Source organism: Kitasatospora sp. NPDC089509, assembly GCF_044749365.1.
Lineage (GTDB): Bacteria > Actinomycetota > Actinomycetes > Streptomycetales > Streptomycetaceae > Kitasatospora.
Map to the genome: position 1 here is coordinate 557,177 of NZ_JBIVHS010000002.1, position 57,671 is coordinate 614,847.

A 57,671-nucleotide genomic window follows, 5' to 3' on the forward strand; every position below is an offset into this window, starting at 1 on the left:
TGGCCGCGTTCGAGGCCGAGGAGGTGCGCGCCCGGCGGATCAGCGTCGACTACGCCTCGCACTCGACCCAGGTCGAGCTGCTCGCCGGGGAACTGGTGGCGGCCCTCGCCCCGATTCGCCCGCGCGCCGCCGAGGTGCCGTTCCACTCCACCGTCACCGGGGAGCGGCTGGACACCACCGCGCTGGACGCCGACTACTGGTACCGCAACCTGCGCCAACCGGTGCGCTTCGACCCGACGATCCGCGAACTGATCGCCCAGGGCCACGAGTTGTTCGTCGAGATCAGCCCGCACACGGTGCTCACCATGGCGATCGAGGCCACCGCCGAGGACTGCGCCGGCCGGGCCGTCGCCGTCGGCACCCTGCGCCGCGACAAGGGCGACCGGGCCCGCTTCCTCGGCTCGCTCGCCGAGGCCTGGGTGCGCGGCGCCCGGGCCGACTGGTCCGGACTGCTGACCGGCGCCCGCGCCGTCCCGCTGCCCACCTACGCCTTCCAGCACGAACACCTGTGGGCCGTCACCCCGCGCCCCGGCGGGGAGCCCGAGGACGGCGAGTTCTGGAGCGCCGTCGAGGAGGCCGACGTCGAGACGCTGGCCGCCCGGCTGCGCATCGACAGCGGCGCGCTCGCCCCGGTGCTGCCCGCGCTCACCGACTGGCACCGGCGCCGACGGGACCGCTCCACGGTCGGCTCCTGGCGCTACCGGGCGGTCTGGAAGCCGCTCGGCACCGCCCCCGCCACCGCCGGCGCCGCGGCCCGGCTGGACGGGACCTGGCTGCTCGTCACCACGGACACCGGCGCGGACCAGGACGTCGTCCAGGCGCTGACCGCCCATGGCGCCCGGGTCGAGCACCTCGTCCTGGACGACGACTGCACCGACCGGCAACACCTCGCCGAGCGGCTCGACCAGTGCCTCGCCGCCCTCGACGCCGCCGGCGCCGCCGGGCCCGCCGGGATCGTCTCCCTGCTCGCCGCCGCCGAAGCGCCCAGCGAACGCCACCCGGCGCTGCCCGAGGGCCTCGCCCTCACCCTCGCGCTGGTCCAGGCCCTCGGCGACACCGGCCGGGACGCACCCCTGTGGTGCCTCACCCGGGACGCCGTGGCCGCCACCCGGGGCGACCGGCTGGCCAACCCGCTGCAGGCGCAGGTCCACGGCCTCGGCTGGACGGCCGCCCTGGAGCACCCGCAGCGCTGGGGCGGGGTGGTCGACCTGCCCGAACGGCTCGACGAGCGCGGCGGCGAACGGCTGGTAGCCGTGCTGGCCGGTGCCCTCGGCGACCGCGGCGAGGACCAGGTGGCGATCCGCCCGTCCGGCGCCTACGTCCGCCGGATCGTCCGCGCGGAGCCGGCCACCGCCCGCCCGGCGGCCGGCCCGGCCACCGGCACCGGCACGTCGGCCCCGCGTGGGACCGTGCTGATCACCGGCGGCACCGGCACCCTGGCCCCGCACCTGGCCCGCCGGCTCGCCGCCGACGGCGCCGAGCGGATCGTGCTCACCAGCCGCCGCGGCCCGGACGCCCCCGGCGCCGCCGACCTGCTCGCCGAACTCACCGCCCTCGGCTGCCAGGCCGCCATGGTCGCCTGCGACCTCACCGACCGCGACGCCGTCGCCCGGATGCTCGACGCCCTGGCCGCCGACGGCCACCCCGTGCGCACCGTGGTGCACACCGCCGCCGTCATCGAACTGCTCTCCATCGAGGAGACCACCCCCGAGGCCTTCGCCAAGGTCCTGCACGCCAAGGCCGCCGGCGCCCGGCACCTGGACGAGCTCCTGCCCGACGACCAGCTCGACGCCTTCGTGCTGTACTCCTCCACCGCCGGCCTGTGGGGCAGCGGCCGGCACGCCGCCTACGTCGCCGGGAACGCCTACCTCAACGCGCTCGCCGAGCACCGCCGCGCCCGCGGCGGCCGGGCCACCGCCGTCTCCTGGGGCATCTGGTCCGACGACCTCAAGCTCGGCCGGGTCGACCCCGGCCAGATCCGCCGCAGCGGCCTGGTCTTCATGGACCCGGCCCTCGCCCTGGACGGGCTGCGCCAGGCCCTGGACGCCGACGAGCGGGTGCTCGCGATCGCCGACGTCGACTGGGAGCGCTACCACCCGGTCTTCACCTCCGGCCGCCCCACCGCGCTGTTCGAGGACGTCCCCGAGGTGCGCCGGCTCGCCGAGAGCGCCCAACGCGCGGCCGGTGACGGCGAGTTCGCCGCCAGGCTGCGCGCCCTGCCGGCCGCCGAGCAGGAGCGCCGGCTGCTGGACCTGGTCCGCGCCGAGGCGGCCACCACGCTCGGCCACGCCTCGCCCGAGGTGCTCTCCGAGCAGCGGGCCTTCCGCGACGTCGGCTTCGACTCGCTCACCGCCGTCGACCTGCGCAACCGGTTGGCCGCCGCCACCGGACTGACCCTGCCCAGCACGCTGGTCTTCGACCACCCCGACCCGCGCGCCCTGGTCCGCCACCTGCGCGAGCGGATCGCCGGCACCACGGCCGCCGCCGGCCCGGACGCCACCGGTCCGGACGCGCTGGGGAACGCCCCCGCCACCCGGGACGAACCGATCGCGATCATCGGCATGAGCTGCCGCTACCCCGGCGGCGTCGGCTCGCCCGAGGAGCTGTGGCAGCTGGTCGCCGACGGCGGCGACGCCGTCACCGAGTGGCCCGCCGACCGCGGCTGGGACACCGAGGGACTGTACGACCCGGACCCGGACACGCCCGGCCGCACCTACTCGGTGCGCGGCGGCTTCCTGCGCGAGGTCGCCGACTTCGACGCCGCCTTCTTCGGCATCTCCCCGCGCGAGGCCCTGGCCATGGACCCGCAGCAGCGGCTGCTGCTGGAGACCGCCTGGGAGGCGGTCGAGCGGGCCGGCCTCGACCCGGCGGCGCTGCGCGGCAGCCGCACCGGCACCTTCATCGGCGCCAGCTACCAGGACTACAGCCCCGGCGACTCCGTCCAGGACGGCGCCGAGGGCCACCTCGTCACCGGCACCATCCCGAGCGTGCTGTCCGGCCGGATCTCCTACACCTTCGGCTTCGAGGGCCCGGCCGTCACCCTCGACACCGCTTGCTCCTCCTCGCTGGTCGCCCTGCACCTGGCCTGCCAGTCGCTGCGCAACGGGGAGAGCACGCTCGCCCTGGCCGGCGGCGTCAGCGTGATGGCCACCCCGAACGCCTTCGTCGGCTTCAGCCGCCAGCGCGCGATGGCCGCCGACGGCCGCTGCAAGGCCTACGCCGAGGCCGCCGACGGGATGAGCCTCGCCGAGGGCGTCGGCCTCGTCCTGGTCGAGCGGCTCTCCGACGCCGAACGCCTCGGCCACCCCGTGCTCGCGGTGGTGCGCGGGTCGGCCGTCAACCAGGACGGTGCCTCCAACGGGCTCACCGCCCCCAACGGGCCGTCCCAGCAGCGGGTCATCCGCGCCGCGCTCGCCGACGCCCGGCTGACCGCCGGCGAGGTCGACGTGGTGGAGGGGCACGGCACCGGCACCGCCCTCGGCGACCCGATCGAGGCCCAGGCGCTGCTGGCCACCTACGGCCAGGACCGTGAACTCCCGCTGCTGCTCGGCTCGGTGAAGTCCAACCTGGGCCACACCCAGATGGCCTCCGGCGTCGCCGGGGTGATCAAGACGGTGCTCGCCCTGCGCCACGGCCTGGTCCCGGCCAGCCTGCACATCGACCGGCCGTCCAGCCACGTCGAGTGGAGCGACGGCGCCGTCGAACTGCTCACCGAGGCCCGGGACTGGCCGGACACCGGCCGCCCCCGCCGGGCCGGCGTCTCCTCCTTCGGCCTCAGCGGCACCAACGCCCACGTGGTCCTCGAACAGGGGCCCGCGTCGACCCCGGCGCCCGCCCCGGCGGAGGGCGGGACGCTGCCCGTCGTGCTCTCGGCCCGCACCGAGGAGGCCCTGCGCGGCCAGGCCGACCGACTGCTCACCGCCCTGGACCGGCAGCCCGAACCGCCACTCGCCGACCTGGCGTTCTCGCTCGCCACCACCCGGGCCGCGCTCGACCGGCGGGCCGCCGTCAGCACCGGCGACCGCGCCGGGCTGCGCCGGGCCCTCACCGCCCTGCGGGACGGGCTGCCCGACGCGGCCCTGGTCACCGGCCGGCCCGTCGGCGGCGGCCTGGCCTTCCTGTTCACCGGGCAGGGCAGCCAGTACGCGGGCATGGGACGCGAGCTGTACCAGCGGTACCCGGTCTACGCCGAGGCGCTGGACGCGGTGCTCGCCCGCTTCGACCTCGCCTCCGAACTCCCGCTCCGGGACGTGCTGTTCGCGGCGGAGGGGTCGGCGGAGGCGGCCCTGCTGGACGACACGGGCCTCGCCCAACCGGCGCTGTTCGCGCTGGAGGTGGCGCTGTACCGGCTGGTGGAGTCCTGGGGCATCCGGCCGGACTACCTGGTCGGCCACTCGATCGGGGAGCTGGCGGCCGCACACGTGGCCGGGGTGTTCTCGCTGGAGGACGCCTGCACCCTGGTCGCCGCCCGGGCCCGGCTGATGTCGGAGCTTCCCTCCGGGGGAGCGATGGTCTCGGTCCAGGCGACGGAGGAGGAGGTACTGCCGCTGCTGACGGACGGCGTCTCGATCGCCGCCGTCAACGGCCCGCGCGCCGTCGTCCTCGCCGGAGAGGAGGGCGAAGTCCTGCGCATCGCAGCGGAGTTCGCCGACCGGAAGACCAAGCGGCTGCGCGTCTCGCACGCCTTCCACTCGCCGCTGATGGAGCCGATGCTCGACGCCTACGCCCGGGTCGCGGCCACCCTCACCCCGAACGCCCCGACCGTCCCGCTGATCTCGACCGTGACCGGCGCACCCGTCGGAGTCGAGGAACTCGGCGCGCCCGACTACTGGACCCGGCAGGTGCGCGGCACCGTCCGCTTCGCCGACGCCGTCCGCGCCCTCGCCGAGCGCGGCGCCGGCCTGCTGCTCGAACTCGGGCCGGACGGCACCCTCACCGCCGCCGCCCGGGACACCCTCGGGGACGACGGCGCACTGCCCGGCGCCCCCGCACTGCGCCGCGGCCGACCCGAAGTCCCCACCCTCACCGCCGCGTTGGCCACCCTCTTCGTACACGGAAGTCGGCCGCAGTGGGCCGAGGTGTTCGCCGGTACCGGCGCCCGCCGCACCGACCTGCCCACCTACCCCTTCCAGCGGCAGCGCTACTGGCCGACGGCCGGGCGACCGGTGCCGACCGCGGGAGCCGACCCGGTGGACGCCGCGTTCTGGGCCGCCGTCGACCGGGGCGACCTGAGCGCCCTGGACACCGGACTCGCCCTCGACCCGGACACCGTCGCCGCGCTGGCCGACTGGCGCCGCGGCCGCCGCGAACGGTCGACGGTCGACGCCTGGCGCTACCGGGCCGTCTGGACCCCGCTGGACGGCGCCGCGACCGAACGGCCGTCCGGCCGCTGGCTGGTGCTCACCCAGGACGACGCCGGCTGGGTGGAGGGGCTGGTCGACGGAGTGACCCTGCGGGTCTCCGGTGACCGGGCCGCGCTCGCCGAACAGCTGGGCGCCGAACAGCTGGGCGACGCCGGGCGGTTCACCGGCGTGCTGTCCCTGCTCGCCCTCGGCGACGACCCGCTCGCGGCCACCGTCACCGCCGTCCAGGCCCTCGGCGACGCGGACCTCACCGCCCCGTTCTGGTGCCTCACCCGGGGCGCCGTCGCCACCGGCCGCTCCGACCGGCCCGCCGACCCCCGGCAGGCCGCCGTCTGGGGCCTCGGCCGTTCCGCCGCGCTCGAACTGCCCACCCGCTGGGGCGGGTTGATCGACCTCCCGGAGCAGTTCGACCTTCAGGCTCGGCCCGACGACACCGTGCTGCGCCGCCTCGCCGCCGCGCTCGCCCGCGCGGACGGCGAGGACCAGCTCGCCGTCCGCGCCTCCGGCACCTTCGCCCGTCGGCTGGTCCGGCACCCGCTCGGCGACCGTCCGGCCCCGCGGCCGTACACGCCGCGCGGCACCGTGCTGATCACCGGCGGCACCGGCGGGATCGGAAGCCAACTCGCCCGCCGGCTCGCCGAACAGGGCGCCGAACACCTGCTGCTGCTCGGTCGGCGCGGGGCCGACGCCCCCGGTGCCGAACAACTGCGCGCCGACCTCACCGCCCTCGGGGCCGAGGTCACCCTGGCCGCCTGCGACGCCGCCGACCGCGAGGCCCTCACGGCCGTGCTCGCCGCGATACCCGCCGACCGGCCGCTCACCGCGGTGTTCCACACCGCCGGCGTGGTGGCCGACGGAACCCTGGACACCCTGGACGCCGAGCGCTTCGCCGAGGTGTTCCGGCCCAAGGTCGACGCGGCCCGGCACCTCGACGAACTGACCCGAGAGGCCGAGCTCGACGCCTTCGTCCTGTTCACCTCCACCGCCGGCACCCTCGGCGCCGCCGGCCAGGCCAACTACGCCGCCGCCAACGCCCACTTGGACGCCCTCGCCGAACAGCGGCGTGCCGAGGGCCGCCCGGCCACCGCGATCGCCTGGGGCCCGTGGGCCGGCCAGGGCATGGCCGGGGCCGGCAGCGGAGTGGAACAGCGGGTCCGCCGCGGCGGCTACGCGCCGATGGCCGCGCAGCGCGCGCTGGCCGCCCTCGGCCACGCCCTCGACCACGAGGACACCGCGCTCACCGTCGCCGACATCGACTGGCAGCGCTTCGCCGCCGTGTTCACCGCGCAGCGCCCGTTCCCGCTGATCGCGGACCTCGCCGACCTCGCCGACCTCGTCGGGCCGGACCGGCGCCGCGGCGGGGCCGCCCCGGAGACCGGACTGCGGCAGCGGCTCGCCGACCTGCCCGAGCAGGCTCGGCAGCGCTTCCTGCTGGATTTCGTGCGCACCCGGGTGGCGGCCGTCCTCGGCCACTCCGGCGGCGAGGGCATCGGCGCCGACCAGGCCTTCACCGACCTCGGCATGGACTCCCTCACCACCGTCGAACTGCGCAACACCCTGACCGCCGCCACCGGGCTCACCCTGCCCGCCACCCTGGTCTACGACCACCCGACCCCGGCCGACCTGGCCGCCCACCTGCTCGCCGAACTCCTCGGCGACCTGCCGGAGAGCGGCCCGACCGCCGCCGCGCGCCCGGTCACCGACGACCCGGTCGTGATCACCGGCATGGCCTGCCGCTTCCCCGGCGGCGTCCGGACCCCCGAGGACCTGTGGCGGCTGCTGACCGACGGCACCGACGCCGTCCGTCCGTTCCCGACCGACCGGGGCTGGGACCTCGACGCCCTCGGCCGGGGCGGCTCGGCCACCCTGTACGGCGGCTTCCTCGACGACGCCAGCCGCTTCGACGCGCGCTTCTTCGGCATCTCGCCGCGCGAGGCCCTCGCCATGGACCCCCAGCAGCGCCTGCTGCTGGAGACCTCCTGGGAGGCGCTGGAGCGCTCCGGCGTCGCCCCCGACCGGCTGCGCGGCAGCGACACCGGCGTGTTCGTCGGCACCAACGGCCAGGACTACCTGACCGTGCTGCGCCGCGGCACCGCCGACGTGCGCGGCCACGCCGCCACCGGCAACACCGCGAGCGTGCTGTCCGGCCGGCTCTCCTACACCCTCGGGCTGGAGGGCCCGGCCGTCACCGTGGACACCGCCTGCTCCTCCGCGCTGGTGGCGCTCCACCTGGCCGCCCGCGCGCTGCGCGCCGGGGAGTGCTCGTTGGCCCTGGCCGGCGGCGCCTCGGTGATGTCCAGCCCGGACGCCTTCGTCGAGTTCACGGCGCAGGGCGGACTGGCCGCCGACGGCCGCTGCAAGGCCTTCGCGGACGCGGCGGACGGCACCGGCTGGGCCGAGGGCGCGGGCGTGATCGTGCTGGAGCGGCTCTCCGACGCCCGCCGCAACGGGCACCCGGTGCTGGCCGTCCTGCGCGGCAGTGCCGTCAACCAGGACGGCGCCTCCAACGGGCTGACCGCGCCGAACGGGCGGGCCCAGCAGCGGGTGATCCGCGCGGCGCTGGCCGACGCGGGCCTGACCGCCGCCGAGGTGGACGCCGTCGAGGCGCACGGCACCGGCACCGCCCTCGGTGACCCGATCGAGGCGCACGCGCTGCAGGCCGCCTACCGGCCCGGGCGTGAACTGCCGCTGCTGGTCGGCTCGGTGAAGTCCAACCTGGGGCACACCCAGGCGGCGGCCGGCGTGGCCGGGGTGATCAAGACGGTCCAGGCGCTGCGGCACGGACGGCTGCCGCGCACCCTGCACGTCGACGCGCCCTCGCGGCACATCGACTGGACCGGTGGCGCCGTCGAGCTGCTGACCGAGGCCCGGGAGTGGCCGGAGACCGGCCGCCCGCGCCGGGCCGGTGTCTCGGCCTTCGGGGTCAGCGGCACCAACGCCCATGTACTGCTCGAAGCGGCGCCCGCGCCGGAGACGGATCCGGGAGCGACGGTGGCGGCCGGTGCCCCGCTGGCGGCCGATGCCGCGCCGTGGGTGGTCTCGGCCAAGTCCGAGGCGGCGTTGGACGCTTCGCTCACCGGGCTCGGCGCGGTCGAGGGGGCGTCCGCACTGGACGTGGCGCACTCGCTGGCCGCCGGCCGGGCCTCGCTCGCCCACCGGGCGGTGCTGCTGGACGGCGTCGAGATCGCGCGCGGCCGCGCGACGGACCGGCCGGTGGCCTTCCTGTTCTCCGGGCAGGGCTCGCAACGACTCGGCATGGGAAGGGAGTTGTACGCCAGGTTCCCGGTGTTCGCCGAGGCCTTCGACGCGGTCTGCGCCCGGCTGGACCAGCACCTGGACCTGCCGCTGCGGGACGTGGTGTGGGGCGCGGACGCCGAGCCGCTGAACGGGACGGCCTATGCCCAGGCGGGGTTGTTCGCGGTGGAGGTGGCGCTGTTCCGGCTGCTCGAATCGCTGGGTGTGCGGCCGGAGTTCGTGGCCGGGCACTCGATCGGCGAGGTGGCGGCGGCGCACGTGGCCGGGGTGTTCTCGCTGGCCGACGCGTGCGAGCTGGTGGCGGCCCGGGGCCGATTGATGCAGGCGCTGCCCTCCGGCGGCGCGATGCTCGCGGTCGAGGCGACCGAGGAGGAGGTCCGGCCGCTGCTGGGCGAGTTCCTCTCGATCGCCGCCGTCAACGGGCCGAGCTCGGTGGTCGTCTCCGGTGCGGAGCAGGACGTCGCGGTGGTCGAGGCGCACTTCGCCGAGCGGCGGACCAGTCGGCTGCGGGTCTCGCACGCCTTCCACTCGCCGCTGATGGACCCGATGCTGGCGGACTTCCGTGCGGTCCTCAACGGCCTGACGTACCAGGCGCCTTCGCTCCCGGTCGTCTCCAACCTCACCGGCGGGATCGACGGGGACCTGCGGTCGCCCGAGTACTGGGTGCGGCACGTCCGGGAGACCGTCCGCTTCGCCGACGGCATCCGCGCCCTGGTCGCGGCGGGAGCCGGCGCCCTGCTGGAACTGGGCCCGGACGGCGTGCTCAGCGCGCTCGCCCAGCGGTCCACCGGCGACCACGACTGCGTGGCCGTCCCGCTGCTGCGCCGGGACCGGCCGGAGGAGACCGCGCTGGTCACCGGCCTGGCCCGGGCCCACGTGGCGGGCGTACCGGTCGACTGGACCGCCCTGCTGGCCGGCACCGGCGCCCGCCGGGTCGACCTGCCCACCTACCCGTTCCAGCGCGAGCGGTACTGGCCCGAGCGGGCCCCCGAGCCCGCCGCCGCCGGCGACCCGGCGGACGCCGCCTTCTGGTCCGCCGTCGAGCGCGCCGACACCGCCACGCTCGGTACCGCCCTCGGCCTGGACGACGACACCACGCTCGCCGCCCTGCTGCCTGCCCTCTCCACCTGGCGCCGCCGGCAGACCGCCCGGACCGACGCCGACCGACTGCGCCACCGCGTCGTCTGGCGGCCGTACCCGGCCCCCGCCGGACCGGACGCCCTCCCGGGCGGCTGGCTGGCCCTGCTGCCGACCGGCCGGGACGGCGACGACCCGTGGACGGTTGCGGTGCTCGGCGCCCTCGGCGCCGAGGTGCTCCGCCTCGAAGCCGACCGGGACGGCCGCGCCGCCCTGGCCGAGGCGCTCGCCCCGTTGGCCGGAACGGTCACCGGGGTGGTCGCCCTGCTCGCCGCCGAGGACGCGCTGCCCACCGGGCTCGCCCGCCCCGACGAGCTGCTCGCCGCCCTCGGCGAGGCCGGCGTCGAGGCGCCGCTGTGGTGCCTCACCCGGGGCGCCGTCGCCGTCGGCGACACCGAGGCCCCGGCCGGCGCCGCCCAGGCGGCCGCCTGGGGCATCGGCCGGGTCACCGCGCTCGAACACCCCGGGCGCTGGGGCGGTCTGATCGACCTCCCGGAGGCGCCCGACGCCCGCACCGGAGCCCGGCTGCGCGCCCTGCTGACCGCCGCCGACGGGGAGGACCAGCTCGCCCTGCGCGCCTCGGGGGCCTTCGCCCGCCGCCTGGTCCGGGCCGCCACGGACGCCGACGCGCGCCCCTGGACCCCGCGCGGCACCGTGCTGCTGATCGGCGACCCGACCGGCCACGCGGCGCCCACCGCCCGCTGGCTCGCCGCCACCGGGGCCCGGCAGGTGGCGCTGCTCACCGAGGACCCCGCGACCGACGCCGCCGTCGACCAGCTGCGGGCCGAACTCGCCGAATCCGGATCCGAGTTGCGCGTCATCCTCGGCACCCCCGGTGACCCCGTTGCCCTGGCGGACGCGCTCGGCCTGCCCGAACTCACCGCCGTCCTGCACACCGGCCGCGCGGCCGCGTCGGACACCGCCGACGGGCGGCTCGCCGGGCTGCTCGCCGACCTCGCGGCGCTGGACACCGCCCTCGGCGACCGGCCGCTCGACGCCTACCTGCTGTTCGGGTCCATCGCCGGCACCTGGGGTGTCAAGGGCCGCGCCGAGGAGGCCGCCGCCGGCGCCCTGCTGGACGCCGCCGCCCAGCGCCGCCGAGCCGCCGGACGGGTCGGCCTCGCCGTCTCCTGGGGCGCCTGGGCCGGCCGTACGCCCGACTCCCTCGCCGCGCACCTGCGGGCCAACGGGCTGCCGCCCATGGCCCCCGAGCGCGCGCTGACCGCCCTGGCGGCGGCCGTCGACGGCCCGGCCGCCGTCACCGTCGCCGAGGTGGCCTGGGAGCGCTTCGCCCCCGCCTTCGCCGAGACCCGGCCGACCCGGCTGTTCGCCGACCTGCCCGAGGCCCGGGCGGCCGCGGACGCGGTCGCTGTCGCGGACGGGACGGCCACCGACGGGACGGGCCGGGCACCCGGCTCCGCCCGGGCCGAGGCGCTGCGCGCCGAACTGCGCACCCGCTCCGCCGCCGAACGCACCGAGACGCTGCTCGCGCTCGTCCGGGCCGAGGCGGCCGCCGTGCTCGGGCACGCCGACGCCGACGACGTCCCCGCCGGACACCCGTTCAAGGACCTCGGCTTCGACTCGCTGACCGCCGTCGACCTGCGCAACCGGCTCACCACCGCGACCGGCCTGCGGCTGCCCGCCACCCTGGTGTTCGACTACCCGACCCCGGCCGCCATGGCCGCCCACCTGCGGGCCCGACTCCTCGACGAGGAAGGCGAGACGGAGCGCCCGGTCGCCGCGGTCGACACCGACGACCCGATCGTGATCGTCGGCATCGGCTGCCGCTACCCCGGCGGCGTCCGCTCGCCCGAGGACCTCTGGCAGCTGCTCCTCACCGGGACGGACGCGATCGGCCCGTTCCCGACCGACCGCGGCTGGGACCTCGACCGGCTCGCCCACGGCGACCGGGACGGCCGCGGCCGCAGCGTCACCGGGCACGGCGGATTCCTGTACGACGCCGCCGAGTTCGACGCCGCCTTCTTCGGCGTCTCGCCGCGCGAGGCGCTCGTCGTCGACCCGCAGCAGCGCATCCTGCTGGAGACCGCCTGGGAGGCCCTGGAGCGGGCCGGGATCGACCCGGCCGGCCTGCGCGGCGGCGACACCGGCGTGTTCGTCGGCGGCGGCAGCGGCGACTACCGGCCCTCGATCGGCCAGCTCGGCCACGTCGAGACCGCCCAGTCCGCGAGCCTGCTCTCCGGCCGGCTCTCCTACACCCTGGGCCTGGAGGGGCCCTCCGTGAGCGTGGACACCGCCTGCTCCTCCTCGCTGGTGGCCCTGCACCTGGCCGCCCAGGCGCTGCGCGCCGGGGAGTGCTCGCTCGCCCTGGCCGGCGGTGTGACGGTGATGTCCAGCCCGGTCGGCTTCGTGGAGTTCGGCGAGATGGGCGCGCTGTCCCCGGACGGCCGCTGCAAGGCCTTCGCGGACGCCGCCGACGGCACCGGCTGGTCCGAGGGCGTCGGCGTGCTGGTGGTCGAGCGGCGCTCCGGCGCCGAACGCCTCGGCCACCGGGTGCTGGCCGTCCTGCGCGGCTCGGCCGTCAACCAGGACGGCGCCTCCAACGGCATCACCGCGCCCAACGGCCCGTCCCAGCAGCGCGTCATCCGGCGCGCCCTGGCCGGGGCCGGACTGACGCCCGGTGAGGTGGACGCCGTCGAGGCGCACGGCACCGGCACCCGGCTCGGCGACCCGATCGAGGCGCAGGCGCTGCTCGCCACCTACGGGCAGGACCGCGAACGGCCGGTGCTGATCGGCGCGTTGAAGTCCAACCTGGGGCACACCCAGGCCGCCTCCGGGGTGGCCGGGGTGATCAAGATGGTGCTGGCCATGCAGCACGGCCTGCTGCCGCGCACCCTCCACCTCGACACCCCGTCCGCCCATGTGGACTGGACGGCCGGCGCGGCCGAACTGCTCACCGAGGCCCGGGACTGGCCGGCGACCGGCCGGGCGCGCCGGGCCGGGGTCTCGGCCTTCGGGGCCAGCGGGACCAACGCCCATGTGATCCTGGAACAGCCGACGGCGGCCGACGCGCCCGCTGCCGAGCCGTCCGTCACCGAGCCGTCCGTCACCGAGCCGGCCGAGGACCGGACGCTGCCCGTGCCGCTCTCCGCCGCCACCCCGGCGGCCCTGCGCGACCAGGCCGCCCGCCTGCTCGACCGGCTCGCCGGGGACCCCGGCCTGACCGCCCGCGACCTCGGCCACTCGCTGGCCACCACCCGCACCCTGCTCGACCACCGGGCCGTGCTGCTCGCCGCCGACCGCACGGAGCTCGTCCGGGCCCTAGGCGCCCTCGCCGACGGGCAGGGCGACGGCACCGCCGTCCAGGGCGAGGCCCGCAGCGGCCGGACCGCCTTCCTGTTCCCCGGCCAGGGTGCGCAACGCCCCGGCGCCGGAAAGGAGTTGTACGCCACCTACCCGGTGTTCGCCGAGGCGCTGGACGCCGTCCTGGCCGGCTTCGAGGGCCGGCTCGCCGGTCCGCTGCGACCGGTGCTGTTCGCGGCGGAGGGGTCGGCGGAGGCCGCCCTGCTGGACGACACGGGCTTCGCCCAACCGGCGCTGTTCGCGCTGGAGGTGGCGCTGTACCGGCTGGTGGAGTCCTGGGGCCTGCGCCCCGACTTCGTCCTGGGCCACTCGATCGGGGAGCTGGCGGCCGCACACGTGGCCGGGGTGTTCTCGCTGGAGGACGCCTGCACCCTGGTCGCCGCCCGGGCCCGGCTGATGTCGGCGCTGCCCGGTGGGGGAGCGATGGTCGCCGTCGAGGCGACCGAGGCGGAGCTGCTGCCGCGGCTGACCGACGGCGTCTCGATCGCCGCCGTCAACGGCCCGCGCGCCGTCGTCCTCTCCGGGGACGCGGACGCCGTCGAGCGGATCGCCGCGGGCCTCGCGGCCGAGCGGCGCAGGACTAGGCGTTTGCGGGTGAGCCATGCGTTTCACTCCGTACACATGGACGCGATGCTCGACGACTTCGAGCGGGCGGCCCGGGGCATCGCCTACTCCGCCCCGCGCATCCCGCTGGTCTCCAACCTGACCGGTGAGCTCGTCACCGGGGCGGCCGGGGCGGACTACTGGGTCCGGCACGTCCGGGAGGCCGTCCGCTTCGCCGACGGCCTGGCCACCCTCGCCGACCGCGGGGTGCGCCGACACCTCGAACTCGGCCCGGACGGCGTGCTCTCCGCGCTCGTCCAGGCCGCTTCGGACGGCTCGGCTTCTTCGAACGGTGCGAACGGCTCGGCTTCTTCGAACGGCTCGGACGGCCCGGTCGAGCAGGCCGATCCCGCCCGCCCGGTGGTCACCGCCACCGCGCTGCGGCACGGCCGCGACGAGCGGACCACCCTGCTCACCGCCGTCGCCCGGCTGCACGTCGACGGGCTCGCCCCGCACTGGCCCGCCGTCTTCGAGGGCACCGGCGCCCGCCGGGTCGACCTGCCCACCTACCCGTTCCAGCGGCAGCGCTACTGGGCGGATCCCGCCGCCGCGCCGGCCCCGGCCGCCGCCCCCGACGGGGAGTTCTGGACCGCGCTGCGCACCGAGTCCCTGGACGCGCTCGCCGACACCCTCGACGTCGACGGCGACGCGCTCGCCAAGGTCCTCCCGGCGCTGCGCGACTGGCAGGACCGGCGCGAGGAGCGGGCCGCCGTGGACGGGCTGCGCCGACGGATCGTCTGGCAGCCGCTCGACCGGGTCCGCTCCGGCGCCCCGACCGGCAACTGGCTGGCGGTCCTGCCCGCCGACCGGGGCGACGGGGCCTGGACGGACGCCGTGCTCGGCGCGCTCGGCCCGGACACCGTCCGGCTGACCGTCGCGGCCGACGCCGACCGCGCCCGGCTCGCCGGGCAGCTCGCCGAACTCCCGCTCCCGGCCGGTGGTTTCGCGGGCGTGGTGTCGCTGCTGGCACTCGACGAGACCATGGCGGACGGTGCCCCCGGCGGACCGGCCCGGACCACCACCCTGCTCCAGGCCCTCGGCGACGCCCGGATCGGCGCCCCGCTGTGGTGCCTCACCCGCGAGGCCGTCGCGGCCGCCCCCGGTGACCTCGTCACCGGCCTGCCGCAGGCCGCCGTCTGGGGCCTCGGCCGGGTCGCCGCGCTCGAACTCCCGCAGCGCTGGGGCGGGTTGATCGACCTGCCCGGAACCGTCGACCGGGACACCGCGGCCCTGCTGGCCGCCGTGCTGGCCGACCCGGCCGGGGAGGACCAGCTCGCCGTCCGCCGCACCGGCCTGCTCGCCCGCCGCCTGGCCGCCACCCCCGGAGGATCCGGCGGCGCCCGGGACGACCAGGGCGTCTGGGAGCCCACCGGCACCGTGCTGATCACCGGCGGTACCGGCGCGCTCGGCGCCGAGGTCGCCCGCGGCCTCGCCGCCGCCGGGGCCCGGCACCTCGTCCTGCTCAGCCGCCGGGGCCCCGACGCGCCCGGCGCGGCCGAACTCCGCGCGGACCTCACCGCCGCCGGGGCGGCCGTCACCATCACGGCCTGCGACGCCGCCGACCGGGAGGCGCTCGCCGCCGTCCTGGCCGCCGTGCCCGCCGACCACCCGCTGACCGCCGTCGTCCACGCCGCCGGCGTCCTCGACGACGGGGTGATCGACGGCCTCGACCCGGCGCGCTTCACGGCCGTCCACCGGGCCAAGGCCGCCTCGGCCCTGCTGCTCGACGAACTGACCGCGGACCAGGACCTGGCCGTCTTCGCCCTGTTCTCCTCCGCCTCGGCCGCCGTCGGCAACCCCGGCCAGGGCAGCTACGCGGCCGCCAACGCCGTGCTCGACGCGCTCGCCGAGCGCCGCCGGGCCCACGGCCGCGCGGCCACCTCGATCGCCTGGGGCGCCTGGGGCGGCGCCGGCATGGCCGCCGACGCCCGGGCCGCCGAGGCCGCCCGACGCACCGGCATCCGGCCGCTCGACCCGGCCGCCGCCGTCACCGCGCTGCGCCGGACCGTCCTGGACGACGCCCCGACCACCCTGGTCGCCGACGTCGACCCGGAGCGCTTCGTGCGCGCCTTCACCGCCGTCCGGCCGAGCCGACTGCTCGCCCAACTCCCCGGCTACGCCGAGCCGCAGGGCCCCGGCGCCGACCCCGGGAACGGCCGCGGGCTGCGCGCCGAACTCGCCGGGCTCACCCCGGCCCGCCGGGCCGCCGCCGTGCTCACCCTGGTCCGCACCCGGGCCGCCGAGGTGCTCGGGCTGCCCGGCATCGAGGCGGTCGGCCCGGACAAGGCCTTCCGGGACCTCGGCTTCGACTCGCTCGGCGCCGTCGAACTGCGCAACCGGCTCGGCGCCGCCAGCGGCCTCGACCTCTCGCCGACGCTGGTCTTCGACCACCCGAGCCCGAGCGAGCTCGCCGAGCACCTGCTCGGCCTGCTGGTCACCGGGGCCGACCGGGGCGGGGCGGACGCGGAGCCCGAGCGGGACCGCCTGCGGGCCCTCGTCGAGTCCGTCCCGCTGGAGCGGCTGCGGCGCAGCGGCGTGCTGGACGTGCTGCTCAAGCTCGCCGACGGCGGGCCCGCCGACGACGCGGACGGCGGTGCCGACGGTGCCGCCGACGGTGACGAGGCCATCGACGCGATGGACCTGGACGACCTGGTGCAGGCCGCCCTGCGCAACGACCCCGACCACGCCCAGGACTGACGGAGCACCCATGACCACGCCCCACGACAAGGTAGTCGCCGCTCTCCGGTCCTCCCTCAAGGAGTCCGAACGGCTGCGGCAGCAGAACCGCCGGCTGCTGGCCGCCGCCACCGAACCCGTCGCCGTCATCGGCATGGGCTGCCGCTACCCGGGCGGCATCGGCTCGCCCGAGGAGCTCTGGGAGCTGGTGGCGAACGGCCGCGACGCCACCGGGGACTACCCGTCGGACCGCGGCTGGGACCTCGGCGCCCTGCGGGACACCGGCGTCGACGAGCGCGGCACCCGGGTCTCCCGGCGCGGCGGCTTCCTCGACGCGGTGTCCGGCTTCGACGCCGACTTCTTCGGGATCTCGCCCCGCGAGGCCGTCACCACCGACCCCCAGCAGCGGCTGCTGCTGGAGACCTCCTGGGAGGCGTTCGAGCGGGCCGGCCTCGACCCGACCGCCCTGCGCGGCAGCCGCACCGGGGTGTTCCTCGGCACCAACGGCCAGGACTACGCCTACCTGCTGGTGCGCTCCCTGGCCGACGCCACCGGGGACATCGGCACCGGCATCGCCGCCTCCGCCCTCTCCGGCCGGCTCTCCTACACCCTCGGCCTGGAGGGGCCGGCGGTGACGGTGGACACCGCCTGCTCCTCCTCGCTGGTCGCCCTGCACTGGGCGGTCCAGGCGCTGCGGGCGGGCGAGTGCACGCTGGCGGTGGCGGGCGGGGTCAACGTGATGTCGACCCCGGGGGCGCTGCTGGAGTTCAGCCGCCAGGGCGGGCTGGCCCCGGACGGGCGGTGCAAGGCCTTCGCGGACGGCGCGGACGGCACCGGCTGGTCCGAGGGCGTCGGCGTGCTGGTGCTGGAGCGGCTCTCGGACGCGCGCCGCAACGGGCACCGGGTGCTGGCCGTGGTCCGCGGCTCGGCGGTGAACCAGGACGGCGCGTCCAACGGGTTCACCGCGCCCAACGGGCCGTCCCAGCAGCGGGTGATCCGGGCCGCCCTGGCCAACGCGGGACTGTCCGCCGACGAGGTGGACGCGGTCGAGGGCCACGGCACGGGCACCCCGCTCGGGGACCCGATCGAGGCCCAGGCGCTGCTGGCCGCCTACGGGCAGGGGCGGGAGAGCGGCCGACCGCTCTGGCTCGGCTCGGTCAAGTCGAACCTGGGCCACGCCCAGGCGGCGGCCGGGGTCGCGGGCGTGATCAAGACGGTGATGGCGCTGCGGGCCGGGGTGTTGCCGAAGACCCTGCACGCGGAGCACCCGTCCGGGCGGGTGGACTGGTCGGCGGGGGAGGTGCGGCTGCTGACGGAGGCCCGGGAGTGGCCGGGCGGCGGGCGGACCCGGCGGGCGGGGGTGTCCTCGTTCGGGATCAGCGGGACGAACGCCCATGTGATCGTCGAGGAGGCGCCCGCGGAGGTCGAGGAGGCGTCGGTCGAACCGTCGTCCGGCGTGCCGGGGGTGGTGCCGTGGGTGGTCTCGGCGAAGTCGGCGGCCGCGCTCGGCGCGCAGCTGGCCCGGCTGGCCACGGCGGGCGGCTCGCCGCTGGACGTCGGGCTGTCGCTGGCGGGGCGGTCGCGGTTCCGGCACCGGGCGGTGCTGGTGGCCGGCGCCGAACTGGCCCGTGGGGTGGCGGCGGAGCGGTCGACGGCGTTCCTGTTCTCCGGGCAGGGCTCGCAACGACTCGGCATGGGCCGGGAGTTGTACGCCCGGTTCCCGGTGTTCGCGGCGGCCTTCGATGAGGTGTGTGCCGCGCTGGACCTGCCGCTGCGGGATGTGGTGTGGGGTTCGGACCAGGAGTTGCTGAACCGGACCTCGTTCGCGCAGGCGGGGCTGTTCGCGGTGGAGGTGGCGCTGTTCCGGCTGCTCGAATCCCTGGGTGTGGAGCCGGAGTTCGTGGCCGGGCACTCGATCGGCGAGGTCGTGGCCGCGCACGTGGCCGGGGTGTTCTCGCTGGCCGATGCGTGTGCGCTGGTGGCGGCGCGTGGTCGGCTGATGCAGGCGCTGCCGTCGGGCGGCGCGATGCTCGCCGTCCGGGCTTCCGAGGAGGAAGTCCGGCCACTGCTGGGCGACTTGGTGTCGATCGCGGCTGTCAACGGCCCGACCTCGGTGGTCGTCTCCGGTGCGGAGCGGGCCGTCGCCGCGATCGAGGCGCACTTCGTCGACCGGAAGACCACCCGCCTGCGGGTCTCGCACGCCTTCCACTCCCCGCTGATGGATCCGATGCTGGCGGAGTTCCGGGCCGTCCTCAACGGCCTTTCGTACCACGAGCCTTCGATCCCGCTGGTCTCCAACCTGACCGGTGAGTTCGTCACCGGGGCGACCGGAGCCGACTACTGGGTGCGCCACGTCCGCGAGACGGTCCGCTTCGCCGACGGCCTGCGCGCGCTGCGCGAGGCCGGGGCCACGGCCTTCGTCGAACTCGGCCCGGACGGCGTCCTGTCGGCTCTGGTCCAGGACACCGACGCCCCGGCGGTCCCGCTGCTGCGCCGCGACCGTGCGGAGGAGAGCGCGCTGGTCACCGGCCTGGCCCGGCTGCACGTCGCGGGCGTACCCGTGGACTGGGCGCGGCTGTTCGACGGCACCGGCGCCGTGCGCGTCGAGCTGCCCACCTACCCCTTCCAGCACGAGCGCTACTGGCCCGCCCCCGGCAGCCTGGCCGGGGACGTCGCCTCCGCCGGGCTGCTGGCGGCGGACCACCCGCTGCTCGGTGCGGCGGTCCCGCTGGCCGGTACGGACAGCGTGGTCTTCACCGGCCGGCTCTCGCCCGACACGGCGGCCTGGGACGGTGACACGGAGGTCTTCCCGGCGGCCGGGTTCCTGGAGCTGGCGCTCCGGGTCGGCGACCACGTCGGCTGCGACCGGGTCGAGCGGCTCACCGTCACCCGGCCGCTGCCGCTGGGCACCGGCGGCGCCACGACGGTCCAGGTCCGGGCGGGTTCGCCGGACGGGACCGGAGCCCGGGCGGTGACCTTCTTCGCGCGCCCGGACGGCTCCCTCGACGAGCCCTGGACCGAACACGCCACCGGCCTGCTGACCGCCGGGGCGCGCACCGCGGGCTTCGACGCCGCCGTCTTCGATGCCGCCGCCTGGCCGCCGGCCGGCGCGGTCGCGCAGGGCGAGGGCGTCTGGCAGCGGGGCGAGGAGACCTACGTCGAGGTGGAGTCGGCCGACGGGGCCGCGGGCTTCGGTCTGCACCCGGCGCTGCTGGCGGCGGTGGTGCGGGCGGACGGCCGCGGGCTGGTGCCGGTGGCCTGGTCCGGGGTGTCGCTGCACGCCTCGGGGGCGACCGTGGTGCGGGCCCGGCTGGTCCGGACGGGCGCGGAGACGCTGGCGCTGGCCCTGGCCGACGCGGCGGGGGATCCGGTGCTCTCGGCGGAGTCGGTGGAGCTGGCCGAGCCGGTCGCCGCCTCGCGTGCGGTGGACGGGTCGCTGCTGCGCCTGGACTGGGTCGCGGCCCCGCTCGGCCGGGTGTCGGAGGTGCGGTCGGTGACCCTGGACGGGGAGTTGGCCTCCCTGGTGGAGGTGCCGGAGGCCGTGCTCGTACCGGTGCCGGGCGGTGCCGAGGGCCCGGAGGCCGTGCACGAGGTGACGGCGTGGGCGCTGGGCCTGGTGCAGGAGTGGCTGGCCGAGCCGCGCTTCGAGGGCTCGCGCCTGGTGTTCGTCACCCGGGGTGCGGTGGGCGAGGTGGGCGAGGTGTCGGACCTTGCCGGTGCCGCCGTATGGGGTCTGGTCCGGGCGGCGGAGACGGAGAACCCGGGTCGGTTCGTGCTGGCGGACACCGACGGCGGGCTGCCGTTGGCCGAGGTGCTGGCCGTCGGCGAGTCGCAGGTGGTGGTCCGCGACGGCGTCGTCCGGGTCGGCCGGCTGACCCGGGCGCCGGGCGGTGGCTCGTTCGACGGCTGGGGCGACGGCACGGTGGTCGTCACGGGCGGCACCGGTGGCCTGGGCCGGCTCGTGGCGCGCCACCTGGTGGCCGAACGCGGCGTCCGGGAGCTGCTGTTGCTGAGCCGCCGGGGCGGACTCGGCTCCTGGGTGGAGGAGTTGCGCGAGCTGGGCGCCGAGGTCGAGGTCGTCGCGTGCGACGTGGCCGACCGGGCGGCGCTCGCCGAGGCGCTCCGGGGCCGGACGGTCACCGGTGTGGTGCATGCGGCCGGTGTGCTGGACGACGGTGTGGTGACGGCGTTGACGCCCGAGCGGCTGTCCGCCGTGCTGCGGCCCAAGGTTGATGCTGCGTGGCACTTGCACGAGTTGACCGCGGGTCAGGATCTGAAGGCGTTCGTCCTCTTCTCCTCGATCTCCGGTGTGCTGGGTAGCGCGGGCCAGGGCAACTACGCGGCGGCGAACGTCTTCCTGGACGCACTCGCTTCCTGGCGCCGCCAACAGGGCCTGCCCGCCCAGTCCTTGGGCTGGGGTGCCTGGGTGCCCGCAGCAGGTATGACGGGGACGCTGAGCGAGACCGACCAGCAGCGGATCCGCTCCGCCGGGGTCCCGCCGCTGACCGAGGACCAGGGCCTGGCCCTGCTGGACGCCGCCATGGCCGTGGACGCGCCCTACCTGGTGGCGACCGGCCGGATGGCCACCGGGGCCCGCCCGCGCGGCGAGGTGCCGGCCCTGTTCCGCGCCCTGCTGCCGGCCGGTCGCCGCACCGCCTCCGGCACCACCAGCGGCACGGGCGCCGCGCTCGCCGAGCGGCTGGCCGCCCTGCGCGAGGCCGACCGGCCGCGCCACCTCCTCGACCTGGTCCGCACCGAGGCCGCCACCGTGCTCGGCCACCCCTCCGGCCGGTCCGTCGACCCCGGACGGGAGTTCCGCGAGCTCGGCTTCGACTCCCTCACCGCGATCGAACTGCGCAACCGTCTCACCGCCGCCACCGGGCTGCGGCTCCCGGCGACCATGGTCTTCGACCACCCGACCCCGCAGGCCCTCGCCACCCACCTGCTCGGCGAACTCCTGGACAACACAAGCGAATCGGCCACCCCGGCCGCCGCCACCCCCGCCGCCGGCGAACCGGTCGCGATCGTCGGCATGGCCTGCCGCTTCCCCGGCGGTGTCGCCTCGCCCGAGGACCTGTGGCGGCTGCTGAGCGAGGGCCGCGACGGCATCTCCGGCTTCCCGACCGACCGCGGCTGGGACCTGGACGCGCTGTTCGGCAGCGGCCACGGCGTCAGCGCCACCCGCCGGGGTGGCTTCCTCACCGGCCTGGGCGAGTTCGACGCGGGCTTCTTCGGGATCTCGCCGCGCGAGGCCCTCGCCATGGACCCGCAGCAGCGGCTGCTGCTGGAGACCTCCTGGGAGGCGGTCGAGCGGGCGGGCATCGACCCGACGGCGCTGCGTGGCAGCCGGACCGGCGTCTTCGTCGGCACCACCGGCCAGGACTACGCCTCGCTGGTGATGAACTCGCGGGAGGAGGTGGAGGGCCACGCGAGCACCGGGCTGGCCAACAGCGTGATCTCCGGCCGGGTGTCGTACTGCCTCGGCCTGGAGGGGCCCGCGCTCACCATCGACACCGCCTGCTCCTCCTCGCTGGTGGCGATGCACCTGGCCGCGCAGTCCCTCGACAGCGGCGAGTGCACCCTCGCCCTGGCCGGCGGCGTCACCGTGCTGTCCACCCCGATGAGCTTCCTCGGCTTCACCCGCCAGGGCGGCCTGGCCCCGGACGGGCACTGCAAGGCCTTCGCGGACGGGGCGGACGGCACCGGCTGGTCGGAGGGGGTCGGCGTGCTGGTGCTGGAGCGGCTCTCCGACGCCCGCCGCAACGGGCACCCGGTGCTGGCCGTCGTGCGCGGCTCGGCCGTCAACCAGGACGGTGCCTCCAACGGGCTGACGGCGCCGAACGGCCCGTCCCAGCAGCGGGTTATCCGCCAGGCCCTCGCCAACGCCGGGCTGTCGGCCGCCGACGTCGACGCGGTCGAGGCCCACGGGACGGGCACCCCGCTCGGCGACCCGATCGAGGCCCAGGCGCTGCTGGCCACCTACGGCCAGGACCGTGAACTCCCGCTGCTGCTGGGCTCGGTGAAGTCCAACCTGGGCCACACCCAGGCCGCCGCCGGCGTCGCCGGGGTGATCAAGACCGTACAGGCGATGCACGCCGGGATGCTGCCGAAGACGCTGCACGTGGACGCGCCCTCCTCGCACGTGGACTGGTCGGCGGGCGCCGTGGAACTGCTGACGGAGGCCCGGGAGTGGCCGAACGGCGAGCGGCCCCGGCGGGCGGGGATCTCCTCGTTCGGGATCAGTGGGACGAACGCGCACGTGATCCTCGAACAGGTGCCACCGGTGGAGTCGGCGGTCGAACCGCCGTCCGTCGTGCCGGGCGTGGTGCCGTGGGTGGTCTCGGGCGCCGCGGAACCGGCGCTGGAAGCGCAGTTGGCCGGGCTCGCCGGCGTGGACGGCTCGCCGCTGGACATCGGGCTGTCGCTGACCGGCCGGGCCCGGTTCGGGCACCGGGCGGTACTGCTGGACGGTACCGAGGTGGCCCGGGGCGCGGCCGGCGAACGGCGGCTCGCGCTGCTGTTCTCCGGTCAGGGGTCGCAACGGCTGGGCATGGGGCGGGAGTTGTACGGCCGGTTCCCGGTGTTCGCGGCGGCCTTCGACGCGGTGTGCGAGCGGTTCGAGCTGCCGGTGCGGGAGGTGGTGTGGGGTGCGGACGAGGAACCGCTGAACCGGACCGACTTCGCCCAGGCGGGGCTGTTCGCGGTGGAGGTGGCGCTGTTCCGGCTGCTCGAATCGCTGGGTGTGGAGCCGGAATTCGTGGCGGGGCACTCGATCGGTGAGGTCGCCGCCGCGCACGTGGCCGGTGTCTTCTCCCTCGCGGACGCCTGCACGCTGGTCTCCGCCCGTGGCCGCCTGATGCAGGCCCTGCCGGAGGGTGGCGCGATGCTCGCGGTCGAGGCGACCGAGGAGGAAGTCCGGCCGCTGCTGGGCGAGGTCCTCTCGATCGCCGCCGTCAACGGGCCGAGCTCGGTGGTCGTCTCGGGTGCGGAGCAGGCCGTCGCGGCGGTCGAGGCGCACTTCGCCGAGCGGCGGACCAGTCGGCTGCGGGTCTCGCACGCCTTCCACTCGCCGCTGATGGATCCGATGCTGGCGGACTTCCGGGAGGTCCTCAACAGCCTGGCGTACCAGGAGCCTTCGCTCACGGTCGTCTCCAATCTCACCGGCGGGATCGCCGAGGACCTGCAGTCGCCCGAGTACTGGGTGCGCCACGTTCGGGAGACCGTCCGCTTCGCCGACGGCATCCGCGCCCTCGCCGAAGCGGGTGCCACCGACCACCTGGAGCTCGGCCCCGGGGGCGTGCTCACCGCCCTCGCCGAACGGAACCTCGCCGAGCCGAACCTCGCCGAGCCGAACCGCAGCGACACGAACCCCGCCGAGGGCGCCGATCGCGTCACCACCCCGGCGCTGCGCGCGGACCGTCCGGAGGAGCACGCCCTGCTGACCGCGCTCGCCCGGCTGCACGTCGTCGGCGTGCCCGTCGACTGGGCCCGGGTCTTCGACGGCACCGGCGCCCGGCGGGTCGACCTGCCGACCTACGCCTTCCAGCACGAGCGCTACTGGCCCGCGCAGGCCGCCCGCACCGGCGACGTGACCGGCGCGGGCCTGCGGCCGGCCGAGCACCCGCTGCTGGGGGCGGTGGTCTCCCCGGCCGACTCGGCGGGCGTCCTGCTGACCGGTCGGCTGTCGCTGACGGCCCAGCCGTGGCTGGGCGACCACCGGGTCGGCGGGGCGGCGGTCTTCCCGGTCGCCGGCCTCCTGGAGCTGGCCCTGCGGGCCGCGGACCTGGTGGGCTGCGACCGGGTCGAGCGGCTGACGCCCGCCGAGCCGCTGGTGCTGCCGGAGGACGGTGCCGTCGTGGTCCAGCTGGTGGTGGGTGCCCCCGACGAGGCCGGGACGCGCCGACTGGGTTGCTACGCCCGCCCGGAGGCCGCCGGGGAGGAGGATCCGTGGACCTGCCACGCCGCCGGCACCCTGGCCGTCGGCGGCCGCGAGGGCGGCTTCGACACCTCTGTGTGGCCCCCGGCGGACGCGTCGGCCGTCGAGCCGGAGAGCTGCCACGACCCGCTGGACCACGGTCCGGCGTTCCGCACCCTCCAGGCGGTCTGGCAGCGCGGCGAGGAGGTGTTCGCCGAGGCCGTCCTGCCGGGTCGGGCCGAGGACGCGGCCCCGTACGGGCTGCACCCGGCGCTGCTGGAGGCGGCCGTCCAGGCGGCCGGTCTGCTCGGGCCGGAGGACGGCGAGCGGCTGGTGCCGGTGGACTGGCAGGAGGTGGCGCTGCACGCGACCGGCGCGGCCGTGGTGCGGCTGCGCGTCGCCCGGGCGGGTGCGGGTGCGGGTTCGGTGTCGGTCGAGGTGGTGGACGCGGCGGGCGGGTCCGTGCTGTCGGCGGGGTCGCTGACGCTGGGCGAACCGGCCGCCGTGACCGCGGCCGCCGGGCCCGCCGGGGCGCTGCTGCGGCTGGACTGGGTGGACGCGACGCCGTCGGCGGGCGGGCCCGTGCGCGCGGTGACCCTCGACGGGGAGCCGGCGGCGTTGGTCGAGGTGCCGGAGGTCGTGCTCGTGCCGGTGCCGGGTGGCGCCGAGGGGCCGGCGGCGGTGCACGAGGTGGCGGCGTGGGCGCTGGGTCTGGTGCAGGAGTGGCTGGCCGAGGAGCGCTTCGACGGTTCGCGGCTGGTGTTCGTCACCCGGGGCGCGGCGGGCGGGGCGGGTGAGGTGTCGGAGCTGGCCGGTGCCGCCGTGTGGGGTCTGGTGCGGGCGGCCGAGGCGGAGAACCCGGGCCGGTTCGCCCTGCTGGACGTCGGGGCCGACGCGGACACCGCGGCCGCGCTTCCCGTCCTTGCCGCCCAACCGGCGGGCGGTGACTTCCAGTTCGTGGCCCGCCGGGGTGCCGTCCGGGTCGGCCGGCTGGCCCGGGTGACCGGCGGCGGGACGTCCGCCGGCTGGGGCGACGGCACGGTGGTGGTCACCGGCGGTACGGGTGGCCTGGGCCGGCTGGTCGCCCGGCACCTGGTCGTGGAGCACGGCGTGCGGGACCTGCTGCTGCTGAGCCGACGCGGTGGAGCGGCCGAGCTGGTGGGCGAGTTGGCGGAGCTGGGCGCCCGGGTCGAGGTGCTGGCCTGTGACGCGGCCGACCGGGAGGCGCTCGCGAAGGCGCTCCGGGGCCGGACGGTCACGGGTGTGGTGCATGCGGCCGGTGTGCTGGACGACGGTGTGGTGACGGCGTTGACGCCCGAGCGGCTGTCCGCCGTGCTGCGGCCCAAGGTCGACGCGGCGTGGCACCTGCACGAGTTGACCGCGGGCCAGGACCTCAAGGCGTTCGTCCTCTTCTCCTCGATCTCCGGGGTGATGGGCAGCGCGGGCCAGGGCAACTACGCGGCGGCGAACGTCTTCCTGGACGCACTCGCCTCCCGGCGCCGTCAACTCGGCCTGCCCGCCCAGTCCTTGGGCTGGGGCGCCTGGGTGCCCACCGCAGGTATGACGGGGGAACTGAGCGAGGCCGACCTGCACCGCATCCGCGCCACCGGGGTCCCGCCGCTCACCGAGGAGCAGGGACTGGCCCTGCTCGACGCCGCGATGGCCGTCGACGCGCCGCACCTGGTCCCGATCGGCCGCGCCACCGGCCCGGCGAGGATGCCCGGCACCGTCCCGGCACTGCTGCGCGGCCTGGTCCGCGGCGCCCGTCGGGCGGCTGCGTCGGGCGGCGGCAGCACCGGGACGGCCACCGCGCTGGCCACCCGGCTGGCCGGACTGCGCGAGGGCGACCGGCTCCGGCACCTCACCGGCCTGGTCCGCACCGAGGCGGCGGCCGTGCTCGGCCACGGCTCGGCGCAAGCCGTGGCGGCCGACCGGGACTTCCACGACCTCGGCGTCGACTCCCTGACGGCACTGGAACTGCGCAACCGCCTCACCGCCGTCACCGGCCTCCGCCTGCCCGCCACCCTGGTCTTCGACCACCCCACCCCGGGCGTGCTGGCCGCCCACCTCCTCGGCGTGCTCCTGGACCAGCGGGACGCCGCCGACGGCGCCGAACTGCTCGGCCGACTCGACCGGCTCGACGAGGCCCTGGCGACCGGCGACACCGACCGGGCGACCCGGGACGCGGTCTCCCTCCGGCTGCGCCGAATGCTGGAGAAATTGCGAATCCTCGACGCGGAGAATGCCGAGGACGGCGTCGCGGAGCGACTCGAAGCGGCGAGCGCGGACGAGGTCCTCGCCTTCATCGACAACGAGCTCGGCCGTCTCAGCGACCGCTGACCGCACCCGCTCCAACACAGGAAGGCACCACCTCCCATGTCGAACGACAGCAAGCTCGTTGACTACCTCAAGTGGGTCACGGCCGACCTGCACCAGACCCGCCAACGGCTGCTGGAAGTCGAGTCCGGCCGGCACGAGCCGATCGCCGTCGTCGGCATGGCGTGCCGCCTGCCGGGCGGGGTGACCACCCCCGAGGAGCTCTGGCGGCTGGTCGCCGACGGGCGGGACGGCGTCACCGCCTTCCCCGCCGACCGGGGTTGGGACATGGCGGCGCTGCTCGGCGAGGGGGCCGGGAGCAGCGCCGCGATCGAGGGCGGCTTCATCGCCGCGGCCGACTTCGACGCCGACTTCTTCGGGATCTCGCCGCGCGAGGCGCTGGCCATGGACCCGCAGCAGCGGCTGCTGCTGGAGACCTCCTGGGAGGCCTTCGAGCGGGCCGGCCTCGACCCGGCGGGCCTGCGCGGCAGCCGGACCGGCGTCTTCGTGGGCACGGCGGGCGTCGACTACGTCGGCGTGGTGATGAACGCCGAGGAGGACATGGAGGGCCACGCGACCACCGGCCTGACGGCGAGCGTGCTCTCCGGCCGGGTGTCGTACACCTTCGGCCTGGAGGGCCCGGCGGTCACCGTCGACACCGCCTGCTCCTCCTCGCTGGTGGCGATGCACCTGGCCTCGCAGGCGCTGCGGGCCGGTGAGTGCACCCTCGCCCTGGCGGGCGGCGTCACCGTGCTGTCCACACCGATGAGCTTCGCCGGGTTCAGCCGCCAGGGCGGACTGGCCCCGGACGGGCGGTGCAAGGCCTTCGCGGACGCCGCCGACGGGACGGGCTGGGCCGAGGGTGCGGGCGTGCTGGTGCTGGAGCGGCTGTCCGACGCGCGCCGCAACGGGCACCCGGTGCTGGCCGTCGTGCGCGGCTCAGCCGTCAACCAGGACGGCGCCTCCAACGGGCTGACCGCGCCGAACGGCCCGTCCCAGCAGCGCGTCATCCGGGCCGCCCTGGCGGCCGCCGGACTGTCGGGCGCCGAGGTGGACGCGGTCGAGGGCCACGGCACGGGCACCCCGCTCGGCGACCCGATCGAGGCGCAGGCGCTGCTCGCGACCTACGGGCAGGAGCGTGAACGGCCGCTGCTGCTGGGCTCCTTGAAGTCCAACATCGGACACACCCAGGCGGCCGCCGGGGTCGCGGGAGTGATCAAGACGGTGCTGGCGATGCGCGCCGGGGTCCTGCCGCGCACCCTGCACGTGGACGCGCCGTCCGGCGAGGTGGACTGGTCGGCGGGCGCGGTGGAACTGCTCGCCGAGGCCCGGGACTGGCCGGAGACCGGCCGGCCGCGCCGGGCGGGCGTCTCGGCCTTCGGGATCAGCGGGACGAACGCGCACGTGATCGTGGAGCAGGCGCCGGAGGAGGAACCGGCGGAGGCGGAGGCGGAGGCGGAAACGCCCGAGGAGTCGCCGGCCGCGCGGGTCGTCGGGCCGGCTGTCGTGCCGGGTGTGGTGCCGTGGGTGGTCTCGGCGAAGTCGGAGGCTGCGCTGGGCGCGCAACTGGCCGGCCTCGTCGGGCTGGACGGCTCGCCGGTGGACGTGGGGCTGTCGCTGGCCGGGCGGTCGCGGCTGCGGCACCGGGCGGTGCTGGTGGACGGCGGTGAGGTCGCGCGGGGTGCGGCGGTCGAGCGGTCGTCGGCGTTCCTGTTCTCCGGGCAGGGGTCGCAACGGCTGGGCATGGGACGGGAGTTGTACGACCGGTTCCCGGTGTTCGCGGCGGCCTTCGACGCGGTGTGCGAGCGGTTCGAACTGCCGCTGCGGGACGTGGTCTGGGGAACGGACCAGGAGCTGCTGAACCGGACGGACTTCGCCCAGGCGGGCCTGTTCGCCGTCGAGGTGGCGCTGTTCCGGCTGCTCGAATCGCTGGGTGTGGAGCCGGAGTTCGTGGCCGGGCACTCGATCGGTGAGGTGGCGGCCGCGCATGTGGCGGGGGTGTTCTCGCTCGCGGACGCGTGTGCGCTGGTCTCCGCCCGTGGTCGGTTGATGCAGGCGCTGCCGTCCGGCGGCGCGATGCTCGCCGTGCAGGCCGCGGAGGAGGAAGTCCGGCCACTGCTGGGCGACTTGGTGGCGATCGCGGCGGTGAACGGCCCCGAGTCCGTCGTGGTCTCGGGTGCGGAGGAGGCCGTCGAGGCGATCCGCGAACACTTCGCCGGGCGGAAGACCACCCGGCTGCGGGTTTCGCACGCGTTCCACTCGCCGTTGATGGATCCGATGCTGGCGGACTTCCATGAGGTGCTGAACGGCCTTTCGTACAGCGAGCCTTCGATCCCCGTCGTGTCCAACCTGACCGGTGGGATCGCCGAGGACCTGCAGTCACCCGAGTACTGGGTGCGGCACGTCCGCGAGACGGTCCGCTTCGCCGACGGCCTGCGCGCGCTGCGCGAGGCCGGGGCCACGGCCTTCGTCGAGCTCGGCCCGGACGGTGTCCTGTCGGCCCTGGTCCAGGACCCCGACACCCCGGCCGTCCCGCTGCTGCGCCGCGACCGTGCGGAGGAGAGCACGCTGGTCACCGGCCTGGCCCGGCTGCACGTCGCCGGTGTACCGGTGGACTGGGCGCGGCTGTTCGACGGCACCGGCGCCCGCCGGGTCGACCTGCCCACGTACCCGTTCCAGCACGAGCGCTACTGGCCGCGCCCGGCCCGGCGGCTCGGGGACCTGACCGGCGCCGGTCTGGCCTCCGCCGAACACCCGCTGCTGGGCGCGACCGTCGCCCTGGCGAACGCCGAGGGCACCCTGCTGACCGGGCGCCTGTCGCTGGCGGCCCAGCCGTGGCTGGGTGACCACCGGGTGGACGGGGTCGCGGTGTTCCCGCCGACCGGGTACCTGGAGCTGGCCGTGCGGGCCGCGGACCAGGTGGGCTGCGACCGGGTCGAGCGGCTGACGCTCGCCGAGCCGCTGGTGCTGCCCGAGGACGGCTCGGTCGTGGTCCAGATCCAGGTGGGCGCGCCGGAGGGCTCCGGCGCGTGCCCGGTGCGGATCTTCTCCCGTACGGACGCCGACCCCGACGCGCCGTGGGTGGAGCACGCTGCGGGCGAGCTCGTCCGGGGTGAGCGGTCGGCCGCGTTCGACGCCTCGGTCTGGCCGCCCAAGGGGGCGGTGGTGGCCGACCCGGCGGCGGTGCGCGAGGAGGCCGAGTTGGGCGAGGCCTTCGACGGACTGCGCTCGCTCTGGCGGCGCGGCGAGGAGACCTTCGTCGAGGCGGTGCTGCCGACGGAGGCGGCCGGGTTCGGTCTCCACCCGGCGCTGTTGGCGGCGGTGGTGCGGGCGGACGGCCGTGGCCTGGTGCCGAGCGGCTGGTCCGGGGTGTCGCTGCACGCCTCGGGGGCGACCGTGGTGCGGGCGCGGCTGGTGCGGACGGGCGCGGAGACGTTGGCGCTCGCCGTGGCGGACGCCGCCGGGGAGCCGGTGCTGTCGGCGGAGTCGCTGACGCTGGGTGAGCCCCCGGCCGTGGCGCAGGGCGCCGGGGCGGGTGGTTCGCTGCTGCGGCTGGAGTGGGTGCCCGCGCCCTCGCGTGCGGGTGGGCGGGTGTCGGCGGTGACCCTGGACGGGGAGCCTGCCTCGCTGTCGGCGCTCGTCGAGGTGCCGGAGGTCGTGGTGGCGCCGGTGCCGGGCGGTGCCGAGGGCCCGGAGGCCGTGCACGAGGTGACGGCGTGGGCGCTGGGTCTGGTGCAGGAGTGGCTGGCGGAGCCGCGCTTCGAGGGCTCGCGCCTGGTGTTCCTCACCCGGGGCGCGGTGGGCGCGGTGGGCGAGGTGTCGGACCTGGCCGCTGCCGCCGTGTGGGGTCTGGTGCGGGCGGCGGAGTCCGAGAACCCGGGCCGTTTCGTCCTGGTGGACACGGACGGTGACCTGCCGCTGGATGCCGCGCTGGCCGTCGGGGAGTCCCAGGTGATGGTGCGCGACGGCGCGGTGCGCGTCGGCCGGCTGGCCCGCGCCGCCCTCGCCGGGCCCTCCGCCGGGCCTTCCGCCGGCTGGGGCGACGGCACGGTGGTGGTCACCGGCGGTACCGGCGGCCTGGGCCGGCTGGTCGCCCGGCACCTGATAGCCGAGCACGGCGTGCGGGACCTGCTGCTGCTGAGCCGACGCGGCGGTGCCGAGGACCTGGTGGCCGAGTTGGCGGCGTCGGGCGCCCGGGTCGAGGTGCTGGCCTGTGACGCGGCCGACCGGGAGGCGCTCGCGAAGGCGCTCAAGGACCGGACGGTCACGGGTGTGGTGCACGCGGCCGGTGTGCTGGACGACGGCGTGGTGACGGCGTTGACGCCCGAGCGGCTGTCCGCCGTCCTGCGGCCCAAGGTCGACGCGGCCTGGCACCTGCACGAGGTGACGGCCGGTCAGAATCTGCAGGCTTTCGTGCTGTTCTCCTCCGTCTCCGGGGTGATGGGCAGCGCGGGCCAGGGCAACTACGCGGCGGCGAACGTCTTCCTGGACGCCCTCGCCTCCTGGCGCCGTCAACTCGGCCTGCCCGCCCAGTCCTTGGGCTGGGGCGCCTGGGTGCCCACGTCCGGCATGACCGGAACCCTCGCCGAGGCGGACCTGCACCGCATCCGCTCCTCCGGCGTCCCCCCGCTGACCGAGGCGCAGGGCCTCGCCCTGTTGGACGCCGCCATGGCCGTCGACGAGCCCTTCCTGGTCGCGACCGGCCGGATGGCCGCCGGGGCCCGCCCGCGGGGCGAGGTGCCGACCATGTTCCGCGCCCTGCTGCCCGCGGGCCGCCGCACCGCCTCCGGCGCCACCACCGGCACCGGCGCCGCCCTCGGCGCGCACCTGGCCGCCCTGCGCGAGGCCGACCGGCCGCGCCACCTCCTCGACCTGGTCCGTACCGAGGCCGCCACCGTGCTCGGCCACCCCGGACCCCAGTCCGTCGCCCCCGAGCGGGACTTCCACGACCTCGGCGTCGACTCCCTGACCGCGCTGGAGCTGCGCAACCGCCTCACCGCCGCCACCGGCCTCCGCCTGCCCGCCACCCTGGTCTTCGACCACCCGACCCCCACCGCGATCGCGGACCTCCTCCTCGCCGAGCTGCTCGGCGGCCGGCCCGAACCCGCGGCCGCGGCGCTCACGGCGGCCGCCACCGACGACCCGATCGCGATCGTCGGCATGGCCTGCCGGCTGCCCGGCGGGATCGCTACCCCCGAGGAGCTGTGGGAGCTGGTCGCCGAAGGGCGCGAGGGCATCTCCGACTTCCCCACCGACCGCGGCTGGGACCTCGACACCCTGCTCGGCGGCGACCCCGGCGACCGGGGCCGCAGCGCCACCGCCAAGGGCGGCTTCCTGTACGGGGTGGCCGACTTCGACGCCGGGTTCTTCGGCATCTCGCCGCGCGAGGCCCTCGCCATGGACCCGCAGCAGCGGCTGCTGCTGGAGACCTCCTGGGAGGCGGTCGAGCGGGCCGGCATCGACCCGACGGAGCTGCGCGGCAGCCGGACCGGCGTCTTCGTCGGCACCGGCGGCCAGGACTACCTGACCCTGGTGATGAACTCCGCGGAGGACATCGAGGGGCACGCGAGCACCGGCCTGGCGGCGAGCGTGGTCTCCGGCCGGATCTCGTACACCTTCGGCCTGGAGGGCCCGGCGGTCACCGTCGACACGGCCTGCTCCTCCTCGCTGGTGGCGATGCACCTGGCCGCGCAGTCGCTGCGCAGCGGTGAGTGCACCCTCGCCCTGGCCGGCGGCGTGACGGTGATGTCCTCCTCGCTGGGCTTCCCCGGCTTCACCCGGCAGGGCGGGCTGGCCCCGGACGGGCGCTGCAAGGCCTTCGCGGACGGGGCGGACGGCACCGGCTGGTCCGAGGGCGCGGGCGTGCTGGTGCTGGAGCGGCTCTCCGACGCCCGGCGCAACGGGCACCCCGTGCTGGCCGTCGTCCGTGGGTCGGCCGTCAACCAGGACGGCGCCTCCAACGGGCTGACCGCGCCGAACGGCCCGGCCCAGCAGCGGGTGATCCGCCAGGCCCTCGCCAACGCCCGGCTCTCGGCGGCGGAGGTCGACTTCGTGGAGGGCCACGGCACGGGCACCACCCTCGGCGACCCGATCGAGGCCCAGGCGCTGCTGGCCACCTACGGGCAGGACCGTGAACGGCCGCTGCTGCTCGGCTCGTTGAAGTCCAACATCGGCCACACCCAGGCCGCCGCCGGTGCGGCGGGCGTGATCAAGGCGGTGCTCGCGATGCGGCACGGGGTGCTGCCGCGCACCCTGCACGTGGACGCGCCGTCCTCGCACGTGGACTGGACGGCCGGTGACATCCGGCTGCTCACCCGGGCGGAGGACTGGCCGCAGACCGGTCGGCCGCGTCGGGCGGGTGTCTCCGCCTTCGGCATCAGCGGCACCAATGCGCATGTGATCGTCGAGCAGGCGCCGCTCCCGGTCGAGGGCGGCGAGAGCTTCGAGGGCTTCGAGGGCGTCGAGGGTGTCGAGGGCGTCGAGGGTGTCGAGGGCGTCGAGGGGCGGCCGGTACGGGCCGCCGTCGTGCCGTGGGTGCTGGCGGGCAAGTCGGAACCGGCGCTGGACGCGCAGCTGGCCGGGCTGGCGGGCGTGGCCGGCTCGCCGCTGGACATCGGCCTGTCGCTGGCCGCCGGACGGTCGCGGTTCGCCCACCGGGCGGTGCTGCTGGACGGCACCGAGGTGGCCCGGGGCGCGGTCGCCGACGGCGAGCGCCGAACGGCCCTGCTGTTCTCCGGTCAGGGCTCGCAACGGCTCGGCATGGGCCGGGAGTTGTACGAACGGTTCCCGGTGTTCGCGGCGGCCTTCGACGCGGTGTGCGAGCAGTTCGAGCTGCCGCTGCGGGAGGTGCTCTGGGGCGAGGAGGAGGAGCGCTTGAACCGGACGGAGTACGCCCAGGCCGGGCTGTTCGCGGTCGAGGTGGCGCTGTTCCGGCTGGTCGAATCACTGGGCGTGCGACCGGAGTTCGTGGCCGGGCACTCGATCGGCGAGATCGCCGCCGCGCACGTGGCCGGGGTGTTCTCGCTCGCGGACGCCTGCGCCCTGGTGGCGGCGCGGGGCCGGTTGATGCAGGCGCTGCCGGAGGGCGGCGCGATGCTCGCCGTGCAGGCCACCGAGGAGGAAATCCGGCCGTTGCTCGGCGAGTTCGTTGCGATCGCCGCCGTCAACGGCCCGACCTCCGTGGTCGTCTCCGGCACGGAGGAGGCCGTCGAGGCGATCCGTCAGCACTTCGCCGATCGGAAGTCCGCCCGGCTGCGCGTCTCGCACGCCTTCCACTCCCCGCTGATGGACCCGATGCTGGACGACTTCCGTGCCGTCCTCAACGGCCTGACCTACCAGGCCCCTTCGCTCCCCGTCGTCTCCAACCTCACCGGCGGGATCGCCGAAGACCTCCAGTCGCCCGACTACTGGGTGCGCCACGTCCGTGAGACCGTCCGCTTCGCCGACGGCCTCCGTACCCTCCACACCGCCGGCGCCACCGACTTCCTGGAGCTCGGCCCCGACGCGGCACTGTCCCCGGCCGTCCGCCAGACGCTCACCGACGCCCCGGACGCCGTCGTGGCACCGGCCTGCCGCCGCGGCCGCCCGGAGGAGGCCGCCCTGCTGACCGCGCTCGCCCGGCTGCACGTCGTCGGCGTCCCCGTCGACTGGGCCCGGGTCTTCGACGGCACCGGCGCCCGGCGCGTCGACCTGCCCACCTACGCCTTCCAGCGCGAGCGCTACTGGCCCCGGACGCACGCCCCGGCCGTCCGCCCGGGCGCGGCCCGGCCGGAGGACCCGCTGGACGCCCGGTTCTGGGCCGCCGTCGAGGGCGAGGACCTGGACGCGCTCGCGGCCGACCTCGCCGTGGACGGCGCGGCGCTCGGCACCGTCCTGCCCGCGCTGTCCGCCTGGCGGCGCCACCACCGGGACCAGTCCCTGCTGGACGCGCTGCGCTTCCACGAGGCCTGGCCCGCCCTGCCGGGCGGTTCCACGGCCCGCCCGTCCGGCCCGTGGCTGGTCGTCACCCCGGCCGAGGGCGGCGACGAGGCGTGGGCGGCGGCCGCCTGCGAGGCGGTCGGCCCGGACGCCCTGGTCCTGTCCGTACGGACCCCGGAGCGGGCCGAGCTGACCGCGCTGCTGCGCGAACTGCCCACCACCGGGCGGCCGTTCGCCGGTGTGCTGTCGCTGCTGGCGCTCGGCCCCGGTGAGCTGCCCGCCGCCGGGACGCTCGTCCTGCTGCAGGCGCTGCGCGACGCCGGGCTCACCGCCCCGCTGTGGTGCCTGACCCGGGGCGCGGTCGCGGTCGCCCGCACCGAGGCGCCGACCGCGCCCGAGCAGGCCGCCGTCTGGGGCCTCGGCCGGGTCGCCGCACTGGAGCACCCGCAGCAGTGGGGCGGCCTGGTCGACCTGCCCGAGACCCCGGACCCGGCCGCGGTGCGCCGGCTCGCCGCCGTGCTCGCCGCGACCGACGGCGAGGACCAGCTCGCGATCCGGGCCACCGCCGTGCACGCCCGTCGGCTCGTCCCGGCCCCGGCCGGCTCCCCGGACGCCGGCTGGACCCCGGGGGAGACCCGGGGCACGGTGCTGGTCACCGGCGGCACCGGCGGCCGGGGCGCCGCCGTGGCCCGCTGGCTCGCCGCCGAGGGCGCCGAGCACCTGCTGCTGACCGGCCGTCGGGGCCCGGACGCCCCCGGCGCGGCGGACCTCGCGGCGCAACTGCGCGCCCAGGGCGCCAGGGTGACCGTCGCCGCCTGCGACGTCACCGACCGCGCGGCGCTCGCGGCCCTGCTCGCCGACCTGCCCGCGGACGCCCCGCTGACCGCCGTCGTGCACGCGGCGGGCGTCGTCGACGACGGCGTGCTGGACGACCTGACCCCCGAACGCCTCGCCGCCGCCCAGCACGCCCGTGCGCTCGGCGCCCGCCACCTGGACGAGCTGACCCGCGGCCTCGACCTGACCGCGTTCGTGCTCTGCTCCGCCGTCGCCGGCGCCGTCGGCACCCCCGGCCGGGCCGCGCTCGCCGCCCCGGCCGCCGTCCTGGACGCGCTGGCCCGGCGCCGCCGCGCCGAGGGCCTGCCCGCCACCGCCGTCGCCTGGGGCGCCTGGGTCGGCGCCGAGTACACCGCCCCGGCCGACGCCGACGGCCGCACCCCGCGGGCGGCCGTCCCGGCCCTGCACCCCGACCTCGCGCTGGCCGCGCTGCGCCAGGCCGTCAGCCGACCGGCCCCGGCGCTGGTGCTGCTGGACCTGGCCCAGCCGCAGGTCCTGGAGAGCCTGGTGGGCCTGCGCGGCAACCCGCTGCTGCGCGACCTCCCCGCCGCCCGCCCGGTGCTGGAGGCCGCCGCCGAGACCCGCCGGGGCTTCGCCACCGCCGCCTCCGAACTCACCGGCCGACTCCGCGCGCTCGCCCCGGCCGAGCGCACCGCCCTGCTCACCGACCTGGTGCGCGCCCAGGTCGCGGCGGTGCTCGGCCACCCCGACCGCTCCGCCGTCCTGGCCGACCGCAAGTTCCGCGACCTCGGCTTCGACTCGCTCACCGCCGTCGAACTGCCCGCCCGGCTCGGCGCGGCCACCGGCCTGAAGCTGCCCGCCACCTCGGTGTACGACTACCCGACCGCCCAGGCGCTGGCCGAACACCTGCTGGCCGAGCTCCTGGACACGCCCGCCGCGCCGTCCCTGCCCGCCACCGGCGGACCGGCGGTGGACGGCGACCCGATCGCCATCGTCGGCATGGCCTGCCGGCTGCCCGGCGGGGTGACCTCGCCGGACGAGCTGTGGCGGCTGGTCGCCGCGGGCGGTGACGGCATCGCCGGCTTCCCCGAGGACCGCGGCTGGGACCTGCGGACCCTGCTGGCCGGTGACCGGGACGGCCGCGGCCGCAGCGCCACCCTGGAGGGCGGCTTCATCGACGGCGTCGCCGACTTCGACGCCGGGTTCTTCGGCATCTCGCCGCGCGAGGCCCTCGCCATGGACCCGCAGCAGCGGCTGCTGCTGGAGACCTCCTGGGAGGCGCTGGAGCGTGCCGGGGTCGACCCCGAGCAGCTCGGCGGCAGCCGGACCGGCGTCTTCGTCGGCACCAACGGCCTGGACTACGCCACCCTGATGATGAACTCCCGCGAGGACATCGGCGGCCACTCCGGCACCGGCCTGGCCTCCAGCGTGCTGTCCGGCCGGATCTCCTACACCCTCGGCCTGGAGGGCCCGGCCGTCACCGTGGACACCGCCTGCTCCTCCTCCCTGGTCGCCCTGCACCTGGCCGCCCAGGCGCTGCGGGCCGGCGAGTGCTCGCTGGCGCTGGCGGGCGGCGTGACGGTGATGACCACCCCGGTGAGCTTCGCCGGGTTCACGGTGCAGGGCGGGCTCGCCGCGGACGGCCGCTGCAAGGCCTACTCGGACGCCGCGGACGGCACCAACTGGTCCGAGGGCGTGGGCGTGCTGGTGCTGGAGCGGCTCTCGGACGCCGAACGGCACGGACACCCGGTGCTCGCCGTGGTGCGCGGCTCCGCCGTCAACCAGGACGGCGCCTCCAACGGCCTGACCGCCCCCAACGGCCCCTCCCAGCAGCGCGTCATCCGCCAGGCCCTGGCGAGCGCCGGACTGTCCGCCGCCGACGTCGACGCGGTCGAGGGCCACGGCACCGGCACCGCCCTCGGCGACCCGATCGAGGCCCAGGCATTGCTGGCCACCTACGGGAGGGACCGTGAACGGCCTCTGCTGCTCGGCTCGTTGAAGTCCAACATCGGCCACGCCCAGGCCGCCGCCGGGGTCGCCGGGGTGATCAAGACGGTGCTCGCCATGCGGCACGGCGTACTGCCGAAGTCGCTGCACCTGGACCGGCCGTCCGGACACGTGGACTGGTCGGCCGGCGCCATCGACCTGCTCACCGAGGCCCGGCCCTGGCCCGAGGTCGAGCGCCCCCGGCGGGCCGGGGTGTCCTCGTTCGGGATCAGCGGCACCAACGCCCATGTGATCCTCGAACAGGCGCCGGTCCCGGCCGGGGGCGCCGAGGAGGACGGCGACGAGCAGCGGCTGCTGCCGGCCGTCGTCCCCTGGGTGCTCTCCGCCCGCTCCGGCCCGGCGCTGGACACCCACCTCACCCGGGCCTCGGCCCTCGAACTCTCCCCGCTGGACATCGGGTTCTCGCTCGCTGCCGGCCGCTCCGGCTTCGAGCACCGGGCCGTGCTGCTGGCCTGCAGCGAAGGGCTGACGGAGGTCGCCCGCGGCCAGGCGGCCGAACGGTCGACGGCCTTCCTGTTCTCCGGTCAGGGCTCGCAACGGCTCGGCATGGGGCAGGAGTTGTACGAACGGTTCCCGGTGTTCGCGGCGGCCTTCGACGAGGTCTGCGAGCGGTTTGAGCTGCCGCTGCGTGAGGTGGTCTGGGGGATGGACCAGGAGCTGCTGAACCGGACGGAGTTCGCCCAGGCCGGGTTGTTCGCGGTCGAGGTGGCGCTGTTCCGGTTGGTCGAATCGCTGGGTGTGCGGCCGGAGTTCGTGGCCGGGCACTCGATCGGCGAGGTCGCGGCCGCGCACGTGGCCGGGGTGTTCTCGCTGGCCGACGCCTGCGCCCTGGTGGCGGCGCGGGGCCGGCTGATGCAGGCCCTGCCCTCCGGTGGGGCGATGCTCGCCGTGCAGGCCACCGAGGAGGAAGTCCGGCCGCTGCTCGGCGAGTTCGTCTCCATAGCCGCCGTCAACGGCCCGACCTCCGTGGTCGTCTCGGGCGCGGAGCAGGCCGTCGCGGCGGTCGAGGCGCACTTCGCCGATCGGAAGACCACCCGGCTGCGCGTCTCGCACGCGTTCCACTCGCCGCTGATGGACCCGATGCTGGACGACTTCCGTACGGTCCTCAACGGCCTGACGTACCACGCCCCTTCGATCCCGGTCGTCTCCAACCTCACCGGCGGCATCGCCGAGGACCTGCAGTCGCCCGAGTACTGGGTGCGGCACGTCCGCGAGGCCGTCCGCTTCGCCGACGGCATCCGCACCCTCCGCGCGGCCGGCGCCACCGCCCTGCTCGAACTCGGCCCCGACGGCGCGCTCACCGCCCTCGCCGAGCAGAGCCTCGACGAGGACGCGAACGACTGCGTGCGCACCGCCGCCCTGCGCAGGGACCGCGCCGAGGAGCGCACCCTGCTGACCGCGCTGGCCGGACTGTACGCGGCCGGCGTCCCGGTCGACTGGGCGGCGCTGTTCGAGGGCACCGGCGCCCGCCGGGTCGAACTGCCCACCTACGCCTTCCAGCACCGCCGCTACTGGCCGCGCCCCGCGGCGCTCTCCGGCGACGTCGGCTCGGTCGGACTGGTCTCGGCCGAACACCCGCTGCTGGGCGCCGCCGTCCCGCTCGCCGACGCCGACGGCGTGCTGTTCACCAGCCGACTGGCGCTGCGCGTCCACCCGTGGCTGCTGGACCACCGGATCGCCGGCCGCCCCGCCTTCCCCGCCGCCGGCTTCGTCGAACTGGCCGTCCGGGCCGGCGACCAGGTCGGCTGCGGCCGGATCGGGGAACTGACCCTCGGTGACCCGCTGCCGCTGGCCGAGCACGACGAACCCGTCGTCCAGGTCCGGGTCGGCGCACCCGACGACACCGGCGCCCGACCGCTGGCCTGCTACGCCCGCCCCGGCGACGCCGCCCCCGACGAGCCGTGGACGCGCTGCGCCACCGGCACCCTGCTGCCCCAGGAGAGCGACCTGCCCGACCTCGCGCCGCCGGTCTGGCCGCCGGCCGGGGCGCTCGCCGTCGACCTGGACGGCTTCTACCGCGAGCCCGGTCGCGGCCCGGCCTTCCACGGCCTGCGCACGGCCTGGCTGCGTGGCGAGGAGGTCTTCGCCGAGGTCGAACTGGACGGCGAACCCGCCGAGGACGCCCGCTACTTCGGCCTGCACCCCGCCCTGCTGGACGCCGTGCTGCACGGCGCCGTCCTGCTCGGCGTCGGCAGCGAGGAGCAGCTCCCGCAGCCGTACGCCTGGCAGGGCCTCGCCCTGCACGCCGGGGGAGCGGCCGCCCTGCGGGTGCGCCTGGTCCGCCTGGACGAGGCCACCGTGTCCGTCACCGCGACCGACCCCGAGGGCGGGGCCGTGCTCACCGTCGGCTCGGTCGCGCTGCGCGCCCCGCAGGAGACCTCGACCGACGCCCGCACCGGCCGGGACCCGCTGTTCCGGGTCGACTGGATCCCCGCCCCCGCCGCACCGGCCGCCGCCGTGCCGCCGCGCTGCACGGCGCTCGGCCCGGACGACTACGGCACCGGCTCCTCGGTCGCGGCGCTCGCCGACCTCGGCCGCCCGGTACCCGACCTGGTCCTGGTCGCCCTGCGCGGCCCGGACGGCGACGTGCCCGAGGCCGTGCACGCCCACACCGGGCGCGTCCTCGCCCTGGTCCAGGAGTGGCTGGTCCAGGACCGGGCGGCCGCCGCCCGGCTGGTCTTCGTCACCCGGGGCGCGGTCCGGGCCGCCGCCGGCGACACCGTCCGCGACCTGCCCGGCGGCGCCGCCTGGGGCCTGGTCCGCTCGGCCAACTCCGAGCACCCCGGCCGCTTCGCCCTGCTCGACGTCGAGGGCGTCGAGGACGTGGCGGCGGTCCTGCCGCTGCTGCCCGGCCAGCTGGCCGACGGCGAGGCCCAGTTCGCCGTCCGCGGCGGCGAACTGCGGGTCGGCCGGCTGGCCCGGCTGACGGACCCCGCGGTCGACGCCACGACCGGGGTCGACACCACGGCCGAGGTTGACGCCACGGCCGGGGAGCCCGCCGCCCGCACCGCGCCGCGCGCCTGGCACCCCGACGGCACGGTGCTGATCACCGGCGGCACCGGCGCCCTCGGCCGCCACCTCGCCCGCCGCCTGGCGACCAACGGCACCCGCCACCTGCTGCTCACCAGCCGGCGCGGACCCGACGCGCCCGGCGCCGCCGAGCTCGCCGCCGAACTGGCCGCGCTCGGGGCCGAGGCCCGGGTGGTCGCCTGCGACACCTCGGACCGGACCGCCACCGAACGGCTGCTCGCGGACATCCCGGCCGAGCACCCGCTCACCGCCGTGGTGCACACCGCCGGTGTGCTGGACGACGGCATCATCACCTCGCTCACCCCCGAGCGGCTCTCCGCCGTGCTGCGGCCCAAGGTCGACGCGGTCTGGCGGCTGCACGAACTCACCCGCGACCACGACCTGGCCGCCTTCGTCACCTTCTCCTCCATCGCGGGCATCATGGGCAGCCCCGGCCAGGGCAACTATGCGGCCGCGAACGCCTTCCTGGACACCCTGATCGACCACCGCCGCTCGCTCGGCCTGGCCGGCACCTCGCTCGCCTGGGGCCCGTGGGCCCAGGACGCCGGTATGACCAGCGAACTCAGCGAGACCGACATGCGGCGCATGCAGTCCGGCGGCATCCCGCCGCTCTCCGTCGAGCAGGGCCTCGACCTCTTCGAGGCCGCGCTCGGCTCGGTCGAACCGCTGGTCGTCCCGATGGGGCTGGCGACCGGCGGGATGCGCCCCCAGGGCGACGTGCCGCCGCTGTTCCGCGGACTGGTCCGCGCCGCCCGGCGCACCGCGGCCGGCGCCGCCGTAGGGGCCGACGCGGCCGCCGACCTCACCCGGCAGCTGCTGGAACTCGGCGAGCGCGACCGGATGCGGTACCTGGTCGACACCGTCCGGGCCGAGGCCGCCGCCGTGCTCGGCCACCCAGGCCCGGAGGCCGTCGACGCCGAACGGGACTTCTACGAGCTCGGGTTCGACTCGCTCACCGCCGTCGAACTGCGCAACCGGCTGGCCACCGCCACCGGCCTGCGGATGCCCGCGACCGTCGTCTTCGACAGCCGCTCGCCGGGCGAGCTCGCCACCTGGATCCGCGGCGAACTCGCCGACCAGCGCAGCGCCGACGACCCGGACGGGGCCGTGCTGGTCCCCGGCGGCGAACCCGAACTCGACTCCCTGGAGCGGCTGTTCACCGACGCCCTGGCCAACGGCAAGGTGCCCGAGGCCCAGCGCATGCTGGCCACCGTCGCGGCGCTGCGCCCCACCTTCGAGGCCACCGCCGAACTGGAGGACCTGCCCTGGGCGGCCCGGCTCGCCGAGGGGCCGCGCCCGACCCGGCTGATCTGCGTCAGCGCGCCCACCGCCAACGCGGGGGTGCACCAGTACTCCCGGCTCGCCGCCCACTTCCGGGGCGAGCGCGAGGTGTCGGCGCTCCCGCTGGTCGGCTTCGCCACCGGCGAGCGGCTGCCCGCCACCCCGGAGGTCGCCACCCGGGTGATCGCCGAGAGCGCCCTGCGGGCCGCCGACGGCCACCCGTTCGTGCTGGCCGGCCACTCCTCCGGCGGCTCCTTCGCCTACGCCGCGGCCGGCCTGCTGGAGCACACCTGGGGCATCCGCCCGGCCGGCGTGGTGCTCTTCGACACGCTGAGCTTCCAGCACAACGCCGACGAGGGCACCGACTACACCGGCATGATGCGGCTCAACTTCACCGGCGCCGACTCGCCGGTGCGGCTGACCAACTCCCGGCTGTCCGCGATGGGCCGGTGGATGGTGCTGCTCAACCGGCTGGAGGTCCAGCACACCTCGGCACCCGTGCTGCTGGTCAGCTGCGAACGGGCCCTCACGGGCGCGGACGAGACGCCGATCGAGCAGCGCGCCCAGGCCGAACCGCTGGTGCCCGGCGCCCAGGTGGTCGGGGTGGACGCCGACCACCTGTCGATGATCCGGGAGGACTCGGCCGACACCGCGCGGATCGTGGAGGAGTGGCTGCGCGGCCGGGAGTGAGCGCGGTCCGGCAGGGGCGGGCCCCGCACCTGCGGGTGCCGGGCCCGCCCGCGTCCGGAGCCGGTCCGCTCGGGGCTCTAGGGAAAACCGGGGTCGAGCGTGGCGAGACTGGGCGGGCCACGGGTCGGACCTGACGTCAGGTGTCGGCGGTCGGCGCCCCGGACGGGCGCGCGGCAGGGCCCTCCCGGGCGCGGTGTTCCTGGCAGACCCCCGGAGAGGCTGACGTCCCGATGTCGAACGAAGACAAGCTCCGCGACTACCTGAAGCGGGCGATCGCGGATCTCCAGGAGACCCGCGAGCAACTGCACGAGGTGACCGAGCAGCAGCGGGAACCGATCGCCGTGGTCGGCATGGCCTGCCGGCTGCCGGGCGGGGTCTCCTCGCCCGAGGAGCTGTGGGAGCTGGTCCGGGACGGCGTCGACGCCGTCTCCGACTTCCCCGCGGACCGCGGCTGGGACCTCCCCGAGGGCTCGGTCACCGCCCGGCGGAGCGGATTCCTGCACGACGCCGGGGAGTTCGACGCCGACTTCTTCGGCATCTCGCCGCGCGAGGCGCTGGCCATGGACCCGCAGCAGCGGCTGATGCTGGAGACCGCCTGGGAGGCCGTCGAACGGGCCGGCATCGACCCCGGCTCGCTGCACGGCACCCGGACCGGGGTGTTCGTCGGCGCCGGCCACGGCGGCTACGACAGCGCCGCCACCGCCGCCCGGGGGCGGATCGACGACGCGGCCGCCGGACACCTGCTCACCGGCAACACCGTCAGCATCGCCTCCGGCCGGATCTCCTACGTCCTCGGCCTGGAGGGCCCGGCCCTCACCGTGGACACCGCCTGCTCCTCCTCGCTGGTCGCCCTGCACCTGGCCGTGCAGTCGCTGCGCCGCGGGGAGTGCTCGCTCGCCCTGGCCGGCGGGGTGACGGTGATGTCCACCCCGCAGATGTTCACCGAGTTCTCCCGCCAGGGCGGCCTGGCCGCCGACGGGCGGTGCAAGCCGTTCGCGGCGGCGGCCGACGGGACCGCCTGGGGCGAGGGCGCGGCCGTGCTGCTGGTCGAGCGGCTCTCCGACGCCCGGCGCAACGGGCACCCGGTCCTGGCCGTGGTCCGCGGCTCGGCGGTGAACCAGGACGGCGCCTCCAACGGCCTGACCGCGCCGAACGGTCCGTCCCAGCAGCGGGTCATCCGGGCCGCCCTGGCCGACGCCGGGCTGCCCGCGCGCGAGGTCGACGTGGTCGAGGCGCACGGCACCGGCACCCGGCTCGGCGACCCGATCGAGGCCGCGGCGCTGCTCGCCACCTACGGTCAGAACCGTGAACGGCCGGTGCTGATCGGCGCGTTGAAGTCCAACACCGGGCACACCCAGTCCGCCTCCGGGGTGGCCGGGGTGATCAAGACGGTGCTGGCCATGCGGCACGGCCTGCTGCCGCGCACCCTCCACCTCGACGCGCCGACCCCGCACGTGGACTGGACCGCCGGGTCCGCCGAACTGCTCGCCGAGGCCCGGGAGTGGCCGGCCGTCGAGGGCCGGCCCCGGCGGGCCGCGGTGTCCTCCTTCGGGGTCAGCGGGACCAATGCCCACGTGGTGCTGGAGGCGGTGGAGGAGCCCGCGGAGGAGCCCGGGGAGTCGCGATCGATGCTGGACGAGCCCGGGGCCGTCCTGCCCTGGGTGCTGTCGGCGCACAGCGCCACCGCCCTGCACGCCCAGGCCGGACGGCTGGCCGCCCACCTCCGGAGCCACGGCCCGCTCGCCCCGGCGGACGTCGCCCACTCGCTCGCGACCACCCGGGCGGCCCTGGGGCACCGGGCGGTCGTCCTGGCCGCCGACCCGGGGGAGCGGCTGCGCGCCCTGGACGCCCTGGCGGGCGGGGGCGCGGGAGCCGGTGTCGTCCTGGGCGCGGTGGACAAGGGCGCGACCGCGTTCCTGTTCTCCGGGCAGGGCTCGCAACGGCTGGGCATGGGGCGGGAGTTGTACGCCAGGTTCCCGGTGTTCGCGGCGGCCTTCGACGCGGTGTGCGAGCGGTTCGAGCTGCCGCTGCGGGAGGTCGTCTGGGGCGAGGACGCGGAGCTGCTGAATCGGACGGAGTTCGCCCAGGCCGGGTTGTTCGCGGTCGAGGTGGCGCTGTTCCGGCTGGTCGAATCGCTGGGTGTGCGGCCGGAGTTCGTGGCCGGGCACTCGATCGGCGAGGTCGCCGCGGCGCACGTGGCCGGTGTCTTCTCGCTGGCGGACGCCTGCAGCCTGGTGGCGGCGCGGGGCCGGTTGATGCAGGCGCTGCCCTCCGGTGGGGCCATGCTCGCCGTGCAGGCCGCCGAGGAGGAAGTCCGGCCGCTGCTCGGCGAGTTCGTCTCCATAGCCGCCGTCAACGGCCCGACCTCGGTGGTCGTCTCGGGTGCGGAGCAGGCCGTCGCGGCGGTCGAGGCGCACTTCGCCGGCCGGAAGACCACCCGGCTGCGCGTCTCGCACGCCTTCCACTCGCCGCTGATGGACCCGATGCTGGACGACTTCCGTACCGTCCTCAACGGGCTGACGTACCAGGCCCCTTCGATCCCCGTCGTGTCCAACCTGACCGGCGGGATCGCCGAGGCCCTCCGGACGCCCGAGTACTGGGTGCGGCACGTCCGCGAGACCGTCCGCTTCGCCGACGGCATCCGCGCCCTGGAAGCCGCCGGCGTCACCCGCTTCCTCGAACTCGGCCCCGACGGCGTGCTCAGCGCCATGGCGGCCGAATCCCTGCCCGCCGACGCGGCCCCGGTCGCCGACCCGGTCCTGGTCGCCGCCCTCCGCAAGGACCGCCCCGAGGAGCCCGCCCTGCTGGCCGCCCTCGCCCGGCTGTACGTGCGCGGCGCCGGACCGGACTGGACGGCGGTGCCGGCCGGCGCCGGGGCCCGCCGCGTCGAGCTGCCCACCTACGCCTTCCAGCGGCAGCGCTACTGGCTGCCCGAACTCCAGCGGCGCGACACCGGCACGACCACGGCCGACCCGGTCGAGGAGTCCTTCTGGGCCGCCGTCGAGGCCGGGGAGCTGCGGGAGGCCGCGGCGGTGCTGGGGATCGCGGAGGAGGCCGCCGAGGCCTCGCTCGACCGTCTGCTCCCGGTGCTGGCCTCCTGGCGCGGGCAGCGGCGGCTGCTGAACGCCCTCGACGCCTGGACCTACCGGACCGGCTGGGTGCCGCTGTCCGGCCGCGCCGACACCGTGCCGACCGGGCGCTGGCTCGCCGTGCTGCCGGAAGGGCCGGAAGGGGCGGAAGACGGCGGGGCCGACTGGCCCGCCGCCGTCCTCGCCGCCCTGGCCGAGCGCGGCCTGCGGGCCGAGCCGGTGGCCGGGGTCGGCGCGGTGGCCGCACGGCTCGCCGACGGCACGGCCGAACCGGTCGCCGGGGTCCTCTCCTTCCTCGCCGCCGACGGCCGCCCGCACCCGGAGTTCCCCGAGGTCCCCGGGCACCTGCCGGCGACCGTCGAGCTGCTGCGCGCCCTGGAGGCGGCCGACGGCCCGGCCCGGCTCTGGTGCCTCACCCGGGGCGCCGTCGCCGTCGACGACGCGGACCGGGTGCCCGGGCCGGAGCAGGCCCAGCTGTGGGGCCTGGGGCGGGTCGCCGCGCTGGAGCACCCGCAGCGCTGGGGCGGTCTGATCGACCTGCCCGGGACGGCCGACGCCCGGACGGCGGCCCGGCTGGCGGGCCTGCTGGCCGACGGGACGACCGAGGACCAGCTCGCCCTGCGCGCCTCCGGCGCCCACGCCCGTCGACTGACCCACGCCCCCGCGCAGCCCGCCGGGCCCGACTGGACCGCGCCCGCCGGGACGATCCTGATCACCGGCGGGACGGGCGCGCTGGGCGCCCACGTCGCCCGCCGGCTGGCCGGCGCCGGTGCCGAGCACCTGCTGCTGCTCGGCCGCCGGGGTCGGCAGGCGCCCGGCGTGGCGGAGTTGAGCGAGGAGCTGGCCGCGCTGGGCGCCCGGGTCACCGTCGTCGCCTGCGACGCGGCCGACCGGGAGGCGCTGGCCGCCGTCCTGGCCGCCGTGCCCGCCGAGCAGCCGCTGACCGGGGTGGTGCACGCGGCGGGGGTGCTGGACGACGGTGTGCTGGCGGGCCTGACCGTCGAGCGGTTCGCCTCCGTGCTGCGGGCCAAGGCCGTCCCGGCCCGGCACCTCCACGAGCTGACGGCCGGCCAGGACCTCGCCCTGTTCGTGTTGTTCTCCTCGATCACCGGCGTCCTCGGCAACCCCGGCCAGGCCAACTACGCGGCCGCCAACGCCTATCTGGACGCCCTGGCCGAGCACCGCCGCGCCGCCGGGCTGCCCGCCACCTGCCTCGCCTGGGGCCCGTGGGCGGGCGGCGGCATGGCGGGGGAGAACCCGGACCTGACCGGGCGGATGCGCCGCAGCGGCCTCACCCCGATGGACCCGGCCCGGGCCGTGGCCGCGCTGGTCCGCGCGCTCGGCTCGGGCGCGTCCGGCCTGACCGTGGCCGACGTGGACTGGAGCGCGCTCGCCCCCGTGCTCACCGCCGCCCGGCCGAGCGCGCTGATCGCCGACCTGCCGGAGGTCCGGCGGGCCGCCGCCCCCGCCGTCGACGCCACCGGCGGTTCCCCGCTGGCCGAGCGGCTGTCCGGCCGGGAGACGGCCGAGCGGCAGCGCCTGCTGCTGGAGCTGGTCCGCACCGAGGCGGCGGCCGTGCTGGGGCACACCGGCCCGGTCACGGTGGACGCCGCTCGGGCGTTCCGGGACCTCGGCTTCGACTCGCTGACCGCCGTCGAGCTGCGCAACCGCCTCGCCGCCGCCACCGGTCTGCGGCTGCCCGCGACCCTGCTGTTCGACCACCCGACGCCGACCGCCCTGGCCGCCCGGCTGTGCTCCGAACTCGCGGGCGCGGCAGCGGAATCGGCGTCCGGGTCGGCGTTCGGTCCGGCGTCCGGGCCGGTCGCCGACGAGCCGATCGCGATCGTCGCGATGGCCTGCCGCCTCCCCGGCGGGGTGGAGTCGCCGGAGGACCTGTGGCGGCTGCTCGCCGAGGGCCGGGACGCGGTGGGCCCGTTCCCGGCCGACCGCGGCTGGGACACCGAGCGGCTGCACCACCCGGATCCGGACCACGAGGGCACCAGCTACGTCGCCGAGGGCGCCTTCGTCACCGGTGTCGCCGACTTCGACGCCGCCTTCTTCGGGATCTCGCCGCGCGAGGCGCTGGCCATGGACCCGCAGCAGCGGCTGCTGCTGGAGACCGTCTGGGAGGCCGTCGAGCGGGGCGGCATCGACGCCGGGACCCTGCGCGGCTCCCGGACCGGCGTGTTCGTCGGCTCCAACTTCCAGGACTACCAGGTGCTGTTGGACCCGGCCCGGGAGGGCGTGGCCGGGCACGTGATGACCGGCAACGCGGCGAGCGTGCTGTCCGGCCGGATCGCCTACACCCTCGGCCTGGAGGGCCCGGCGGTCACCGTCGACACCGCGTGCTCCTCCTCGCTGGTCGCCCTGCACCTGGCCGCCCAGGCCCTGCGCCGCGGCGAGTGCGCCCTCGCCCTGGCCGGTGGGGTGACGGTGATGGCCACCCCGCAGGTGTTCGTCGAGTTCTCCCGGCAGCGCGGCCTGGCCCCCGACGGCCGCTGCAAGCCCTTCGCCGAGGCCGCCGACGGCACCGGCTGGGCCGAGGGCGTCGGGGTGCTGCTGGTCGAGCGGCTCTCCGACGCCCGCCGCAACGGGCACCCGGTGCTCGCGGTGATCCGCGGTTCCGCCGTCAACCAGGACGGTGCCTCCAACGGCCTGACCGCGCCGAACGGCCCGTCCCAGCAGCGCGTGATCCGGGCCGCCCTGGCCGACGCCGGGCTGACGCCCGCCGAGGTGGACGCCGTCGAGGCGCACGGCACCGGCACCCGGCTGGGCGACCCGATCGAGGCCCAGGCGCTGCTGGCCGTCTACGGCCAGGATCGTGAACTCCCGCTGCTGCTGGGCTCGGTGAAGTCCAACCTGGGCCACACCCAGGCCGCCGCCGGGGCCGCCGGGGTGATCAAGACCGTGCTGGCGATGCGGCACGGCGAGCTGCCGAAGTCGCTGCACATCGACGCCCCGACCCCGCAGGTGGACTGGACCGCCGGCGCCGTCGAACCGCTGGCCGAGGCCCGGGCGTGGCCCGCGACCGGACGGCCGCGCCGGGCCGGGGTGTCCTCCTTCGGGGTCAGCGGCACCAACGCCCACGTGATCCTGGAGGCGGCACCCGAGCCCGCTCCGGAGCTCGCTGGGGAGCCCGCGTCGGAGCCTGCTGGGGAGCCCACCGCGGACTCCGCGCCCGAACGTCCGCTGCCCGCCCACCCGTTGCCCTGGCTGCTGTCCGCCCGCACCCCCGAGGCGGTGCACGCGCAGGCCCGCCGGCTGGCCGCCCGGGTGCGCGCCGCCGAACCCGCCCCCGACGATGTCGCCCTCGCCCTCGCCACCACCCGCGCGAGCCTGGAGCACCGGGCCGCCGTGGTCGCGCCCGACCGGGCCGCACTCCTGGACGGCCTGGACGCGCTGGCCGAGGGCCGGGCCGTCCCCGGGGTGCTGGAGGGCCGGAGCCCGGGCGACGGCGACCCGGTCCTGGTGTTCCCCGGCCAGGGCTCCCAGTGGGCCGGAATGGCCCTCGAACTCCTCGACACCGCACCGGAGTTCGCCCGCCGCTTCGCCGAGTGCGAGGCCGCGCTGGCGCCGTGGACCGGCTGGTCGGCCACCGGGGTGCTGCGCGGTGCCGCCGACGCCCCCGGCCTGGACCGGGTCGAGGTGGTGCAGCCGGTGCTGTTCGCCGTCATGGTGTCGCTGGCCGAGCTGTGGCGCTCCTACGGCGTCCGGCCGGCGGCCGTGCTCGGCCACTCCCAGGGCGAGATCGCGGCGGCCTGCGTCGCCGGAGCGCTCTCGCTCGACGACGCCGCCCGGGTGGTCGCGCTGCGCAGCCGGGCGCTGCGGCAGCTGGCCGGACTCGGCGGCATGGTGTCGGTGGCCGAGCCGGTCGCCGCCGTGCGGGAGCGGCTGACCCGCTGGGACGAGCGGATCTCCGTCGCCGCCGTCAACGGCCCCGGCTCGGTGGTGGTCTCCGGCGAGCCCGACGCCCTGGACGAGCTGCTCGCCGACTGCGAGCGCGCCGGAGTCCGGGCCCGCCGCATCCCGGTCGACTACGCCTCGCACTCCGCCCAGGTCGAGCGGATCGAAGGCGAGCTGCTGGACCTGCTGGCCCCGATCACCCCGCGCGCCGCCGAGATCCCGTTCTGCTCCACCGTCACCGGCACCTTCATCGACACCGCCGGGCTGGACGCCGCCTACTGGTACCGCAACCTGCGCCGGACCGTCGAGTTCGAACAGGCCACCCGCGCCCTGCTGGACGCCGGCCACCGGCTGTTCGTCGAGGTCAGCCCGCACCCGGTGGTTACCACCGGCCTCCAGGAGACCATCGAGGACAGCGGCCTGCCTGCCGCCGCCCTCGGCACCCTGCGCCGCGACGAGGGCGGGCCCGCCCGCTTCCTGCTCGCTCTGGCCGAGGCCCGGGTGCACGGCGCCCGGGTGGACTGGGAGCGCTGCTTCGCCGGCACCCGGGCCCGGCCCGTCGAGCTGCCGACCTACCCCTTCCAGCGGGAGCGCTACTGGCCGCGCCCCGGCGCCACCGGTGGCGACGTCACCACCGCCGGCCTGGCCGCACCGGAACACCCGCTGCTCGGCGCCGCCGTCGAACTCGCCCGGGACGGCGGCCTGTTGGCCACCGCCCGGTGGTCGCTGCACACCCACCCCTGGCTCGCCGACCACACCGTGGCCGACACCCTGGTCGTCCCCGGCGCGGCCCTGGTCGAGGCGGTGCTGCGGGCGGGCGACGAACTCGGCTGCGGCCGGATCGACGAACTGACCCTGCACGCGCCCGTCCTGCTGCCCGAACGGGGCGCCCTCCAGGTGCAGATCGAGCTCGGCGCCGCGGACGACACCGGACTGCGCCCGGTCGCCGTGCACACCCGCCCGGCGGAGGCGGACGCCACCGAGCCCTGGACCCGGCACGCCGAGGGCCGGGTCGGCCCGGCCGGAGCCGAACCCGAACCGGCGCCCGCCGCCTGGCCGCCCGCCGGCGCCGAACCGGTCGACCTCGACGGCTGGTACCCGGCCCTGCGCGCGGACGGCTACGGCTACGGCCCGGTGTTCCAGGGCGTGCGCGCCGCCTGGCGGCTCGGCGACGCCGTCCACGCCGAGGTCGAGCTGCCCGGCCCGGCCCGCCCCGACGCCCCCCGCTACGGCCTGCACCCGGCCCTGCTCGACGCGGCCCTCCACCCGGCCGGACTCGGCCCGCTGCGCGGCCGCCCCGGGCTGCCGTTCGCCTGGAGCGGCGTCACCCTGCACGCCACCGGGGCCACCGCGCTGCGGGTGACGCTCACCCCGGCCGGGCCCGACGCGGTGTCCGTCCGGATGACCGACCCGGCCGACCGGCCGGTGGCCACCGTCGAGGCCCTCGCCGTGCGCCCGCTCGGCGAGGCCGCCCTCGACCCGGCCGCCCGGGTGGCCCGCGAGGCGCTCCACCACCTGGACTGGCCGGCCCTGCCCGCCCCCGCGGCGGCCCCGGCCGCCGCCCGCTGGACCGTCCTCGGCGAACCGCCCGTCCAGGCGGCCGCCCTCGCCGAGGCCGGGGTGACCCTGGCCGTCGGCGGCGACGTCCTGCTCTACCAGGTCACGGGGCCGAACCCGCAGGCCGCGCTGAACCGCGCCCTCACCGTCCTGCGGGACCACCTCGCCGAGGATGCGGACGCCACCCTGCTCGTCGTCACCCGCCGGGCCCTCGCCGTCGACCCGGCCGAGCACGTCCACGACCTGCCCGCCGCCGCCGTGCACGGCCTGGTCCGCTCCGCCCAGAACGAGCACCCCGGCCGGATCGTGCTCGCCGACCTGGACGACGACCCCGCCTCCTGGCGCGCCCTGCCCGCCGCCCTCGCCACCGCCCTGGCCGACGGCGAACCCCGGCTGGCCCTGCGCCACGGCACCGCCCACGCCCCCCGGCTGGCCCGCGCCCACACCGCGGCGCCGCTGCCCGTCCCGGACGGCCCGTGGCGCCTGGACATCCGCACCAAGGGCACCGTCGACAACCTCGAACTGCTGCCCTGCCCGGACGCCGTCGAACCGCTCGCCGAGGGCCAGGTCCGGATCGAGGTCCGGGCCGCCGGCCTCAACTTCCGCGACGTCCTCAACGCCCTCGACATGTACCCGGGCGGGGCCCGGCACCTCGGCTCCGAGGCGGCCGGCATCGTCCGCGAGACCGGGCCGGGCGTCACCGGACTCGCCGTCGGCGACCGGGTGATGGGCATGGTCCCGGGCGGCTTCGGCCCGCTCGCCGTCACCGACCACCGGCTGCTCGCCCGCGTCCCGCAGGACTGGACCTTCGCCCGGGCCGCCGCCGTCCCCGTCGTCTTCCTCACCGCCTACTACGCGCTGCGCGACCTGGCCGGGCTCCGGCCCGGCGAACGCCTGCTGGTCCACGCCGCCACCGGCGGCGTCGGCATGGCCGCCGTCCAGCTCGCCCGGCACTGGGGCGCCGAGGTGTACGGCACCGCGAGCGAGGCCAAGCAGCACCTGCTGCACGCCGACGGCCTGCCCGACAGCGCCGTCGCCTCCTCCCGCACCCTGGACTTCGAGGACCGCTTCCGCACCGCCACCGGCGGCGCGGGCGTGGACGTCGTCCTCAACTCCCTCGCGGGGGAGTACGTCGACGCCTCGCTGCGGCTGCTCGCCCCCGGTGGTCGGCTGATCGAGATGGGCAAGACCGACGTCCGCGACCCGGCGGAGGTCGCCGCCGCCCACGGCGGCGCCCGCTACCGCGCCTTCGAACTCCAGGAGGCCGGCCCGGAACGGATCGGGCAGATGCTCGCCGACCTGGTCGAGCTGTTCGAGCAGGGCGCGCTGCAGCCCCTCCCGCTCACCTGCTGGGACGTCACCCGGGCCCGGGAGGCCTTCCGGTACATGGCGCAGGCCCGGCACACCGGCAAGATCGTGCTCACCGTGCCGCGCCCCTGGAGCCAGCAGGGCACCGTGCTGATCACCGGTGGCACCGGCACCCTCGGCGCCGAGCTGGCCCGTCACCTGGTCACCCGGCACGGCGTGCGGCACCTGCTGCTGGTCGGCCGTCGCGGCCTCCAGGCGCCCGGGGCAGGGGAGTTGAGCGCCGAGCTGACCGCCCTCGGCGCCCGGGTCACGGTCGCCGGCTGCGACACCGCCGACCGCGCCGCACTCGCCGCCCTGCTCGCCGCCGTACCCGCCGAGCACCCGCTGACCGCCGTGGTGCACGCCGCCGGCGTCCTCGACGACGGCGTGGTGGACGGCCTCACCCCCGACCGGCTCGCCGCCGTGCTGCGGCCCAAGGTCGACGCGGCCCACCACCTGCACGAGCTCACCCGCGGCCTCGACCTCGCCGACTTCGTGCTGTTCTCCTCCGCGGCGGGCGTGTTCGGCTCACCCGGCCAGGGCGCGTACGCGGCCGCCAACGCCTGGCTCGACGCCCTCGCCCAGCACCGCCGGGTCGACGGCCTGCCCGCCACCTCGCTGGCCTGGGGCCTGTGGGCCCAGGCCAGCACGATGACCGCCCACCTCGGCGCGACCGACCGCGCCCGCGCCCGGCAATCCGGCGCGCTCACCCTCGGCACCCCCGACGGCCTCGCCCTGTTCGACGCCGCCCTCGCCGCCCGGCGCGCCCTGCTGGTGCCCGTCCGCCTCGACACCGCCGCGCTGCGCGGCCGCGGACCGGCCGAACTCCCGGCGCTGCTGCGCGAACTGGTCCGCACCCGGGTGCGCCGCACCGCCCAGAGCGGTCCGGCCGCCGACGGGCTGCCCGCCCGGCTGGCGGCGCTCGCCCCGGCCGACCGCCACACGGCGCTGCTCGACCTGGTGAGCGGCTGCACCGCGGCCGTCCTCGGCCACAGCTCGGCCGAACAGGTCGACGCCGCACGGCCGTTCCGGGACCTCGGCCTGGACTCGCTGACCGCCGTCGAACTGCGCAACCGCCTCAACACCGCGACCGGCCTGCGGCTGCCCGCCACCCTGGTCTTCGACCACCCCACCCCCGGGGCGCTCGCCGAGCACCTGGCCGAGGGCCTCGGCGCCGGGAACGCCGCCGGCCCGGCGGCCGGCGCCGCAGCGGGCGGCACCGACGAGCCGATCGCGATCGTCGGGATGGCCTGCCGCTTCCCCGGCGCCGTCAGCTCCCCCGAGGAGCTGTGGACCCTGCTGGCCACCGGCACCGACGCGGTCGCCGACTTCCCCGCCGACCGCGGCTGGGACCTCGACCGGCTCTACGACGGCATCCCCGACCACCCCGACTCCTCGCGCACCCGCCAGGGCGGCTTCCTGGACGGCGTCGCCGGGTTCGACGCCGACTTCTTCGGCATCAGCCCCAACGAGGCCCTCGCCATGGACCCGCAACAACGCCTGCTGCTGGAGACCTCCTGGGAGGCGATCGAACGCGCCGGCATCGACCCCGGCACCCTGCGCGGCAGCCGCACCGGGGTGTTCGCCGGCCTGTCCTCCGGCGACTACCTCGACCGGGTCGCCCGCGTCCCCGAGGAGGCCGCCCCGTACATCAGCACCGGCAACGCCTTCAGCGTCGTCTCCGGCCGGGTCGCCTACACCCTCGGCCTGGAGGGCCCGGCGGTCACCGTGGACACCGCCTGCTCCTCCTCGCTGGTCGCGCTGCACCTGGCCGTGCGCGCGCTGCGCGGCGGCGAGTGCACCCTCGCCCTCGCCGGCGGTGTCACGGTGATGTCCACCCCGATGATCCCGGTCGACTTCGCCCGCCAGCGCGGGCTGGCCGCCGACGGCCGCTGCAAGCCCTTCGCCGAGGCCGCCGACGGCACCGGCTTCTCCGAGGGCGTCGGCGTGCTGCTGGTCGAACGGCTCTCCGACGCCCACCGCAACGGACACCCGGTGCTGGCGGTGGTGCGCGGCTCGGCCGTCAACCAGGACGGCGCCTCCAACGGGCTCAGCGCCCCCAACGGCCCGGCCCAGCAGCGCGTCATCCGGGCCGCGCTGGCCGACGCCGGACTGACGCCCGCCGAGGTGGACGCCGTCGAGGCGCACGGCACCGGGACGAGGCTGGGCGACCCGATCGAGGCCCAGGCGCTGCTGGCCGTCTACGGGCAGCAGCGTGAACTCCCGCTGCTGCTGGGCTCGGTGAAGTCCAACCTGGGCCACACCCAGGCCGCCGCCGGGGTCGCCGGGGTGATCCGGACGGTCCTGGCACTGCGGCACGGCGAACTCCCGCCGAGCCTGCACATCGACCGGCCCACCAGCCATGTGGACTGGTCGCAGGGCGCGGTGGAACTGCTCACCGAGGCGCGCCGCTGGCCGGAGACCGGACGGCCGCGCCGGGCCGGCGTCTCCTCCTTCGGGCTCAGCGGCACCAACGCCCATGTGCTGCTCGAAGCGGCCGCCGAGCCGTCCGTCCCCGAGCCGTCCGTCCCCGAGCCGTCCGTCCCCGGGACCTCCGTTCCCGAGCCGGTCGCCGACGCGCCGGTGACGCCGCCCTGGCTGCTCTCCGCCCGCAGCGCCCAGGCGCTGCGCGGCCAGGCCCGCGCCCTGCTCGACCACCTGGACCGCCTCGGGCAGCCCGACGCCGAAGGCGCCCCCGCGCCGCTCGACCTCGCCCACTCGCTCGCCACCCGGCGCGCCCTGCTGGAGCACCGCGCCGCCGTGATCGGCACCGGCCCCGAGGAGCTGCGGGCCGCCCTGGCCGCCCTCGCCGAGGGCACCCCCGCCCCGGGCGTGGTCACCGGCCGGCACGCCGCCGGGCGGGACCGCCGGGCCGTCCTGCTGTTCCCCGGCCAGGGCTCCCAGTGGATCGGCATGGGCGCGGAACTCCTCGACAGCTCGCCGGAGTTCGCCGACGCCGTGGCCGCCTGCGAACAGGCCCTGGCACCCTGGACGGACTGGTCGCTGAGCGCCGTCCTGCGCGGCGCACCCGACGCCCCGGCACTGGACCGGGTCGACGTCGCCCAACCCGCGCTCTGGGCCACCATGATCGCGCTGGCCGCCTGCTGGCAGGCCCACGGCGTCACCCCCGCCGCCGTCCTCGGCCACTCCCAGGGCGAGATCGCCGCCGCCTGCGTGGCCGGCGCGCTCTCCCTGGCGGACGGCGCCAAGGTGGTCGCCCTGCGCAGCCAGGCCATCGCCCGCGAACTCTCCGGCCACGGCGGCATGGTGTCCGTGCCGCAGGCCCACACCGAGGTGCTCGCCCGGATCGAGCCGTACGGCGGCCGGATCTCGGTCGCCGCCGCCAACGGCCCCGCCGGGGTCGTCGTCTCCGGCGAACCCGAGGCCCTCGACGACCTGCTGGCCGACTGCGAGCGCGACGGCGTACGGGCCAAGCGGATCCCGGTCGACTACGCCTCGCACTCCGCCCAGGTCGAGCGGATCGAGCGGACCCTGCTCACCGAACTCGACGGGATCACCACCCGGGCCGCCCGGATCCCGTTCTTCTCCACCGTCACCGCCGACTGGCTCGGCGACACCCCGTTGGACGCCGCCTACTGGTACCGCAACCTGCGCCGGACCGTCCGGCTGGAGGAGTCCGTGCGCGCCCTGCTCGCCCAGGGCCACGACGCCTTCCTGGAATGCAGCCCGCACCCCGTGCTGGCCATGGCCGTCGAGGACACCGCCGCCGGCGCCGGCGCCCGGGCCGTGGTGCTCGGCACCGTCCGGCGCGAGGACGGCGGCCCCGCCCGGCTGCTCACCTCGCTCGCCGAGGCGCACGTGCACGGGGTGCGGATCGACTGGAGCCCCGCCCTGGCGGGCGGCCGCCCGGTGGACCTGCCCACCTACGCCTTCCAGCGCCGCCGCTACTGGCTCGACCGGTCCACCGCCGTCGCCGGGGCGAGCGACCCGTCCGGGCTCGACCGCGCCGTCCACCTCGCGGGCGGCGACACCGTGCTGCTCACCGGCCGGATCGGCACCGCGACCCACCCGTGGACCGCCGACCACCGGGTCCGCGGCAGCGCCGTCGTCCCCGCCACGGCCCTGCTGGACTGGGCCGTCCGGGCCGGCGACGAGGTCGGCTGCCCGACCGTCGCCGAACTCACCGCGCACGACCCGCTGGTCCTGCCCGAGCACGGCACCCTCGACCTCCAGCTCACCGTCGACCCGGCCGACGGCGAGGGCCGACGGCCGCTCACCGTCCACGCCCGCCCGACGGACGCGCCCGCCGACACCCCGTGGACCCGGCACGCCACCGGCACCCTCACGACCGGCACGGTCGTCGGCACGCCGCTGGGCGACCGGCCGTCCGAGGACGCCCTGCCGCTGGACGTCGACCCGGCGGACCACGGCGAGCGCTTCCGCACCGTCCGGGCGCTCCGGCAGCACGGCGACGAGCTGTACGCCGAGGTCGCCCTGCCCGAGGAGCACCGGGCCGAGGCGGCCGGCTTCCGCCTCCACCCCGCCCTGCTCCAGGGCCTGTTGGCCGCCACCCGGGACGGCGCCGCGGCCACCGCGGACTGGCGCGGCGTCACCCTGCACGCCACCGGCGCCGCCCTGCTCCGGGTCCGGCTCACCCCGGGCCCCGACGGCAGCCACACGCTCAGCGCCGTCGACGCCGACGGCGCCCCCGTGCTCACCGCCGAGGCCGTCACCGTCCGCCCGATCGCCGCCGACGACCTCGGCCCGGCGACCGACCCGCTGTACGCGGTCGAGTGGCTCCCGGTGACCCCCGGCGCACCGCAGGGGAGCGTCGCGGTCCTGGGACCGGACGACGTGCCGGGCTTCCCCCGCTACGCCGACCTGGCCGCCCTCACCGCCGCCCTGGACGCCGGCGAGCCCGCCCCCGACACCGTCCTCACCCGCCTCACCGCCGTCGACGGCGACGACCCCGTCACCGCCACCCACCAGGCCGTCCGGGCCGCCCACCGGCTCGCCCGCGACTGGCTCGCCGAACCCCGGCTGGCCGACTCCCGGCTCGCCCTGCTCACCCGGGGCGCCGAAGCCACCACCCCCGACGAGGACGTCACCGCGCTCGCCCAAGCCGCCGTGCACGGACTGATCCGCTCCGCGCAGTCCGAGGAGCCCGGCCGCTTCCTGCTGCTCGACCTCGACGACGACCCGGCCTCCGCGGCCGCCCTGCCCGCCGCCCTGGCCGTCCCCGACGAGCCCCGGCTCGCCCTCCGGCGCGGCGAACCGACCGCCCCCCGGCTGCGCCCGCTGCCGGTGTCCTCCGAGCTCCCCGTGTGGTCCTGGACCCCGGACGGCACCGTCCTGATCACCGGCGGCACCGGCACCCTCGGCGCCCTGGTCGCCCGCCACCTGGTCACCGCACACGGCGTCCGCCACCTGCTGCTCACCAGCCGGCGCGGCGACCAGGCCCCCGGGGCAGCGGAGTTGAGCGAGCAGCTCACCGCCCTCGGCGCCACC

General features: G+C 76.9%; 4 protein-coding genes (2 of these 4 running past the window's edge). All 4 read left to right on the forward strand.

Features of this window, described 5'->3' with window-relative positions; all coding sequences use genetic code 11:
• Positions 1–16,376: the 3' portion of a type I polyketide synthase gene (locus ACIP4P_RS05990; RefSeq protein WP_400915353.1), read on the forward strand. The gene continues 12,055 nt to the left of window position 1, outside the view; only the last 16,376 of its 28,431 coding nucleotides appear in the window; its start codon lies off the left edge, out of view; its stop codon occupies positions 16,374–16,376.
• Complete coding sequence (locus tag ACIP4P_RS05995) at positions 16,294–26,610, forward strand: SDR family NAD(P)-dependent oxidoreductase (protein WP_400915195.1); 10,317 nt, start codon at positions 16,294–16,296, stop codon at positions 26,608–26,610. The genes ACIP4P_RS05990 and ACIP4P_RS05995 overlap by 83 nt, the downstream gene beginning before the upstream one ends.
• 36 nt (positions 26,611–26,646) lie before the next feature.
• Positions 26,647–42,306 (forward strand): type I polyketide synthase, encoded by a 15,660-nt coding sequence (locus ACIP4P_RS06000; protein WP_400915196.1) that lies wholly within the window; start codon positions 26,647–26,649, stop codon positions 42,304–42,306.
• 230 nt (positions 42,307–42,536) lie between these two features.
• Positions 42,537–57,671 carry the 5' portion of a type I polyketide synthase gene (locus ACIP4P_RS06005; RefSeq protein ID WP_400915198.1) on the forward strand. 1,179 nt of this gene lie beyond the right edge of the window, so 15,135 of the gene's 16,314 nt are visible here — the first part of the coding sequence; it begins with the start codon at positions 42,537–42,539; its stop codon lies beyond the right edge, outside the window.

Coding starts and splice junctions, on each gene's coding strand:
- ACIP4P_RS06000 (WP_400915196.1), top strand. CDS start 26,647: ATGTCGAACGACAGCAAGCTCGTTGACTACCTCAAGTGGGTCACGGCC.